The 57,671-nt window shown below is 44.2% G+C and carries 53 protein-coding genes and 1 other annotated feature (1 of these 54 running past the window's edge); of the genes, 14 read left to right on the top strand and 39 right to left on the bottom strand.

Annotated elements, in window-relative coordinates; all coding sequences use genetic code 11:
* Positions 1–818 carry the start of an extracellular solute-binding protein gene (locus tag IGI82_RS00265; RefSeq protein WP_271771642.1) on the bottom strand. 853 nt of this gene lie to the left of the window's left edge, so 818 of the gene's 1,671 nt are visible here — the first part of the coding sequence; it begins with the start codon at positions 816–818; the stop codon falls past the left edge of the window.
* 205 nt (positions 819–1,023) lie between these two features.
* Between IGI82_RS00265 and IGI82_RS00260 the strand changes: the two genes are divergently transcribed.
* Together IGI82_RS00260 and IGI82_RS00255 are read left to right on the top strand one after the other, a co-directional pair.
* Complete coding sequence (locus tag IGI82_RS00260) at positions 1,024–2,529, top strand: response regulator transcription factor (protein ID WP_438841673.1); 1,506 nt, start codon at positions 1,024–1,026, stop codon at positions 2,527–2,529.
* Entirely contained in the window at positions 2,523–4,238 is a 1,716-nt protein-coding gene (locus IGI82_RS00255) for a sensor histidine kinase (RefSeq protein WP_438841672.1), read from the top strand. The genes IGI82_RS00260 and IGI82_RS00255 overlap by 7 nt, the downstream gene beginning before the upstream one ends.
* A 63-nt stretch (positions 4,239–4,301) precedes the next feature.
* Here IGI82_RS00255 and IGI82_RS00250 read toward each other — a convergent pair whose 3' ends face one another.
* Positions 4,302–4,916 (bottom strand): TetR/AcrR family transcriptional regulator, encoded by a 615-nt coding sequence (locus IGI82_RS00250; protein WP_271809320.1) that lies wholly within the window; start codon positions 4,914–4,916, stop codon positions 4,302–4,304.
* Between the two features lie 319 nt (positions 4,917–5,235).
* On the opposite strand from IGI82_RS00250, the gene IGI82_RS00245 reads away from it, so the two are divergent.
* From IGI82_RS00245 to IGI82_RS00235, 3 genes are read left to right on the top strand one after another with little or no spacing between them, the layout of a single operon-like run.
* Positions 5,236–5,562 (top strand): PadR family transcriptional regulator, encoded by a 327-nt coding sequence (locus IGI82_RS00245; RefSeq protein ID WP_086338861.1) that lies wholly within the window; start codon positions 5,236–5,238, stop codon positions 5,560–5,562.
* The gene (locus IGI82_RS00240; RefSeq protein ID WP_081117611.1) at positions 5,549–6,139 is read left to right on the top strand and encodes a DUF1700 domain-containing protein; all 591 of its coding nucleotides are present in this window, start codon (positions 5,549–5,551) and stop codon (positions 6,137–6,139) included. The genes IGI82_RS00245 and IGI82_RS00240 overlap by 14 nt, the downstream gene beginning before the upstream one ends.
* The gene (locus tag IGI82_RS00235; RefSeq protein WP_167822213.1) at positions 6,136–6,300 is read left to right on the top strand and encodes a hypothetical protein; all 165 of its coding nucleotides are present in this window, start codon (positions 6,136–6,138) and stop codon (positions 6,298–6,300) included. Before IGI82_RS00240 ends, IGI82_RS00235 begins: the two co-directional genes overlap by 4 nt.
* Positions 6,301–6,594: 294 nt before the next feature.
* On the opposite strand, the gene IGI82_RS00230 is transcribed toward IGI82_RS00235, so the two are convergent.
* Positions 6,595–7,080: a hypothetical protein gene (locus IGI82_RS00230; RefSeq protein WP_005226468.1), complete on the bottom strand. Its 486-nt coding sequence runs from the start codon at positions 7,078–7,080 to the stop codon at positions 6,595–6,597.
* A 258-nt stretch (positions 7,081–7,338) separates the two neighbouring features.
* Here IGI82_RS00230 and IGI82_RS00225 point away from each other — a divergent pair, with 258 nt between their 5' ends.
* Complete coding sequence (locus IGI82_RS00225) at positions 7,339–8,712, top strand: MFS transporter (RefSeq protein WP_438841671.1); 1,374 nt, start codon at positions 7,339–7,341, stop codon at positions 8,710–8,712.
* A gap of 121 nt (positions 8,713–8,833) precedes the next feature.
* On the opposite strand, the gene treP is transcribed toward IGI82_RS00225, so the two are convergent.
* Positions 8,834–10,813 (bottom strand): PTS system trehalose-specific EIIBC component, encoded by a 1,980-nt coding sequence (gene treP / locus IGI82_RS00220; RefSeq protein ID WP_115231493.1) that lies wholly within the window; start codon positions 10,811–10,813, stop codon positions 8,834–8,836.
* Positions 10,814–11,149: 336 nt separating this feature from the next.
* On the opposite strand from treP, the gene IGI82_RS00215 reads away from it, so the two are divergent.
* The 3 genes from IGI82_RS00215 to treR are packed head-to-tail and all read left to right on the top strand — an operon-like array spanning position 11,150 to position 15,213.
* On the top strand, positions 11,150–13,777 hold the full coding sequence (locus tag IGI82_RS00215) for a glycoside hydrolase family 65 protein (protein WP_438841670.1): 2,628 nt from the start codon (positions 11,150–11,152) through the stop codon (positions 13,775–13,777).
* A gap of 14 nt (positions 13,778–13,791) precedes the next feature.
* Entirely contained in the window at positions 13,792–14,442 is a 651-nt protein-coding gene (pgmB, locus tag IGI82_RS00210) for a beta-phosphoglucomutase (protein ID WP_005232889.1), read from the top strand.
* A 54-nt stretch (positions 14,443–14,496) separates the two neighbouring features.
* Complete coding sequence (treR, locus tag IGI82_RS00205) at positions 14,497–15,213, top strand: trehalose operon repressor (RefSeq protein WP_005226457.1); 717 nt, start codon at positions 14,497–14,499, stop codon at positions 15,211–15,213.
* A 298-nt stretch (positions 15,214–15,511) separates the two neighbouring features.
* Here treR and rny read toward each other — a convergent pair whose 3' ends face one another.
* The 7 genes from rny to yfmF all read right to left on the bottom strand — a co-directional run bounded on the left by rny (position 15,512) and on the right by yfmF (position 24,481).
* Positions 15,512–17,086, bottom strand: coding sequence for a ribonuclease Y (gene rny, locus IGI82_RS00200; protein WP_438841669.1), 1,575 nt, complete (start codon positions 17,084–17,086; stop codon positions 15,512–15,514).
* Positions 17,087–17,328: 242 nt separating this feature from the next.
* The gene (gene recA, locus IGI82_RS00195; RefSeq protein WP_008376737.1) at positions 17,329–18,372 is read right to left on the bottom strand and encodes a recombinase RecA; all 1,044 of its coding nucleotides are present in this window, start codon (positions 18,370–18,372) and stop codon (positions 17,329–17,331) included.
* Between the two features lie 102 nt (positions 18,373–18,474).
* On the bottom strand, positions 18,475–19,713 hold the full coding sequence (locus tag IGI82_RS00190) for a competence/damage-inducible protein A (protein ID WP_005232893.1): 1,239 nt from the start codon (positions 19,711–19,713) through the stop codon (positions 18,475–18,477).
* Positions 19,714–19,840: 127 nt separating this feature from the next.
* Positions 19,841–20,422, bottom strand: coding sequence for a CDP-diacylglycerol--glycerol-3-phosphate 3-phosphatidyltransferase (gene pgsA / locus IGI82_RS00185; protein WP_005226440.1), 582 nt, complete (start codon positions 20,420–20,422; stop codon positions 19,841–19,843).
* Between the two features lie 132 nt (positions 20,423–20,554).
* Positions 20,555–21,457, bottom strand: a complete 903-nt coding sequence (locus tag IGI82_RS00180) for a helix-turn-helix domain-containing protein (RefSeq protein WP_016608952.1) — start codon at positions 21,455–21,457, stop codon at positions 20,555–20,557.
* Between the two features lie 464 nt (positions 21,458–21,921).
* Positions 21,922–23,220: an EF-P 5-aminopentanol modification-associated protein YfmH gene (gene yfmH / locus IGI82_RS00175; RefSeq protein WP_074934338.1), complete on the bottom strand. Its 1,299-nt coding sequence runs from the start codon at positions 23,218–23,220 to the stop codon at positions 21,922–21,924.
* Positions 23,213–24,481: an EF-P 5-aminopentanol modification-associated protein YfmF gene (yfmF, locus tag IGI82_RS00170; RefSeq protein WP_438841668.1), complete on the bottom strand. Its 1,269-nt coding sequence runs from the start codon at positions 24,479–24,481 to the stop codon at positions 23,213–23,215. The genes yfmH and yfmF overlap by 8 nt, the downstream gene beginning before the upstream one ends.
* A gap of 161 nt (positions 24,482–24,642) precedes the next feature.
* Between yfmF and mscL the strand changes: the two genes are divergently transcribed.
* A complete protein-coding gene (gene mscL, locus IGI82_RS00165; protein WP_005226421.1) occupies positions 24,643–25,089 on the top strand; it encodes a large conductance mechanosensitive channel protein MscL in 447 nt (148 codons plus the stop codon).
* A 95-nt stretch (positions 25,090–25,184) separates the two neighbouring features.
* Here mscL and IGI82_RS00160 read toward each other — a convergent pair whose 3' ends face one another.
* The 12 genes from IGI82_RS00160 to IGI82_RS00105 form a co-directional block, all read right to left on the bottom strand.
* Positions 25,185–25,637 carry a GNAT family N-acetyltransferase gene (locus IGI82_RS00160; RefSeq protein WP_010748489.1) on the bottom strand — a complete coding sequence of 151 codons (453 nt, stop codon included), beginning with the start codon at positions 25,635–25,637 and terminating at the stop codon, positions 25,185–25,187.
* Positions 25,638–25,698: 61 nt separating this feature from the next.
* The gene (locus IGI82_RS00155; protein WP_005226417.1) at positions 25,699–25,944 is read right to left on the bottom strand and encodes a Veg family protein; all 246 of its coding nucleotides are present in this window, start codon (positions 25,942–25,944) and stop codon (positions 25,699–25,701) included.
* Positions 25,945–26,031: 87 nt separating this feature from the next.
* Complete coding sequence (locus IGI82_RS00150) at positions 26,032–26,595, bottom strand: sigma-70 family RNA polymerase sigma factor (RefSeq protein ID WP_438841667.1); 564 nt, start codon at positions 26,593–26,595, stop codon at positions 26,032–26,034.
* 95 nt (positions 26,596–26,690) lie between these two features.
* Complete coding sequence (locus IGI82_RS00145; protein ID WP_438841666.1) at positions 26,691–27,209, bottom strand: NYN domain-containing protein; 519 nt, start codon at positions 27,207–27,209, stop codon at positions 26,691–26,693.
* Entirely contained in the window at positions 27,206–28,045 is an 840-nt protein-coding gene (gene rlmB, locus IGI82_RS00140; protein WP_005226411.1) for a 23S rRNA (guanosine(2251)-2'-O)-methyltransferase RlmB, read from the bottom strand. Before rlmB ends, IGI82_RS00145 begins: the two co-directional genes overlap by 4 nt.
* Positions 28,011–28,433, bottom strand: a complete 423-nt coding sequence (locus IGI82_RS00135) for a Mini-ribonuclease 3 (protein ID WP_128432098.1) — start codon at positions 28,431–28,433, stop codon at positions 28,011–28,013. The genes rlmB and IGI82_RS00135 overlap by 35 nt, the downstream gene beginning before the upstream one ends.
* The gene (gene cysS, locus IGI82_RS00130; protein WP_015508686.1) at positions 28,430–29,842 is read right to left on the bottom strand and encodes a cysteine--tRNA ligase; all 1,413 of its coding nucleotides are present in this window, start codon (positions 29,840–29,842) and stop codon (positions 28,430–28,432) included. The genes IGI82_RS00135 and cysS overlap by 4 nt, the downstream gene beginning before the upstream one ends.
* Positions 29,835–30,371, bottom strand: coding sequence for a serine O-acetyltransferase EpsC (gene epsC, locus IGI82_RS00125; RefSeq protein ID WP_026008130.1), 537 nt, complete (start codon positions 30,369–30,371; stop codon positions 29,835–29,837). The genes cysS and epsC overlap by 8 nt, the downstream gene beginning before the upstream one ends.
* Before the next feature lie 65 nt (positions 30,372–30,436).
* Positions 30,437–30,635: a binding site (T-box leader), on the bottom strand.
* The gene (gene gltX, locus IGI82_RS00120; RefSeq protein WP_016608945.1) at positions 30,632–32,089 is read right to left on the bottom strand and encodes a glutamate--tRNA ligase; all 1,458 of its coding nucleotides are present in this window, start codon (positions 32,087–32,089) and stop codon (positions 30,632–30,634) included. (Overlaps the previous feature by 4 nt.)
* Before the next feature lie 169 nt (positions 32,090–32,258).
* A complete protein-coding gene (locus tag IGI82_RS00115) occupies positions 32,259–33,398 on the bottom strand; it encodes a PIN/TRAM domain-containing protein (protein WP_005226396.1) in 1,140 nt (379 codons plus the stop codon).
* 164 nt (positions 33,399–33,562) lie between these two features.
* Positions 33,563–34,933, bottom strand: coding sequence for a DNA repair protein RadA (radA, locus tag IGI82_RS00110; protein ID WP_005226394.1), 1,371 nt, complete (start codon positions 34,931–34,933; stop codon positions 33,563–33,565).
* A 44-nt stretch (positions 34,934–34,977) separates the two neighbouring features.
* The gene (locus IGI82_RS00105) at positions 34,978–35,487 is read right to left on the bottom strand and encodes a hypothetical protein (protein ID WP_010748479.1); all 510 of its coding nucleotides are present in this window, start codon (positions 35,485–35,487) and stop codon (positions 34,978–34,980) included.
* A gap of 189 nt (positions 35,488–35,676) precedes the next feature.
* Here IGI82_RS00105 and proB point away from each other — a divergent pair, with 189 nt between their 5' ends.
* Together proB and IGI82_RS00095 are read left to right on the top strand one after the other, a co-directional pair.
* Positions 35,677–36,492: a glutamate 5-kinase gene (proB, locus tag IGI82_RS00100; RefSeq protein WP_115231486.1), complete on the top strand. Its 816-nt coding sequence runs from the start codon at positions 35,677–35,679 to the stop codon at positions 36,490–36,492.
* Positions 36,489–37,733 (top strand): glutamate-5-semialdehyde dehydrogenase, encoded by a 1,245-nt coding sequence (locus IGI82_RS00095; protein ID WP_005226389.1) that lies wholly within the window; start codon positions 36,489–36,491, stop codon positions 37,731–37,733. The genes proB and IGI82_RS00095 overlap by 4 nt, the downstream gene beginning before the upstream one ends.
* A gap of 102 nt (positions 37,734–37,835) precedes the next feature.
* On the opposite strand, the gene IGI82_RS00090 is transcribed toward IGI82_RS00095, so the two are convergent.
* On the bottom strand, positions 37,836–38,237 hold the full coding sequence (locus IGI82_RS00090) for a DUF4809 family protein (RefSeq protein ID WP_010748477.1): 402 nt from the start codon (positions 38,235–38,237) through the stop codon (positions 37,836–37,838).
* Between the two features lie 150 nt (positions 38,238–38,387).
* Here IGI82_RS00090 and IGI82_RS00085 point away from each other — a divergent pair, with 150 nt between their 5' ends.
* Positions 38,388–38,591 carry a hypothetical protein gene (locus IGI82_RS00085; RefSeq protein WP_010748476.1) on the top strand — a complete coding sequence of 68 codons (204 nt, stop codon included), beginning with the start codon at positions 38,388–38,390 and terminating at the stop codon, positions 38,589–38,591.
* A 55-nt stretch (positions 38,592–38,646) separates the two neighbouring features.
* On the opposite strand, the gene IGI82_RS00080 is transcribed toward IGI82_RS00085, so the two are convergent.
* The gene (locus IGI82_RS00080) at positions 38,647–39,465 is read right to left on the bottom strand and encodes a ZIP family metal transporter (protein WP_005232914.1); all 819 of its coding nucleotides are present in this window, start codon (positions 39,463–39,465) and stop codon (positions 38,647–38,649) included.
* A 208-nt stretch (positions 39,466–39,673) separates the two neighbouring features.
* Between IGI82_RS00080 and IGI82_RS00075 the strand changes: the two genes are divergently transcribed.
* The gene (locus tag IGI82_RS00075) at positions 39,674–41,296 is read left to right on the top strand and encodes an ABC-F family ATP-binding cassette domain-containing protein (protein WP_005226380.1); all 1,623 of its coding nucleotides are present in this window, start codon (positions 39,674–39,676) and stop codon (positions 41,294–41,296) included.
* Between the two features lie 100 nt (positions 41,297–41,396).
* On the opposite strand, the gene IGI82_RS00070 is transcribed toward IGI82_RS00075, so the two are convergent.
* From IGI82_RS00070 to dnaA, 14 genes are all read right to left on the bottom strand, one after another.
* Positions 41,397–42,272 carry a DegV family protein gene (locus IGI82_RS00070; RefSeq protein ID WP_005226378.1) on the bottom strand — a complete coding sequence of 292 codons (876 nt, stop codon included), beginning with the start codon at positions 42,270–42,272 and terminating at the stop codon, positions 41,397–41,399.
* 140 nt (positions 42,273–42,412) lie between these two features.
* Positions 42,413–43,705: an adenylosuccinate synthase gene (locus IGI82_RS00065; RefSeq protein WP_005232916.1), complete on the bottom strand. Its 1,293-nt coding sequence runs from the start codon at positions 43,703–43,705 to the stop codon at positions 42,413–42,415.
* A 247-nt stretch (positions 43,706–43,952) separates the two neighbouring features.
* Positions 43,953–45,323 carry a replicative DNA helicase gene (gene dnaB / locus IGI82_RS00060; protein ID WP_005226374.1) on the bottom strand — a complete coding sequence of 457 codons (1,371 nt, stop codon included), beginning with the start codon at positions 45,321–45,323 and terminating at the stop codon, positions 43,953–43,955.
* A 107-nt stretch (positions 45,324–45,430) separates the two neighbouring features.
* Positions 45,431–45,883: a 50S ribosomal protein L9 gene (gene rplI / locus IGI82_RS00055; RefSeq protein WP_005226371.1), complete on the bottom strand. Its 453-nt coding sequence runs from the start codon at positions 45,881–45,883 to the stop codon at positions 45,431–45,433.
* A 15-nt stretch (positions 45,884–45,898) separates the two neighbouring features.
* Positions 45,899–47,347: a DHH family phosphoesterase gene (locus IGI82_RS00050; RefSeq protein WP_005232918.1), complete on the bottom strand. Its 1,449-nt coding sequence runs from the start codon at positions 47,345–47,347 to the stop codon at positions 45,899–45,901.
* A 240-nt stretch (positions 47,348–47,587) separates the two neighbouring features.
* On the bottom strand, positions 47,588–47,824 hold the full coding sequence (rpsR, locus tag IGI82_RS00045; protein WP_005226367.1) for a 30S ribosomal protein S18: 237 nt from the start codon (positions 47,822–47,824) through the stop codon (positions 47,588–47,590).
* A gap of 23 nt (positions 47,825–47,847) precedes the next feature.
* Complete coding sequence (gene ssb / locus IGI82_RS00040) at positions 47,848–48,372, bottom strand: single-stranded DNA-binding protein (RefSeq protein ID WP_005226365.1); 525 nt, start codon at positions 48,370–48,372, stop codon at positions 47,848–47,850.
* Positions 48,373–48,415: 43 nt separating this feature from the next.
* Positions 48,416–48,715 (bottom strand): 30S ribosomal protein S6, encoded by a 300-nt coding sequence (gene rpsF, locus IGI82_RS00035; protein ID WP_005226363.1) that lies wholly within the window; start codon positions 48,713–48,715, stop codon positions 48,416–48,418.
* A gap of 263 nt (positions 48,716–48,978) precedes the next feature.
* The gene (gene gyrA / locus IGI82_RS00030; RefSeq protein WP_016608933.1) at positions 48,979–51,504 is read right to left on the bottom strand and encodes a DNA gyrase subunit A; all 2,526 of its coding nucleotides are present in this window, start codon (positions 51,502–51,504) and stop codon (positions 48,979–48,981) included.
* A gap of 23 nt (positions 51,505–51,527) precedes the next feature.
* Positions 51,528–53,477 (bottom strand): DNA topoisomerase (ATP-hydrolyzing) subunit B, encoded by a 1,950-nt coding sequence (gyrB, locus tag IGI82_RS00025; protein WP_005226359.1) that lies wholly within the window; start codon positions 53,475–53,477, stop codon positions 51,528–51,530.
* Positions 53,478–53,482: 5 nt separating this feature from the next.
* On the bottom strand, positions 53,483–54,595 hold the full coding sequence (gene recF / locus IGI82_RS00020) for a DNA replication/repair protein RecF (protein ID WP_271771732.1): 1,113 nt from the start codon (positions 54,593–54,595) through the stop codon (positions 53,483–53,485).
* Positions 54,582–54,821 carry a S4 domain-containing protein YaaA gene (gene yaaA, locus IGI82_RS00015; protein WP_008376781.1) on the bottom strand — a complete coding sequence of 80 codons (240 nt, stop codon included), beginning with the start codon at positions 54,819–54,821 and terminating at the stop codon, positions 54,582–54,584. The genes recF and yaaA overlap by 14 nt, the downstream gene beginning before the upstream one ends.
* 222 nt (positions 54,822–55,043) lie before the next feature.
* Complete coding sequence (gene dnaN, locus IGI82_RS00010; RefSeq protein ID WP_005226354.1) at positions 55,044–56,174, bottom strand: DNA polymerase III subunit beta; 1,131 nt, start codon at positions 56,172–56,174, stop codon at positions 55,044–55,046.
* Between the two features lie 159 nt (positions 56,175–56,333).
* On the bottom strand, positions 56,334–57,671 hold the full coding sequence (gene dnaA, locus IGI82_RS00005; protein ID WP_015508676.1) for a chromosomal replication initiator protein DnaA: 1,338 nt from the start codon (positions 57,669–57,671) through the stop codon (positions 56,334–56,336).

Below are 57,671 nucleotides of genomic sequence, written 5' to 3'. Positions count from 1 at the left end.
TTCAGTAGCGTTAGTGCTTCTTTCATTGCTGGCGTATTGGATCCATAAAACATCTGCCCATTCTCATCTTGGAGATACGATTTTGGGTAGGCTCCAAACGCATTCATGATGGCTGTTCCGGTATATGCCGTGCCGCCATGATTTGGCGAAGACAACCAGAAGGCCAATGGCAAACCAACTGCTTTTCCGGTATTGGCTAAATCATTTTCTTGAAAAGCAATCGCTGTTTCCTTCAACTCATCCAATGTAATTGAGCGATTGCCATCTTTATCCAGTTCAATACCTAGCTCATCTAGCCAGTCCTGGCGCAACCAGACAAGATTGGGCCCGAAGTCATCGCTAGTAGATGGGATCGCCATCAAGCGATCATCAAACGTGGCTGCTTCTAACTGAATCCCATCAAACGAATCATAGATGTCTTTTAGAAAATCGTCGGCATGCTCCTCAAATACTTCGGTCAAGTCTTCCACTAAATCATTGTTAACTAATTCTTCCAATTCATCTCTTGATCCGACGATCATCGTATCCGGTAGTTCCCCTGAAGCGATCGCTAGCGATACTTGACGATCATAGTCTTCCCCATGGGCTTCAAAGGCACTCTCCAGCTCGATGCCCAAGCGTTCTTGAATCAATCGAGTATATGCGTTATTGCTGTAAGAATCCCCCTCAGGCAGTTTCGAGTTCGGTGCGGTCTGGCGTCCGATCGTAATCACGGTATCCCCATTTTCATTGGTCTTTGCTTCTTCTGAACTGCATCCTGTCATAATAAGTGCTGAAGCAACTGCTGTTAACATTGCTGTCCCCCGCCTAAATTTCATTGTTTTCCTCCTCAAACTTTTTTGATATCCTTATTATACGCAATCGATTCCACAGAAAATATAGCACTTTTTTCAGATTCATAGCACGATTTCCAGAAAAATAAAACGTTTACAAATTCACTCTGTTGCTTTTTTTGTTTATCGCTTACTATAGAAAGAAGAAGCGACTGCGTAATTTTCTCTATACGAAAGGACGGCGAAAACCATGTACCGACTGCTGCTTGCTGATGACAGCTACGATCAAAGAGAAGTGATCAAATACTTCTTGAGTCAGCATGAAAAAGAATGGCTGATCGAAGAAGCCAAAAATGGCCGCGAAGCCTGGCAACTTTTTCAGAAACAGCCCTTTGACTTGATAATTACCGACGTAAAGATGCCCTTTATGGATGGACATGCCCTAGTAGCGAGAATCAAAGAAGCAGTTCCTGAAATTCCTGTGATGTTTATCAGCGGCTTTGAAGATTTTCATTATGTAAAAAAAGCCATACAGTTACAAGCGGTTGACTACCTCTTAAAACCAATCGACCCTGATGATTTTTATGAACAAATAAATAAAATCATTCTTTTTATTGATCAACAAAAGCAGCGCGCTTACACAAAAACAATCGCACAAACCCATTACTTGAAAGAGATTTTGAGTAAACTTTTTTATGGCTATCCTTGGCATTCACTGCCGAAGGAAGAGCAATCGATTGCACAAGATTTTTTTAAGACTCATCCCTCTTTTTTTCTCGTTACTTGGCCGCTGGATTCTTGGAATGCGCCGGATTTTGTCCCTTCGCTATCTGCTGCATTTCCTGAAATGTTCAGTTTGTTTTTAGCTCCAGCACAACTGCTCTTTTTTAACGAACCTTTGCCAAAAAGGGAAATCGAAGAGCGAAAAAACAACTTAACTACCTATTTTTCCAAACAGTTTCAGCAAAAAATAACACTTGTTGACAGCGGACCAGTTCCCCACCATTCAGGGGTGTATGGCACCTATCATGACTTACTGAGAACCAGTCAGCGGTCTTTTTATCAGCAAAACAAAGGGAAAATCTGCCAGCTGCTTCCGGGAGATCACTACATCGTCAAGAAAGCGCTTTTCGAAAAAACCGTTTCGTATGTGAATCAATACGAAAGTAAAAAAGCCCACGCGCTTGTGAAAACAGTTTTCGACTGCTTTGAAACAAATGGACGTGAGGAACCAACCAATGCCAAGTTTTATTTTGCGACCTTTTATCAAACAATCATCGATCAGTGCACGATCACTTTTGATGCGGAGTATGGCGCTAATCAGATTGGAAAAATACTGGAAGCGCCAAGTCTGCAACTAATTGCGGATATTTTTGATGCCCTCTTCCATTATATCCATGATGCCTTGCTTCAAATCAACGGGAGCCTGTCAAATGACTATGTGCGCCAAGTAAAATCCTATATATTCGCTCATTTTCACCAAGAGTTGAGCTTGGAGCGGTTAGCAAAGGAAGTCAATATCAATCCTAACTACCTAAGCGAATTATTCAGTACTTCTGAAGGCATGGGTATCACCAAATACATCAAGTCTTACCGTATCAAACAGGCTCAGAAGCGTTTAAAGAACTCGCACTGCAGCATTCGAACTATCTCCAAACAAGTTGGCTTTAATCATTATTCCTATTTTTGCAAAACGTTCCGAGAAATTGTCGGAATGACGCCGGATGCGTATAGAAAGAGAGGTCCCTCTTGTTAAGAAAAGTCCACGATTGTTTTAAAAATTTTCGTTTTCAAAAAAAGATCGCCCTTATTTCAATTCTTTCAAGCATTGTTCCTCTGATCGTTTTGACCTTTGTCGGGGTATCTATCATCCGAGCCTTTATCCAACAGCAGGAAAAAAGTGCTTACTCCGATAATCTCAAAAGTATCAGCTATCAGTTAGAAAGCAAGATCCACACCTATCGGGACAGCCTGCTCTTTTTAGCCAACAATACCGCCTTGACGCAAGAGCTTTCTAGTCAACGCTTCTCAAACTTTGATCAATACAATCTCTTTCAAAATACGATCGTGCCTTTGTTTCACAGTGTTCGTTTTCCGCAAACAGATATTAAAGGCATCACGCTATACACCACGATCGATCTTTATGATCATGGGCAATACGTCAAAAAAATCACGGCTGATACAGCACTGCCTTTTCTAAAAGAAAAACCTTCGACCGAGATTCGAACGTATTTTGACAAAGAACGGGAGGAACTTTCTTTTTATACCAACCTTTTTTTAAAAGGCCATACCGCAGATTCCTTAAACTACATCGTTTTAACCATCGATCGAGCAGCATTGTTCACGAATCTTGATGCAGTCACTGAGGAGCCTTATGATTTGACGATTCAGTCAGAGACCGGGCAGACGCTTTACCGCATTGATTATTTGACGAAGCAGCAACGTACTCAAAAACAGTGGCTGGTTGGAAACGCAGTTATTGAAGAGGCACCTGTACTGCTGGATAATCATTGGCAAATCGTTTTTGTTAAAACCGCACAGTCATTTTTCAGCAGTTTACTGTATCTAGTTGGTGCGGCACTCATTATCTTTGGTTTTGTATTAGTGATATTGGTTTTATCCAGCTGGTGGCTAGCAAAAACAGTGGTACAGCCGATCAATTCTTTGGCCCAGCAAATGGCTTCTTTATCAATGGATCAATTCAAAATCGAGCATAGTTATTCTTCAGAAGATGAAGTTGGACAGTTATACACCAATTTTCAAAAAATGCTAGATAAAATCGCTGAGCTGATCAATGAAGTATATGAAGCCGAACTGAAACAAAAAGAATACGAATTGCGGGTTCTGCAAGCCCAGATCAATCCGCATTTCTTTTATAATTCCTTAGCATTGATCAGCAATACTGCCACACTAAACGGCAATCACGAAATCCGTGAGATGGCTCAGCTGCTGTCTCGATTCTACCGTCTCAGCCTAAACCAAGGATCCAATCGGTTATCCGTCAGCAAAGAACTCGATCTGACGATCACCTATGCTAAAATTCAGCAAAAAATGCATCACCATTCCTTTGATTTAGTCCTCGAAATTGACTCAAATATCGATGAATATCCGATGATCAATCTACTCTTGCAGCCGTTTGTCGAAAATGCCGTCTTTCATGGGCTGGATCATATTGAAGATCACCGCAGAGGTGTATTGACGATCCGCTGCCTCAAAGAAGGACAATGGCTGCGGTTTGAGATTCAAGACAATGGTCCTGGGATTGATCCTGAACAGCTAAAACAACTGGAGCAACCTTCTGATCAACATTATGGTATCAACAATGTACGCCAGCGGCTAGCATTATACTATGGCACGCAAGCTTCCTTAGCGATTCAATCAGTAAAAGGTGAAAAAACCACAATTGTTCTACTCATACCGCAAGACTTGCCTCCTCAAAAAAAACCGTTAGTGAAGAATGTTTGATCACTAACGGTTTTTTGGTGTCGAAATATTCAGATATTTGTTTTAATGCTTGATTTCAAGTACCTATTCTTCTACAGCAAACGCACCAGCCTCTAACAATGCTTGCGGTCCCCGATCACGTGGCGCGCTTTTTGGTTCCTTTAACATTCGTTCCCAATACTCAATGGTATCTTTCATAAAATCATTCTTGCTGTCACTACACCCTTCACGAATAAACAGCAATACCAACCCACTAAAAAAGATCAAGGCTTCTTCATGATATTTTCTCAGATCGCTTTTATGCGCACCTTGAAAAACAGCTGATTCAGCAATTGCTTCTTGAAAATAAGCAAAAGAACGCTCTTTTATGTAAGGACCACAGCCAATATCATTTAAAAAAAGTGCGAAAAAGAGGTTGCGATTGCGGCTGGCAAATACGTAATAGTCCTGCCAAAAGCTGTATAAGGAATCGAGTGTCTCTTCTGACTCTTTTTTTGTTTCGTGAATGTCGCGAAACACATCATCAACCATCGCCTGTTTATAATTTTGCATGTTTGAAAAATTTAAATAGATCGGTTGGGTCGATGTTCGTGCATATTTAGCAATGTCGCGGACAGTGATTGGTCGATAAAGATATTCCACCAGATATTTTTTTAAGCAATTGATCAAATATTTTTTCGTAATCGTTGCTTTTCTCATAATACCCCTTCCTTTCTGGACGTCACCAATTCTTGCTGATGTTCGTCTCATTCACTTTGACTACTTGCAGCTTTTAGAAGCACAACCAACGCCCATTTTCTTACTGAAAGTAATCTTTATACTTCTACTTTAACAAAAAAGAGCACGTTAACCTACACTTTCCGCCGATTTTCTTAATTTTATTTTTTATTTTTGACCATTTTATTAAAGAAACTCTTGTTGTCTTATGGTACTCAGACTTAAGGCTGATTTTGACTGGTGCTGCTTGTGGAATGATACTATGTAATGTATAGTATGAGTATGAACAGGAGGAGAGCCTTTGGATGCCCAATTAAAAAAAGGATTATTGGAAATTTGTGTTTTGGCTTATTTGCAGCATGGTGACTCTTATGGCTATGAATTAGTCAAAAACATATCTCCTTTACTGCCAATCTCAGAATCAACGCTTTATCCTATCTTGAAGCGCTTAGAAGCCAGCCGAGCGGTTGAGACTTATAATAAAAGCCATCAAGGACGGACCCGAAAATATTACCGCTTGTCCAAAATCGGAAAACAGCGGATCGACGATTTTTTAACCAACGACTGGCCCCAATTGACATTGATCCAGCGATTTATTAAAGGAGGAACATTAGATGAACAGAGTTGATTTTATCAAGGCATTGGCTGCGGAATTATCTGAAAAAGTCAGACCAAGCGAGATTCATCAGCTGATCAACTATTATGACGAGATGATCGAAGATTTGATGGAAGAAGGATACACCGAAGAAGAAGCCGTGGCACGCCTTGGCTCCCCAAAAGAACTGATCCAAGCAGTTACCGAAACGGAAGAGGTCGTAGTAGAGATTCCCCGCCGCTTTCATCCCTTCTTGCTCTTGATTTTAGTACTGGGCTTCCCATTGTGGGGCAGCCTCTTGTTAAGTGCCGCTTTGCTGATCCTAAGCTTTTTAATAATCATCTGGTGTGTGCCTTTCACCACTGGCATGATTGGTGTCACTACGTTTATCGGCGGGATCGCCAGCGTTGTCTTGAGTCCCATGCTGATGGCGGATGGTTTCTATCTCTTTTTAAGTCAGTTAGGCGTGGGGATTTTCTTATTTGGTTTAGGGCTGCTTTGCCTGATCGCCACTTATAGTATGAGCCGACCTTTTTCACGTCTTACCCACTCCCTTGTCGTTTGGCCGAAATCATTTGTTCAAAACTATCGAAAGAAGGCAGTCCTATGATCAAAATCAATAAGCGCTTTTTCGTTTTTCTCAGTCTGTTGTTTATTATTATCGGACTGGTCATCACCTTTATCGGTTTTTCAATGTCAGGCTACTCACCTGATGCCTACCATATTGAGCATCGTCGCTGGTATCAACTCGTTGGTTTCTATACGGAATAACAGACGGAAAATAATTATAAGTTGATTTTTTTCGTCATAAAAACTAGCAATTTGCATTAATTTCATGTATCGGTGAAAAAATTGAACTTCTCTTTTTGACGGAACCATATTACTATATAGGTACATCCTGTATCCTATTTCATAGGGTAACCAGAAAAACCCATACCATCCTATGGGTTTTTTTTGCTGTCTATAAAAGCAAAAAAACGTGCCGCAAGTCCAGGTATCGCCAAGCCAGCTGTTTTAGCTAACCTTGGCAGAACCTGTCTGCAGTACGTTTTTTCTAATGATCGATTATTCCCCTAGTACTGGCTGTTCTTGCACAGTGCCAATAGGAAACAAGGCGCGAAACACCCGGCGAACGATTGGACCTGCAATGAACAATTGCAACGGCAATGCGACGATCACATTTTTCCCAATGTTGCTTAGCCAATTGACGAACACCGAGTGATCAGGGTTTGGGTGCATCAACGCACCAAAGAGTGACATACAGATCACCATGCCGGCGATCATCAATGAAGAAATCAAACCGATTTTTTTCCAAGTAGCTGATTGATGGTCCAAAAATCGAAACGCCAAACCTTTTGCCGGACCAGAAACAATGAACCAATCCAAAATAAAGGCGACACAAAGGGCTAATGGCAATTCATTCCACGCCAATTGGAATGCCAATGCCGAAACACCGACTTGAAACATGAGGTTATAAACACTCATAAAATACACCATGAAAATACACATAAGTGTCGTATAGATCAAACTTTCTTTTTTATTGATGGGCATGTAACAACTTCCTTTCTCTTTTTCGTACTCGACTATTCTAGCAGAAGAAAATTTTTCGTGTAAGTAAAAGTTTGAAAACTTTCAAAAAAGTTTTTTGCTATTTTTTTATCCACTTCTCTTGACACTTTCTTATGAAGTCAGTAGAATAGCGATAGATTAAATCGTACAGATAACAAGCGGGTTCGCTTGTCGAGAGAGAGGCGGTTTCTATGAGAATAGAAACGGTCTCTTTTTTTGCGAATTTTTAGAGGTGAGAATATGGAAAACAACAAAAAACTCGTGGGGGCGATCCTCGCAACCGGATTGATGTCATTTGCAGGTGTGCTGATTGAAACAGCCATGAATGTAACGTTTCCGACATTGATCGATCATTTTACGCTTTCAACATCCGATGTTCAATGGGTGACGACCATCTACTTACTGGTCATCTCCATCATTGTCCCAATATCGACCTACCTTTTGAAACGCTTCTCATTGAGAACCTTGTTTCTAGCTGCCAACGCCTTTTTCCTTGTTGGCTTGGTGATCGACTTTTTATCGCCGACGTTTGCCATTTTGCTGATTGGCCGCTTTTTCCAAGGTGCCAGCACAGGGATCGCACTGCCTTTGATGTTCCACATCATTTTGACTTACTCCCCCTTTGAAAAACGGGGAGCGGCAATCGGCTTAGGGAATTTGACCACTTCCATCGCTCCAGCGATCGGACCGACATATGGGGGCTTATTGACCGCCCATTGGTCTTGGAATGCGATCTTTCTTTTCTTGATCCCAGTCTTGCTGATCTCCCTAGTACTCGGCCTTTACTCGATCCCTAAAACGGCTGGGGCAAAAGACACTTCCCTGGATTTACTGAGTGTATTAGGAATCGTCTTGATGTTCAGCGGCTTCTTATTGTTCTTGAATCAAGTAGGCACCTTAGCGAGTCTACTGCCGCTGCTTTTCGGTTTTATTGGTGCTGGCTTGTTTTATCAACGCTCAAAAGGCCCGAACCCTTTGATTCGTTTGGCTGTTTTGAAAAACCGTAGCTTCAGTTTGTTTCTGTTTGGCTTTCTTGTTTGTCAGTTCCTTTTACTGGGCATTTCCTTTGTCTTGCCGAACTTTGTCCAACTCGTCTTGGGAAAAGATGCCTTTACTGCAGGATTAGTTATGCTTCCTGGGGCGGCGATCGGGGCGATCCTTGCGCCGATCTCTGGTCGGTTGCTGGATAAAGTTGGACCGAAAAAACCGATCCTGTCTGGTTTGACGTTGATTGCCATCGGTTGGCTTGCCTTAGCCCTCGTTTTGCGTTCGCCTTTCATTTGGAGCCTAGTTGCTGGACATGTCTTTTACATGATCGGGATCGGCTTAGCCTACAGCAATATGATGACCACCGGCTTAAACAAGCTGACTCCTGCGTTGTACGCGGACGGTAATGCGATCTTTAATACGCTGCAGCAATTTTCTGGTGCAGTGGGTACGGCTGTGGTGGCGACCATTATCAATTTGGCACAAAATGCGGCGACCGATTACACCCAAGGGACGGTCATCGGCTCTCAAATCGCCTTATTCTTTTTGTGGGCCTTAGTCTTACTGACTTTCCTATTAACGATCAACTACTTCCGCAAAAGTACCGACAAAAAAGCCGTCAGCTAACTGCGGCTTTACCCATTGAAAACCAAGAAAAAAGCCGCTCTCCCTTGAGGGCGGCCATAAAAAAATCCGCTTCCGATCCCCCTTCTTAGTCAAAGGGCGCTCTCGGAAACGGATTATTTTTTTAGTTTAATTCAGCGGAACCAACCGCTGTTTTGGCTGTCACTGTGCCTGTGGTCGTCAATGAAAGCTGACGCACTTTTTCGGCATTCGTGATGACTGTTAAAACATCTGTCTGTTTGCCAGCTGCGGTCACTGCATCTAGATCCATCACTGCAATCTTCGTTTCTGGTGTGACCGTGTCACCTTCAGAAACAAGGACCTCAAATGGCGCACCTTTTAATTCCACAGTATCTAAGCCCATATGAACAAGAACTTCCGCGCCACCAGGCGTTAAAATCCCAATTGCATGCTTTGTTTCAAAAATGCTAGAGATCGTACCTGCAACAGGAGCATAAATCGTTCCATTCGTTGGCTGAACAGCAAAGCCGTCACCCATCATTTTTTGAGAAAAGACAGGATCAGAAACTTCAGTGATGGCAACTACTTTCCCATCAGCTGGAGCATAAAGGGTTTCTTCTGAAACTTGTGCTGCTTCTGGGGCTGCAGTTGTCGGTGCAGCCGTCGTTGGTGCAACAACCGCTGCTGCAGCTGTATCAGCAGCCAATTGCGGTTCTAATTTATTTAAGAAGGTAACTTTTCTAAAGATGATGGTGCAAACAAACGTGATGGCAATCGTCACCGCCATTGAGATGAAGACCATTGGATAGTTTTCAATTTTAAATGATAAGAAGCCAGGCAGTCCCCCTACACCAATACCTAATGCACGGGTATTCGTTGCAGTGATCAGCATTCCACCAAAGGCAGAACCTACCATTGCTGCGACAAATGGGTAAACATATTTCAAATTGATCCCGAACATCGCTGGTTCAGTAACCCCCATGTAAGCAGAAATCGTTGCTGGAACAGAGACTTGTTCTTCTTTTTTATTGCCACGGTGAAGGAACCAAATCGCCAATACTGCCGTACCTTGCGCAATATTTGACAGCATGATCATTGGCCAAAGGTTGGTTGTCCCAAAATCCGCTACTAATTGAGAGTCGATCGCTAGCGTTGTATGATGCAATCCGGTAATAACCAAAGGCGCATACAAGCCACCGAAAATGAAACCAAATAACCAGTTTAATGGTGAGGTCAAGCCAGCATTTACGACCCAAGAAATGCCTGATCCGATTTGCCAACCGATTGGACCTAACACCATGTGGGCTGCTAAAATAGTTGGCAGCAATGAGAACAATGGAACGAAGATCATTGAAACCGCTTCTGGAATCCATTTCCGGAAGAATCTTTCAAGATAAACCAATAAGAAACCTGCCAGCATTGCTGGGATCACTTGTGCTTGATACCCAATTTTATCAATAGTGAAGAACCCGAAGTCCCACGTATAATTTTGAGCAATTTCTGCAGCAGAAGTTGAACTTACTGAATAAGCATTTAATAATTGCGGTGAAACCAATGTAATTCCTAAAACAATCCCTAATATTTGCGTGGTTCCCATCTTACGTGTAATACTCCAAGTAATCCCTACTGGTAGAAAGTGAAAGATGGCTTCACAGGGCAGCCATAAAAAGCCGTTGACACCGTTCCAAAAAGTAGAAGCTTGTGTAATGGTTTGTCCACCTAGAGCTTCTAGCGGTACACCTTCTAAGAAATTTCTCAGCCCTAGCATCAAACCACCGACAATAATCGCTGGTAATAACGGGGTAAAGATCTCAGCTAACGTAGCGATCGCTCGTTGCACGATATTTTGATTGTTTTTTGCAATCGCTTTACTTTGTTCTTTAGAAACACCTTCTATTCCTGATACATCGGTAAAATCATTGTAAAACGTTGAGACATCATTGCCGATAATGACTTGGAATTGTCCCGCATTCGTAAACATCCCTTTGACACTTGGAATTTCTTCAATTGCCTTTTCGTTTGCTTTTGTCTGATCGTTCAAAACAAAACGCATCCGTGTCGCGCAATGTGTTACTGCGGCGATATTTTCTTTGCCGCCAACATATTCCAGCAGCTTCTCAGCATCATCACGATACTTTCCCATAATTAATAAACCCCTTTCATATCCACTTGTATATATATGTTTTAATTACGCACTAATCATAACTTGATAGTTTTGATATTGCAAGCGTTTCAAACCAATTTTTTTCACTTTTTCTACAAACAATACAAGTGAATAGAAAAGGTACCGTATTAAAACCTTAATAAATAAACGTTTTTGAAAATATTTGATTAATATAAAATAATATTGCCAATGACTTTATTTACTGTTTATTTAACAAAAAAGAATAAAAAAACAGGTGAGATAAATTGAAATAGCTTACAAATTACGTTATAATCATCTTGCATGTATAGACAAGTTTAAAGGAGGACAACTATTGTGAATACGATTATATTGTCTAAGGAAGAATGGCTGTTAACGGATCAAACCGGTACGACCTATCCGTTTTCTGGGACAGACAGTGAACGAGTTGCCGCACTGACCGCGCAGCTGCAGAAAATGGAAGGTGGCGGGATCGTCTCTGAATCGCTGGTGTTTACGAATGAAGAAGGGACTTTTTCACTGGACCAATGGTTGACAGAAAAATTGAATCGTCCCTTTGTTTGCACCACGAAAGAACAGTATGAAGAAAAAAGTGCTGAAATTCCTTGGAACCTCGAATACTATGGCTACACCCCTGGTAAAGATGAATACTCGGTGGAGTCACTTTTAACCGTCGGCAACGGCTATCTAGGGCTGCGAGGCACGACGCCTGAGATGACCATTTGTGAAGCGAACTATCCAGGGCTGTATTTAGCAAGTCTTTACAATACGGTGGAATCTGATGTTTCTGGTCATACCATCAGCAATGAAGACTTCGTCAATGCACCGAATCTGCAAAAAATGTACGTAAAGATCGATGATGAAGTGATCGATATCGCCAACAATCAGCTCCTTTCCTTTAAACGGACATTGGATCTGAAGACCGGCTTGTTCCAATCAGTGGCAGAAATTGAAACCAAAAAACAAAAGCGTCTGCGAATCGAAACGAAGAAGATCGCCAATATGCAAGACGTTCACCAATACAGCTTGGTCTATCAGTTTACCCCGCTGAACTTTTCTGGCACCGTTACCTTCGTCAGTGAAGCCGACGGATCGGTCTATAACTATAACGTCGCTCGTTACCGTAGTTTAACCAACCAGCATTTGACCGTGAAAGAGGCAGCAGCTGAACAAAACAAAGCGCATTTAGTGGTCACCACTAACCAATCACAGATTACCGTTGTCCAATCCTCTGAACTGTTTTCACAGGACCTGCCATTGGCTGAGCTGCAAGCTGAAACAAATGACCAGCTCGTCCGTCAGCAAGTAACCCTTGAGGTGACGGAAGGACAAACTTATCGGGTCGAAAAATCAGTCACTGTTGCCGCTTATCGCCAAGAAGATCCGCAACCGGCATTTACGTTTTCTTCCTTAGCATTACCTGATTTTGCGACGATGTATACCGCCTCAAAACAAGCCTGGGCTGAATTATGGGCAAAAGCGGCCATCGAAGTCACTGGTGACTTGATGTCGCAAAAAATGCTGAATCTGCATACGTATCATCTGCTGGTCTCCGCAGCACCGAATGCTTATCAGGAGTCCTTAGATGCCAGTATCACTGCCCGTGGCCTACATGGTGAAGCCTATCGCGGTCATATTTTCTGGGATGAACTGTTTATCTTACCGTTTTACATTCTACATTTTCCTGACACCGCCAAAGAAATTCTGCTGTATCGCTACCGCCGCTTAGCTGCTGCCAAAAAAGATGCCCAAAAAGCTGGCTACCAAGGCGCCATGTTCCCATGGCAATCAGGATTGGATGGCAGTGAGCAATCCCAAGAACTGCATTTGAACCCTATCAGCGGCGAATGGAAAGAAGATCACAGTCGCTTGCAACGCCATGTCTCCTTAGCGATCGCTTATAACATTTGGCAATACTGGCACAACACGCAAGATCGAGTCTTCATGGAACAATATGGGTTAGAATTGATGTTAGAAGTCGCTCATTTCTGGCAAAGTGCTGCCACCTGGGATGATGCTGCTCAACGTTACTTTATCGATAAAGTCATGGGACCAGATGAATTTCATGAAAGCTACCCAAATAGTGAACAAGGCGGCTTGAAAAACAACGCCTATACCAATATGATGGTAGTATGGTTGTTTGAAGAGATCGAGAACCTTCAACAACAACTTTCAGCAGAGAGCTTCCAAGCGGTATTAGAGAAAACGGCTTTAACCCCTGCAGATATTGCTGCTATGGCAGATATTCGTACCAAGCTGGGCTTAGAGATCGATCCAGAAGGCATCATTGCACAATTTGAAGGGTACTTCCAGCTGGAAGATCTGGATTGGGCTCACTACAAAGAGAAATATGGCAACATCTATCGGATGGACCGCATCTTGAACGCTGAAGGCAAGAGTGCTGACAGCTACAAAGTCGCGAAACAAGCGGATAGTTTGATGATTTTCTACAATTTCTCAAAAGAGCAAGTCAATCAGATTTTGGCAGATCTTTCTTACCAGCTGCCAACAGACTATATTGAAAAAAATCTCCATTATTACTTGGCTCGTACCTCCCACGGCTCGACTTTGTCACGCATCGTTCATGCCCAGTTGGCGGCAATGGTAGATGATCAGGAGTTGGCTTGGTCATTATACCAAGAAGCCCTCTCTTCTGATTACCGTGATATCCAAGGCGGGACTACAGCAGAAGGCATTCACGCCGGTGTCATGGCTGCTACGTTGTTTATTCCATTAACCACTTTTGCTGGAATCGATATTCGAGAAGAGCAGCTGCAGATCACGCCAAACTTGCCGAAAGCTTGGGACAGCTTAGCCTTTCAGCTAGAAGTTCGCGGCACCCGCTTTGCAATGAATGTTACACATGAAACATTGACGATTACCGCTGATCAGCCAGTCACGATCTTAGTGAATGGGCAACAAGTTTCTCTAGAAGCAAAGAAAGAAGCAACGATTACTTACTAAAAGGAGTGTTACACATGAAAAAAGGATTTGTTTTTGATTTAGACGGCGTTATCACGGATACGGCCAAATACCACTACATTGCATGGAAAGAATTAGCTGCGGAGATCGGGATCGAGATCGATTTGAAGTTCAACGAGCAGTTAAAAGGCATCAGCCGCATGGACTCTTTAGAGCGAATCTTAACCCTAGGCAACAAAAATGATGCCTACACAGAAGTCGAAAAAGAAGCGTTAGCGACGAAGAAAAATACCCACTATGTACAATTGTTACAAAGCTTGACTCCTGATGATCTATTGCCAGGGGTGAAGACATTCCTTGATGAAGCCAAAGCAAAAAACATTCCTTGTGCGATCGCTTCGGCATCCAAAAATGCACCGTTTATTTTGGACAAACTTGGGGTCATGCAAGACTTTGATACGATCGTTGACCCAGCAACCTTGAAAAAAGGCAAACCAGATCCAGAAATCTTTATCCAAGCAGCGCTGGCACTAGGCATTGAACCGGCAGAAGCAGTTGGCTTTGAAGATGCTCAAGCAGGGATCGACGGCATCAAAGCTGCTGGTATGTATGCGGTAGGTGTTTATTCAGGAGAAGAATTACACGGTGCAGATGTGATCGTTGAAAAATTAACGGACCTAAACATTGACGAACTTTTGGCGAAATAGTCGATTGCATTTCCAAATTGGCCTCGCTATAATAGCCAAAGAGGGGGCAATCCGATGAACAAGTTCAAAGAAATATTTTTAGATTTAGAACAAAAAATTCTAGCAAACGAATACCCTCCGCATTCTTTGCTGCCTAGCGAAAACCAATTGATCAAAACTTATGGTGTCTCCCGCGAGACTGTCCGTAAGGCATTGAATTTATTGCGGGATGCTGGTTATATCCAAAAGAAACAAGGGAAAGGTTCGATCGTTTTAGACTTGAATCGCTTTGATTTCCCGATTTCTGGCTTGACGAGTTTTCGAGAGCTGCAAGATACCCAACGCATTCCTAGTGAAACTAAGGTTGTCGAGATCCGTAAGATCGCCGTTTCCCCAAAGCTGCACGAGACCACTGGTTGGCCTGTCGCCTCTGAGGCATGGAAACTGATCCGTCAGCGGAGAATCGATGGAGAAGTGGTGATTTTGGATAAAGATTACCTTGATGCTTCTATCATCGAAGAGTTGCCAGAAAACCGAGCGAAAGTATCGATCTTTGATTACTTTGAAAATGATCTTGGCCTTGAGATCGCTTATGCACAAAAAGAAATCACTGTTGACCCCGTCAACAAAGAATTGCGGGATCTAATGGATCTGCGTCCTGAAGATCAGCATGTCGTTACGGTTCGCAGCCTGGTGTATCTAGAAGACACGCGCTGTTTTGAATACACCGAATCGATCCACCGACTGGATAAATTCCGCTTTGTGGACTTTGCCCGCCGACGCAAGATTTGATGGACGTATAGACGTGAAACACATGAATCAGACCTGGACTTCCCCGAGAAGTCTGGGTCTGTTTTGTTTTTCAATAGCCCCCCAATCGATAATACTGGATCGATCCTCCCATTTTTCGCCTCTGTCGCTATCGAGCCATCCTTTTGCTTGTTCGTTGTTCTGTTGCCGACGAATAAAAAAGGCACGATCATTTATGGGACTGATGAAATAGAGTCGATTTTGCACAACTCAGCCGTCCTTATTGACAATCAGCTACACAAAAAAGCAGTACCCTCTGAGAGGATACTGCTTTTGCTTGCTATTTGGCGTAATCCGTTGCGCGGGTCTCGCGAATAACGGTTACTTTGATATGACCTGGGTAATCCAAATCGTCTTCGATCTTCTTGCGGATGTCGCGAACCAATCGTACAGCATCCAAATCAGAAATCTCTTCTGGTTTGACCATTACACGGACTTCACGTCCGGCTTGGACTGCAAAACTGGAATCGACCCCTTTGAAGCCGTTGGCGATATTTTCTAGGTTTTGCAAGCGGCGAATATAATTTTCCAATGATTCGCTGCGGGCACCTGGACGGGCTGCTGACAAGGCATCTGCGGCTGCAACTAAAACAGAGATAACCGATGTTGCTTCAACATCTCCATGGTGAGAAGCGATCGCATTGATCACCACACCATTTTCTTTGTATTTGGCAGCTAATTCAGCCCCGATCTCAACGTGAGAGCCTTCGATTTCATGGTCAAGGGCTTTCCCAATATCATGCAAGAGTCCGGCACGTTTGGCTAACTGGATATCTTCACCTAATTCTGCGGCAAGAACACCGGTTAGTTTTGCGACTTCGATCGAGTGGTTCAAGACGTTTTGTCCGTAGCTGGTACGGAAACGCAAACGACCTAAAATCTTGATCAAGTCTGGATGAAGGGTGTGAGCACCGACTTCAAAGGCTGCTTGTTCCCCATATTCACGAATATGCTCATCCATTTCTTTCCGAGATTTTTCGACCATTTCTTCAATTCGAGCTGGATGGATCCGGCCGTCTTGAATCAGTTTTTCAAGGGTCATACGAGCAATTTCACGGCGAATCGGATCAAATCCTGATAAGACGACTGCTTCTGGCGTGTCATCGATGATCAAATCGATCCCTGTCAATGTTTCAAGGGTCCGAATGTTCCGACCTTCTCTTCCGATGATTCGACCTTTCATCTCATCATTTGGTAATGATACGACCGATACCGTGGTTTCAGACACTTGGTCTGCGGCACAACGTTGGATTGCTAGGGACAAGAGATTTTTTGCTTTTCGATCTGCTTCTTCCTTCGCACGCTGTTCAGATTCTTTGACCATGATCGTTAATTCATGGTTCAATTCCTCTTCCGTTGATTTCATGATCAACTCTTTTGCTTCATCTCTAGACAGCGCGGCGATGCGCTCTAATTCTTTCTGTTGTCCATCGATTAAGTTTTCTACTTCTTTTTCTCGCTCGTCAATTAATTGTTGTTTCTCACTAAGTCTGCCTTCTTTATCTTCAAGTGAGCGTTCTCGTTTTTCCAAAGAATCGTCCTTACGATCAAGTACTTGTTCTCTTTGGAGTAAACGATTTTCTTGTGATTTTAAATCAAGTTTGCTTTCTTTCAACTCACTTTCAATCTCTGACCGATACTTCTGATTTTCTTCCTTAGCTTCTAACAATGCTTCTTTTTTAAGAGTTTCTGCTTCTTTCTTAGCGCTTTCGATAATTCCAGCTGCAGAATTTTGGGCGCCGTTGATTTCTTTCTTATGACGAGATTTCGTCACATAAACTCCTAATCCAAGACCGACAATTAAACCGATGATAGCGAGGAGAATGTAAAGTAGTTCCAATGAATCCACCTCCATACTATCTTTTTAAATATTTTGTAATTTTGATTAACAAAGGATAACAAAATTATCAATTCGCTACTTCTTATGTGGAAATCCACATACGTTTATTCTAATGTTTGAACACAAGAGTGTCAACTTTAAATAATAAAGTAAACTTTCGCAACCCTTCCTTTTTACGGATGTTTTTTCAACAATAGATGAATCTAGCAAAAAGCCACAAAAAAGCCAAACAACCTCGTTGTTTGGCTTTTCAAGACTTATTCGTCTAATGGTAATTCTTCTTGCGCTTCCTCGAGGGTTACGGTCTCTCCTGTTCCAATCCCGTAAGCATCGCGGACGCGAGCAGAAACTTCTAGCATCATTTCTTGGTGTTCACGCATATAGTTTTTGGCGTTTTCACGACCTTGACCGATGCGATCCCCTTTATAGGCATACCACGCACCGCTTTTATCAACGATGTCTTGTTCCACGGCCATATCCAATAATTCACCTTCTTGTGAAATACCTAGACCATACATCATGTCGACTTCCGCTACTTTAAATGGTGGCGCTACTTTGTTTTTGACTACTTTGATCTTCGTGCGGTTCCCGATGATATCTGTACCGGATTTCAATTGCTCAGCACGACGTACTTCCAAACGGATGGTTGAATAGAATTTCAACGCACGTCCACCAGGTGTCGTTTCTGGATTCCCAAACATGATCCCAACTTTTTCGCGAATTTGGTTGATAAAGATCGCGATCGTTTTCGTTTTGTTGATGGAACCAGAAAGTTTCCGTAATGCTTGTGACATCAAACGAGCTTGCAAACCAACGTGGGTATCACCCATTTCACCATCGATCTCCGCTCGTGGGACTAAAGCTGCTACCGAGTCAATAACTACGATATCAACCGCACCACTTGAAACTAAGGCGTCAGCGATCTCTAATCCTTGTTCCCCTGTATCTGGTTGTGATAACAAAAGATCATCGATATTTACACCTAATTTTTGCGCATACTGAGGATCTAACGCATGTTCGGCATCGATAAATGCTGCTGTTCCGCCATTTTTTTGGACTTCCGCAATGGCATGTAAAGCAACTGTCGTTTTACCAGAACTTTCTGGGCCGTAAACTTCTACGATCCGTCCTCGTGGGTAACCACCTACACCTAATGCAACATCCAAGGCCAATGAACCACTTGGGATCGTTGAAATTTGTTGATCAACTTTTTCGCCAAGCTTCATGATGGCACCTTTACCATAGTTCTTTTCAATCTTCTTTAGTGCAGCATCTAAGGCTGCTTTACGATCATCTGCCAAACGGATAATCCTCCTTATATTCATCACTTTCGTGTGTCGTTCATAAGATAATAATAGTCCTTCTGAAGGGAAATTGCAAGAAAAAACGAACAAACATTCGCATTAATTTAATAATTCCTTACGTATTTGATTTAAGCCTGCCATGACAGCACTATGCCGAATATAGGCGCGGTCGCGGTTGAAGTGATACAGCTGGCTTGAGACGCCTTTGTCAGAAGCTAAAGCGATCCAAACAGTGCCTTTGGGCTGGCCTTCTAGTTCGTCTGGACCAGCAACACCGGTGAAGGCCACCGCATAATCGGTCTCTGCTTGTTTGCGGGCATAGACGGCCATTGCTTCCGCACACTCCTGACTAACAGTCCCATAGCTTTCTAAAAGCGCTGAATCGATGCCTAAGAGCTTGCTTTTTGTTCCAGCAGAATATGTCACGAACCCACCGGGAAACACCTCAGAGACGCCAGGAATCCCTCCTAGGGTCGCTTGAAACAAACCAGCGGTCAAACTTTCCGCTGCGGTGACGGTTTTCTTTTTCTCGATTAGTAGATCGACGACTGTTTCTGCCAGCGAATTTTGTTCCCCATATCCATAGAAATACGCACCGACCCGTGCTTGGACGGTTTCTTCTAATGCATCCAATTGTTTGATTCCTTGCGCCTCATCTGCGGTTTTGACCGTCAGACGCAATGTGACCTCATTGGGTTTGGCATAAGGGGCGATGGTGGGATTGACTTGGTTCTCGATCAAATCGGCCAATTCTGTGACCAACGCCGATTCCCCGATCCCGTAATAGCGCAAAACGCGAGAAAGCAAGACTTCTTCTTGGGGAAACTGCTCTAACAGAAGTGGTTTTGCGTGGGTAAGAAACATCGCCTGCAGTTCACTTGGCGGTCCTGGCAGCAGCAAATAACTGGTAGCGGCTGTCTGATAAAAGATCCCGATCGCTAGTCCATTGGGATTTGGCAAAGACACACCGTCCTTAAAAACGAGGGTCTGCCGCAAATTGTTTTCCGTCATCCTCCGTTGACTGTTTTCAAAGAAGGCTTTCAATTGGTGATAACCTGGTTCATCTCTGACTAACTCTTGTCCCACATGACGGGCAGTGACTTGTTTCGTCAAGTCATCGTCGGTGGGCCCTAGGCCGCCGCACAATACGATCAAGTCGCTGCGTTTGTCGGCGATCGTCAGCAATTCCTCTAAGCGATTGGGGTTGTCCCCGACAACACTATGATAAAAAACATCGATCCCAAGACTCGCCAGTTCTTCTGACAAGAAGGTCGCGTTCGTATTCACCACCTGTCCTAAAAGTAATTCGGTCCCGACTGCAATAATTTCTGCTTTCATTCGTTTACTCCTTCATTTATCAGATACGTAAAAGTCTTTCATATTGACAAAAAAAGTCCAGAAAACTTCTGAACTTTCGTGACTTGTATCCTTGTTTTTATCGCTTCTATATCTAGATCTAGAAATTTTACATAGAATCTTTAAAAACATTCGTATTTTTTATGAAATAATCGACCCCGGAATAGATCGTGAAGATCAAACATAGATACAACATGATTTGATCGATAGGCAAACCGATCATTGAAAAGGGAATGTTGTTCAAGAACAAGAAAATGATCGCAACCATTTGTGTCGCGGTTTTGATTTTCCCTGGCCACGCAGCAGCCATGACTTCCCCGCTTTGTTCCACTAACAACAAGCGTAACCCTGTCACTGCCAACTCGCGGCAAACGATGATCGAAACTACCCAGCCTGGGGCTTTGTCTAATTCAACCAGCATGATAAAAGCCGTCATGACGAGCATTTTATCTGCTAACGGGTCAGCAAACTTCCCGAAGTTGGTAACAAGGCCTCTGGAACGAGCGATCTTGCCATCTAGCCAGTCTGTAATGCTGGCTGCCGCAAAAAGGATCGCTGCAATAAGGTGCGTGTTTTCTAATTGTGTCGTACCAACGGTCAGCGTGCCAAGATCGATTGGCAAAACCAAGACCAAAATAAAGATGGGGATCATAATGATCCGTAATACAGTTAATTGATTGGGTAAATTCACGAAATAGACTCCTCTCTGCCGACTATTGTACGAAATAACGGCAAATCATGCCACTACTTCTGCTTTTCAATGGTCGGATGCAACAGATAACTTTTTAGCTAATGATACCTCAATAAGGCGCATTTGTCAGATTTATGCCGCATCGTCTTGGTATTCAATCACGAGGCGGACTGTCTTTTGTAACAATTCAAATTGCGGGTCAGAAAAGTCCACTTCCTGACCATTGGCAGTGATGGAGATATTTTGACTTGCGCCCAGGGTCAAGGTCGCATTCGTGGCGCCTTCTGGCAGCGTCATCGATTGCGTTTCTCCCGCTTGAACAGTGTATTGGTACACATAAGCGTTGTCGACTTGTACACCGACCCAACAAGAAGCATCTAGCCCAGTAAATGCTAATTCAATAGGATTTTCCGCATCTTTCATCGTGATCGTGATCGACGATTGCGTCGAATCACTGGCAGTCATCGTCATTTTCGCTTCGCTGGATTCCGTCGTACTTGAAGACTCAGTCGCTTCACTCGAAGTACTGGTTTCTTCCGTACTTGACGTGGTGGAAGCGGTAGACGCTGAATTTTCTACCACAAGAGAAGAGCTTCCTTGGATCATCGGCGTTGTATTCCGGTCTTGCCAAGCCATGTAGCCCACGATACTCACGATCGTAATGGCCACCAAGCCTAATAGAATCATCGGCAAATAGCGGACGACAAATGAGCCGCTTTTTTCTTCTACGTGCTGTGCTTTTCGTGAGCCGCTGACGGTTTCAGGCTGCGGTCTTTTTGGTAAGGGGGCGTCTAACGTATCTTTGCCATCAAAAACGGCTACCAATTTGTCGCCGTCTTCTCCAACAGCTGCTGCATATTGGCGAATAAACGCACGGACATAAAAAGTGCCTGGCAATTGATCAAAACGCTCTGCTTCAATTGCTTCTAAATAGCGTTTTTGGATCTTTGTCATTTGTTGTAATTCAATCAATGAAATGTTTTTATCTAAACGGGCTTGCCGTAATTTTGCTCCAATCGTTGTTTCGTTGGCCACTCGATCATCTACTCCAGTCTTTTATTCATCTTTAAAAAAAGCCCTAAAATCGCTTCGCTGCTTGTCGTAAGGTCAGCAAAGCTGCTCTATCATTTTAAAACAGGGGTTCCCTGTATACGTCAATAAAAAAAACTCCGTCACGCAGATTGCCATCTGGGCGCGCCGTCTACTAAATATAACATTTTTTCCGTGAATTTTTGTAAAAAAACAAAAAAAGATTTTGCTTCAATAATTAAAGAATACCATAAAAGAAAAAGTCTGAGGATAGCCTAACCACAACTCGCAAACAAATTTTAATACTTTTCGCCAAATTGGCATCAAATTGCAAGAAAAAACCACCTTTTGACGCAAAAAGAAAACACTGAATGACTCAGGAGTTGGCCAGCCCTTGTTCTGTTGGGCGTTCCTCCTTGAATCAGTCAGTGTCGCTTAGATGACAGCTGTTTGACAAAACCAGCCTTCGCTTAGGCTTTTTCCGTTGGATACATGTAAAAACGACTAAACGCTTTGGGATCGATAAAGGAACGAGCCGCTTGCTGGACATCTTCCAAAGTGATCGATTGGATCACCTCTGGCAGATCAAAGAGCGTCGTTTCACCAAATAAACTTTGGGTAAACTGGTTTGCGATAAACTCCAGTGAGTTCAGTGATTGGAAATATTTCCCTAGCATTTTCTTCTTCAATAGCGTCAAGTTTTCTTCATTGATCTCTGGATCTTGCTGGAAATTCATTACGATCGCTTCGATCTCTGCCAACATTTTTTCTGGCTCTTCAGAATCCCCCGAGAAGTCGGCAAAGTAAAAGCCGCGATCCAAGTTCACTTCAAACCCAAATGTGTCGTCGATGATGCCTTGATCATACAAACGCAAATAATTGGCGGAAGTATTGCCTAAAACCAATTGGCAGAAAAGATTCAACGCATTTTTGAAGCGCAAGAGCTCTCTTCCTGATTTCGGCAGTTTGTTCAAGTCTCCTTTGATCCCTAATACGCCTTTGGCACGTGTTACTGGCATGGTAAGACTTGATTCTGCTTGAATATCGGCAAAGGTTTCTTCAGGAAACTGGCGAATGATCGCCTGCGTTTCTGGAAAGGTCTTGGCCGCTTGATTGGTCCGAATCCACGCCATCGTTTCTTCAGGATCGATATTGCCTACCACAAAAAGCGTCATGTTGCTTGGGTGATAGAAGGTATTGTAGCAAAGATACAAGTCTTCTGCGGTGATCTGCGCAATGCTTTCCACCGTACCAGCGATATCGATATGCAAGGGGTGCTTCGGATACAGATTTTTGATGATGCCGAAAAACTGCTGCCAGTTTGGATCGTCATCATACATTTGGATTTCTTGACCAATGATCCCTTTTTCTTTTTCGACGGTTTCTTCTGTGAAATACGGGGCTTGAACAAAATCGATCAACGTTTCAAGGTTCAGCTTGATTTGATCGGTTGCCGAAAAAAGGTAGCTGGTTTTCGTGAAACTGGTAAAGGCATTGGCAGAAGCCCCCTGCTGACCAAAGGTTTGAAAGACATCGCCGTCTTCTTTTTCAAACAGTTTGTGCTCTAGAAAATGTGCAATGCCATCAGGGACTTGATGCAATGCTTCGGGTGAAAACCCGAAATGATTGTCGACAGAGCCATAGTTCGTACTGAAAAGTCCGTAAGTTTTATGGAAATCGGCTTTTGGCAGCAAATAAACTTTCAAGCCGTTTGGCAATACTTCTTCATAAAGGGTCTCATTGATTTGCTGATAGACTTTTTTATTCATGGGTCGTCTCCTTATCCAGGAAGAATACAGCTTGCAAGGACACGTTTTGAGCCAATGCTTGGACATCTGCCACGGTCACTTGTGCCAATTTCTGCATAAATTCATCTTCCGTCATTTTCGTATTCGGTACCCACTGATTCAGATAGGCTGTTTCGATCAGTGCTTGTGGGTTATCCAATGAAAGCAAGTACTGGTTTTTCAACATCGCTTTTGTTTGTGCCAGTTCTTCCGCGGTGACTTCGCCACGCTGCAAGCTTTGCAGCTGCTGTTCGATCAATTTGAAGACCTTATCGCGGTTTTTACCATCGATCCCCGTTTGGACCGACAAATACCCACGAAACGTATCGATACTGCTAGAAGCATAATACGCCAAACTTTCTTTCTCTCGGACATTCATAAACAGTTTTGAATGAGGGAATCCGCCAAACAACCCGTTGAAGACCATAAAGGCGATCCGCTCGGTTTGGTCATAATACACGCCAGTATGATAGCCTAAGTTCAATTTGGCTTGAATGATTGGTTCCCGCAAGATTTTCTCGCGAATGATGTTTTCCGCCGCTTGCTGATAAAAGACCGGTATTGCTTGGTCTGGCCGATCAGTAAAGGCCATGTTCTGGAAAATCTCCGCGACTTCTGCTTCAACCACATCGCCGATCACAAAAAGATCGATTTGGTCATTGTCCATCATTGAGCGATAGGTTTGGTAAAGCTCTTTTGCGGTCACAGCTTCTAAGTCTTGGGGACGGCCAAAGCTCGGATACTTCTGATTCTGATCGTTTTCGAAATACAACTCTTGCAGCCCTAAAGAAGCCAATGCTTGCTTATCTTCTGCCACGCTGTTCATATAGGCGATCAAGTTGTGCTTTTCGATGGTGAAGTTCTTTTCTTCAAACTGTTCCTCGTGGGCATTCGGATGGAACAAAACTTCTGCTAAAAAAGCGGCTGCTTGCGGCAATACTGCTTCATCTGACACGTACTTCCCGTTGACAAAGGACATCGCTGCATTGATTTGATGCAGATTGCCCCGTTTGTTAACATTCATACCAAAGCTGGCACCGTAAAGCTCTGCCAGCTGACTGCTAAATGCGGTCTGTGTCGGATAAGCCAAACTAGTCGTTTCTAATAAACTGGTCAATAAGGTCCGTTTGGCGGTCATTTCAGCCTGCAATGGTGCAGTAAACCGAACGAAAAAACGGATCGTTTTATACTTTTTGGTCGGTAGCACCGTTAACCGAACACCTTTTTTTAATTCAATAGACATGTGACACCCCTTCTAGAAGCAAAATTATCTCTTCAATTATAGCATAGCTGACAAACTTTCTCCTCGGCTCACTGATCAAACCTGTTGCAGCGAGCGTTTTTTTTTATAAATCCCGCGTTTTTCGCTATACTGTCAGTAAGATTTAGAAGGGAGGATACAGGATGATTAAAGAATTTAAAGAATTTATTTTACGAGGAAACGTCATTGACTTGGCGATCGGGGTCGTGATCGGGAGTGCCTTCACCGCAATCGTCACTAGTTTAGTTGAAGGATTGCTGACACCATTGGTTTCATGGATCTTATCACTCTTTGGTAACGCAGATGCCTTTTCTGGCTTGGTCTTTGAACCAGCCAAAAATGTGGTCTTTGATTTCGGCCGCGTAATTACTGCCATTATTACGTTCTTGATTACCGCATTTGTCTTGTTCTTGATTGTCAAAGCAGTCAACAAACTACGCAATCTGAAACAACAACCTGAGGAAGAAGAAGTACCAGAAGTCACTGCAGAGGATTATTTAGAAGAGATTCGTGACCTTCTAAAAGCGCAAACGCCTCCTGCCAACACTGTGGATCCACGTCCAACATCATTGGATGATACGATCCGATAAAAAAACGGCTCTTAGTCAATAAGGTCGAAAGAAGCGATTCGGATTCATCCGATCCATCAATCATAGCGCTAAAAGAAGCAAGCACGCGAACCTCGCTAGAGAGTCGCTGTGCTTGCTTCTTTTTTCATCCCGACATGCAGGATCCCGTCTTCATAAAAAGGCGGTGTAATGGTTTTAAAGCCATACTGGCCGTAGAATTTTTCTAAGTGGGCTTGTGCTTCGATCTCAATAGGCAAAGCTGGATAACACTGCTCAATGCGATGCAAAACTTCTTTGATCAGACGATGGCCTTCTTTTTGCCCCCGGTATGCTGGTGCCACAATGACCCGACCAAAATGCACCGTTTGTTCCTGCTGGAAAATACGGGCGTACGAAACGATCTGCCCTTCCTCATCAAGGGCCCATAAATGTTTGGCTTGTGCATCGATCGCATCGATCTCTTGATACGCACACGCTTGTTCCACCACAAAAACCGCTGTACGCAAACGGGCAAGCTGATAAAACTCCACCCCAGTCATTTCCCCTAACTCTTTTAGAAAAAACGCCATCCCATCACTCCTTATCTTATTGAACCAAAAAAGAGTCAACAAAGTGTCAACTCTTCTTGTTTCAAACAGCTTCTGATAAAAATTCAATCTCAACAGTTCTAGTTAAAATATCTGAATAACTATAAGAAACCCGCTCGAATGAATTCTCATTTGGATCCAAATCTACAACAAAAACTGAAGGATAAGTTTCTGTCAAAACGCCGCGACGTTCAGTTTGACGCTTACGTCCAGTCTGAGCAACTAGCATAATCTCACTACCGATACGGCCTTCTAAATCTTTCTTGATCGTAGCTAAAGTTGTTGGCATCGCATTCACCTCGAGCATCATCATACCACGAAAAGCAGAAAATTTCAAGTTTACCATAAAATAATTCTACTTTCAATAAGATTTTTGTTAAACACCCTTGATAAGCGCTATCAACTTTGTCCGACCGCGACTGAAAGCGCTTTTTATTTTTTCATAAGGCAGCTTTTCTTGAGCGGCAATCTGATCAAGTTCTAATCCTTTTAAATAATTCATTATAACCATTCGTTCTAAAGACGATAAACTTTTCGGATACTCTGGCAACGATTCATTAACGAACAAGTAGGTCTCTGCAGTTTCCGCACAGCGATTATGATCGGTCAAAAACCGATTGCCTTCTTGTAAAAGCTTTTCTTCCAGCGAGCAGGCATCGACTTGTGCTTTGCGTTTTTGGGCATGCTGCGCCCGCAACAGGCTGCAGATACGGTTCTCAAAAGAACGCTTAAACAAGATACCGATGGTCGTTCCTTTGTCCTTATCGTAAGTCTTTAGACACTTATTAAAAACGATCCTGCCTTCTTGCAGCCAATCGTCTAAGTCATAATCCCGCAGATAATATTTTTTATGCAAAATCTCAACGATCGGTCGATATTTTCTGAACAACTCTTCAAATCTATCTGAACGGTGCGATACTTGTCTTTCCTTTGTGCGCATCGAGATCACTCCTTTTGTTTTTGGTTCATTTGCTACAAAAGGAGCGTATCATAAATGGCTGGGACATCTTCTAATTTACCAGACCAACTTTGTCCCTAACTAAGGTCTTGCAATTTCTTTTCAAGTTCGGCTAATTGTTCAGGTGACCAAGGGGAATTGCGTCGGAAATTTTCAAACCGCAAGTCGGTTTGATGCTCGTTGATGTCTTTTTCCGTTTTTTCCACGCTTTTGTACAATTCCCGTGCCGAAGTTCGCAAAGCACCTTGAGAGAAGATCACCCACTGTTCGGCTAAATCGCTGGTAGCGACGGTGACTTGGGTCAATCGATTGTTTAATTCACCAGCGATTCGTTCGATGTAGCTGTCGGCGGTCTCTCCTTCTTCGGTAAAAATAACTTCCAGCTGATATTTGGTGTAACTTTGGGTCACACCAGGCACCAGTTGAGCATCAAAAACAACGATGATTTTCAACCCTTCATATTTTGCATAATTCGACAGCCGATTCAGTAAGGCTTCTCGGGCATCTTCTAAACGGTCCTGATTTTTCAAAAGAACCAGCTCCGGCCAAGCGCCAATCATATTGTAGCCATCCACGATCAGCAAAGGGGTTTTCATTGGGACGCCCCATTTCGGCTAGTAAAGGCCTGATACATCAACAAACCTGCCGCCACACTGGCATTTAAGCTCTGCACGTGCCCAGTCATTGGGATCGTCAGCATTTGATCCACTTCTTTTTTCAAACCTTCCCCCATGCCGCGACCTTCGTTGCCGATGATCAAACCGACCGCCCCTTGGGCATTCCATGTGCGGTAATCACTGCCACTCATATCAGTACCGAAGATCCAAAAACCAGCTTTTTTCAGTTGCTGGACTGCTTGGGTCAAGTTGGTCACACGGGCCACAGGGATATGTTCCACTGCACCGGTCGACGTTTTCACCACGATCGGCGTGATCCCCACCGCACGGTGTTTTGGAATGATGATCCCGTCTACGCCGCTGGCATCAGCGGTTCGCATGATGGAGCCGAAATTATGGGGATCTTCTAGATTATCTAAAATCAGATACAGCGGCTGTTCTTTCGTTTGGGCCAACAATTCATCCAAGGTCAAATACTGATAAGGGGTGATCGCCAAGATCATGCCTTGATGGACCCCTTGGTCACTCATCGTATCCAGCTTTTGTTTTGGCACCCATTTGACCGGAACTGCCTGTTCCCGCGCCATTTCTTTCAAACGATCGATTTTTTCTCCCCGTGCTTCTTCGGAAAGAAACAGCTTGTTGCCTCGCCCTTCTTTCAAGGCTTCAGCAACCGCATGATAGCCGAAGACAAAATTATCTTCGATGGCTTCTCCAGCGGCTTCTTTGCGGCGATCCGGTTTATTTTCTTGTCTGGCTTCTGATCGGCCAGCTGTTTTTTTATTTGGACGCTTTCTTTGCGGTTTTTCTCGCATCTTCTTCTCCTACTTTCTTTATACACCAGTCTATTAGCTCGTCTAAGCGTTCTTGTTGCTTCGTGAGGTGCAAATACCCGATCAGCGATTCAAAGCCAGTAGCGATACGATACGTCGTGACATCGGCATTTTTGGCGCCCGTATGGCTTTTACTATTGCGGCCGCGGCGGTAAAAATCATGTTCTTCTTCGGTCAGGATCTCTTCATCCAACATCTTTTGGATCAATGCCGCTTGGGCTTTGGCCGACACATAGTGGGTCGCCATATGGTGCAGTTGGTTCGGGCGGGTTTGGCCTTGGGCGACTAAATAATCGCGAATATAGACTTCATAGACCGCATCCCCCACATAGGCCAATGCCAAACCATTCAATTGTTTATAATCTCTCATGCTTCTCGTCTCCATCGGGTTCCTTGCGGGGTATCTTCTAAGATGATCCCTTGTTCTTTCAACTCATCACGGATTTGGTCGCTGCGGGCAAAATCTTTGGCTTTGCGGGCGGCGATCCGTTCATTGATCAGCTGTTCGATTTCTTCATCCAGCAATTCTTCGGATACAAAATAAATCCCGAAAATCGTCAGCCATTCGCTGAATTTGGCTAATCCAGCGGCTAATAAAGCCAAATCTGTTTCTGGGTCTTCGCTAGCTAAGTTCAGCCACTTCGCCAATTCATAGACCACAGTGATCCCGTTAGCCGCATTGAAATCGTCGTCCATTTCTTTGACGAAACGTTCTTCAAATTCTTCCAGAACCGCTGCATTGACTTCCTCATCGCTGGCTTGATAATGACTGCTATTCAAGCGGAATTTGGCATTTTCATAGGTCGTCCGCAATTTTTGCAGGTTGGTTTGTGCTTCATGCAAGGTAGTCTCACTGTATTTGATTGGTCGGCGGTACTGGGTCGTTGCCAAAAAGAAACGCAGCACCTGCGGATCAACTTTTTTGACCATCTCATGCACTGTGACGAAGTTGCCCAGTGACTTACTCATTTTTTCTTCGTCTTCACCGATCGTCACATAGCCGTTATGCATCCAATAGTTGGCAAAGGTCTTGCCAGTTTTCGCCTCGCTTTGGGCGATCTCATTTTCATGATGCGGGAAGGTCAAGTCTTGTCCGCCTCCATGAATATCGATGGTCTCGCCTAGGTGTTTGGTCGCCATCACCGAGCATTCGATATGCCAGCCAGGACGACCGGCTCCCCAAGGAGATTCCCAAGCGATCTCATCGCCTTTTGCCGCTTTCCACAAAGCAAAATCCAACGGATCTTCCTTGATTTTTTGTTCTTCACCGGTCCGCTGGCTTGCGCCGACTTCCAGCTCATCGATGGATTGGTCGCTTAATTGCCCATAGTGAGCAAATTTACGGGTACGGTAATAAACATCGCCATTGACTGGATAGGCATAGCCTTTTTCTACAAGAGCAGCAATAAAGGCAATGATGTCTTCGATATGATCCATCACACGAGGATTCATCGTAGCAGGTTTGACGTTCAGCGCTGCGGTATCTTCATTGAAGGCGTTGATAAAACGCTCTGCCACTTCTGGGGCCGTCGTGCCTAATTCTTTTGCCGCACGAATGATTTTATCATCGACATCGGTAAAATTCATCAAATAGTCCACTGTATAGCCGCGGTATTCAAAATAACGGCGTACGGTATCAAACGACACAGTACTGCGGCCATTCCCGATATGGATGTAGTTATAGACGGTGGGTCCGCAAACATACATTTTTACTTTCTTTTCTTCTAATGGCTGAAACACTTCTTTTTCCCGTGTCAGCGTATTATAGATTTTAATCATCGTGGGTAACCTTCTTTCCTTTGATTCGAACGATCTTTGCTGGGATTCCGACAGCAGTTGCTTCTGCGGGGATATCCTTCAAAACCACTGCATTGGCGCCGATCTTTGCACGCTCACCGATCGTGACAGGGCCTAAGATCTGCGCATGGGCTGAGAGAAACGCACCGGTTTTGACCGTGGGATGACGCTTGCCCCGCTCTTTACCGGTTCCCCCTAAGGTGACCCCGTGAAACAAGACGACATCATCTTCAATGATCGCCGTTTCCCCGATCACGACGCCCATCCCATGATCGATAAAGACCCCTTGGCCGATCTGCGCACCAGGATGAATCTCGATCCCAGTCAAGAAACGCCAAAACTGGGCCGTCAGTTTTGCCAAAAAATACCAGCGATGCTGAAACAAAAAATGCGACCAACGATGCCAAAACAAGGCATGAAATCCTGGGTATGTGATGATGATCTCCAACGTTGATCGTACCGATGGATCATGTTTTTTTGTTGCCGCAATTGCTTTTTTAAACCAAGTCATCTTCTCACCTACTTTATCCAAACTTCTTGATACGAAAAAAGCGTCTTTCAAATAAGTTTCCTTATTCAAAAGACGCTTTTTTGCGTGGTCCCACTTTTGTTCGCAGTTCGGCACTGCCTTCAAGCGGGTAACGTCCGCTGCTTCGTCTTTGACTTGCGCCAAAGCCACTCCTAGGTGCATTTCCTAGCCTTTTTTGACCACTCTCACCTTCCGTGGTCTCTCTGAAAAAAATCGGCTAGTACTTCGTCTATTCGCTGTGTTTATAACACGTTATTCAAATGATCAAGGGCTTTTTCTTTCCCTAATAATTCAACGGTATCTGGTAGTTCTGGTCCGTGGGTTTGGCCTGAGACCGCCACGCGGATCGGCATGAATAAATTCTTGCCTTTGATGCCTGTTTCTTTTTGGATCTCTTTGATGGCTGCTTTGACTGCCGCAGCCTCAACGACTGGCATCGCCTGTAATTTTTCTTTAAAGGCTGTCAAAACCGTCGGTACAGTTTCTCCTGCTAAGACTTCTTTGGCTGCATCATCTAATTCAGGGTGTTCTTCGAAGAACAATTCCGAAAGGTCGACGATTTGTGCCGCAAAACTCATTTGCGGTTGATACAAGGAAACGATTTTTTTCAACCAGGCAGCTTTTTCTTCGGTCAATGTTTCTTCGATGCGACCGGCTTTTACCAAGTAAGGGACGCACATTGCCGTCAATTCATCCAGATCCATTTGTTTCATGTATTGGTTATTGACCCATTCCAACTTCTTGGCATCGAAGGCAGCTGGTGATTTGCTCAACCGTTCAGGATCAAAGATTTTGATCAATTCTTCTTGAGAGAAGATTTCTTCTTCCCCTACTGGTGACCAGCCTAAAAGTGCAATGAAGTTGAACATAGCGTCTGGTAGATAACCCAACTCACGGTATTGCTCGATGAATTGGAGAATCGATTCGTCCCGTTTGCTTAATTTTTTCCCGGTTTCGCTATTGATGATCAACGTCATATGCCCGAATTCTGGTGCTTGCCAGCCAAATGCTTCATAGATCATCAACTGTTTTGGTGTGTTGGCGATGTGGTCATCTCCACGCAGCACATGGGTGATTTTCATATGATGGTCATCGACTGCTACTGCAAAGTTGTAAGTCGGCATACCGTCACGTTTTTGGATGACAAAATCGCCACCGACATTATCTGATTCAAAAACGATCTCGCCTTTGACCATGTCGTGGAATTTGTATTCAGTATTGCGAGAGACACGGAAACGAATCACTGGTTTCAAGCCTTGTGCTTCTTTTTCGGCTTGCTCTTCTGGTGTTAAGTTGGCACATTTCCCTGCATAATGGGGCATTTCGCCACGAGCTCTTTGGCCTTCACGTTCGGCTTCCAATTCTTCTTCTGTACAATAACACTTATACGCACGATTGCTTGCAAGCAATTGATCGATCAGTGGTTGGTAGATATCGCCGCGTTCTGATTGACGATACGGACCGTATTCTCCTGGATTTTCAGGTGATTCGTCCCAATCCATTCCTAACCATTGCAAGTTTTCAAGCTGGCTTTTTTCACCATCTTCAATGTTTCTTTTTTGATCGGTGTCTTCGATTCGGATAATAAATTCACCGTCATTGTGACGAGCAAACAAATAATTGAATAAAGCCGTCCGAGCATTCCCGATGTGTAAATGTCCTGTTGGACTTGGCGCGTAACGTACACGTACTTTTGTCATTGTTTTCCTCTTCCTTCATCTGATTTCCAAGCCAGCCAAGCTGCTTGGGGCTTATTGTTCAGTTTAGTGGGAAAGACCCGCGTAAAAAACAGAACCCTCAAGTTGAATTGTACAATCAATAACCCAATTAGTAAAGGCAGCTGGCATATTTTACGCCAGCTGCCTAGGATTATTTCTCTGATTTCGATCCTTCTTTGTTGTCGATGCCGCGACCAGAATGGGCTGGTTTGGCAAAAATCATCCGCCCAGCTGCCGTTTGCAAGGCGCTGGTGACGATCACTTCGATGTGTTCATTCATGTAATGCTGGCCATCTTCCACCACGACCATCGTCCCGTCATCTAGATAAGCGACCCCTTGCTGGCGCTCCGTGCCAGCTTTCACCACTAAGACGTGCATGCTTTCTCCTGGAATCACCACTGGTTTGACCGCATTGGCCAACGCATTGATATTCAAGACAGGCACATTTTGAAATTCAGAAACTTTGTTTAGATTGTAATCATTGGTCACGACGACACCATCCAGCATCTTCGCTAACTTGATCAGCTTGCTATCAACTTCGGAAATGTCTTCAAAATCGCCTTCATACATCTCAACTGCGATGCCTTCTTCTTTTTGCAAAGCATTCAAAATATCCAAGCCGCGACGGCCCCGGACCCGTTTCAAACTATCGCCAGAATCTGCGATGTATTGCAATTCATACAAAACGAAATTCGGGATCAGCAGGACGCCTTCCAAAAAGCCGGTTTTGGCAATATCATAGATCCGGCCATCAATGATCACGCTGGTATCCAAAATTTTGTATTTGTGGAAATGGTCCGCAATTTTTCTTTCTAGCATCTGCTGTTCATCTTGCTCTTGAGGCTCTGCCTTTTTGTTTTTCGGGGCAAAGACTTTTTTCCATTCATCGATCCGTGTCGTCCCGATCTGAAAACCGAGATACCCTAACAGGACCATCACTAAAATTGGGGCGATCCCGTTGATAAAAGGAATATCCCAATTGTAAAAAGGAATCGACACGATCACACCAATCATCAGACCGATGATCGAACCAATTGCGCCAAACAAGAGATAGGTTAAGCTCAATTCACTTAGTTTTTCTTCAATTTTGCGAATACCGGCTGCAATATATTTCGCTAATAGTAAAGATAATAAAAAGAAAATAAGGGCTCCAAGCAAACTATTAGTGATGTTATTATTCAGCCATTCATTTTGGGTTTGCCCAATGGCTTGCCATGCGATGGGCATCAGTGAAATCCCTAGACTTGCTCCGGCAAGTACCATTAGTGCGGTAATGACTCGTTTCTGCATACATGTTCCTCCATACTCCAGTAGGTTTCTTTTGTTCAAAAATCCGTGCTGCCAAACTGACTCCTTCCACCAGTCAGCGGCTGTCGGTTGGTTCAAATGAATGAACCAGCAGCGTCAGGGCAAGAGGAAGGGAGATTGCCCCTTGCTCTTGCAGTGACTCCACTTTAACGGAAGACTTTCCGTAAGGTTTCGGCTAAGGTAGACACGCCTTCGACTTCGATGCCTTTTGGCGGCTGCCAACCAGTCAGATTGTTTTTAGGCAAATAAACTTTTGTAAAGCCCAGTTTCTGCACCTCTTTGACCCGTTGTTCGATCGCATTGACTCGGCGAATCTCACCCGTCAAGCCAATTTCACCGATAAAACACTCCGTCGGGCTGGTGCCTTTTTCTTTATAGCTAGACGCGATACTAACAGCGATCGCTAAATCGATCGCAGGTTCATTTAATTTGACCCCGCCGGCTGCTTTTAAGTAGGCATCTTGATTTTGCAGCAGCAAGCCTGCCCGTTTTTCTAAAACCGCCATGATCAGCGAGACGCGGTTGAAGTCTAGCCCCGTCGTCGTGCGTTTGGCATTGCCGAACATCGTTGGCGTGACCAGTGCTTGGATCTCCACCAAGATTGGCCGACTGCCTTCCATTGCCACTACGATCGCCGATCCGGTTGCGCCTTCTAAGCGTTCTTCCAAAAAGACTTGTGACGGATTGGCGACTTCTTTCAACCCGCCTTCTTCCATTTCAAAAATCCCGATCTCATTGGTGGACCCAAAGCGGTTTTTGACGGCCCGCAAAATTCGAAAACTATGGTGCTTTTCGCCTTCGAAATACAAGACGGTATCCACCATATGCTCCAGCATCCGCGGTCCTGCGATCGAGCCTTCCTTCGTCACGTGGCCAACGATAAAGATGGCGATGCCATTGGTTTTGGCGATTTTCAGCAATTCTGCGGTCGTTTCTCGCACTTGGCTGACACTGCCTGCCACGCTGGTGATATCCGGTTGGGTCATGGTTTGGATCGAATCGATGATCACATAATCTGGGCGGATGTTTTCGATCGCTTTACTGATCTCTGACATGTCCGTTTCCCCATAGAGATAAAATTCCGTGTCAATGGCGCCTAAGCGCTGCGCCCGCATTTTGATCTGCTCGGCACTTTCTTCTCCTGACACATACAAGACCGTCCCGCCGATCGCTGCTAATTGCTGGGAAACTTGCAAGAGCAGCGTCGATTTTCCGATCCCTGGATCCCCACCGATCAAAATCAAGGAGCCTGGGACCACGCCACCACCTAAGACGCGATTCAACTCAGCGAGTTTCGTTTGGACCCGCGGTTCTTTTTTCGGTACGACATCGGCGATTTTCGTCGGCTGCATCTTTTGCCCCGTCAATGTCGTACGTACTCGACGATCGGCGGTTTCTTGGATCACTTCTTCCACCATTGAATTCCAGCTGCCGCAATTGGGGCATTTCCCTAAATATTTAGGGGAACTATACCCGCAATTTTGACAGACAAATTGACTTTTTGCTTTTTTTGCCATTGATCTCCTCCACTACTTCTATCAAACAGACCCCCAGGCAGGATTTACTGATTCGAGGAGCCAAAGCCGCCGGTTCGGCTGGCAGTGGTTGTATCTTGATCAGCTTTTAAGAACGGCAAGAAAATTCCTTGGCCGATCCGTTCGCCTTTTTTAATGACGACATCTGTGGGGCCGAAATTGGTAAACTGAAACATGATATGCCCTTCATTATCTGGATTGTCATAGTAATCGCTGTCGATGACGCCGACACCATTCGTCAAGACTAAGAAACGTTTCAAAGGATTGCTGGAACGATTTGTCAGCTGCAAATACTCGTCTTCCCCCATATAGGCTTTGATCCCCGTGGGAATCAAGGTTGGCTTCAACTGTTTTGCGGTCTCTTTCGCAAAAAGCGCTTTGACCCCGTCGATCACGCCCGCTTTCCAAATGCTTGGCACCACGATTTCTTCCGCTGCTTCAAAGTCGTAACCAGCCGCATGATGGGTAGCACGTTGAGGCAAGGTGATGCTTTTTTCTTTATATGCTGTAATAATTTCAAATCCTCGTAATTTCATGGGTTCCTCCAATAATAAAACATATAGCTATTTTAGCATAGGAAGAACTATTTTCTTCATGGAAAACACAATTATCGAAAAGTCTTTACAATTTCTTCGTTTAAAAATAGACCAAAAAGAAAAAAGGACATGACGAAACGCCCGTTTGCGAGTACAATAGAAAAAATATCAAAAAATAGGCGGTGGCATATGCGCGCAGATCTTTCAAACAAAAACCGAATCGTTGTAAAAATCGGCACAAGCTCGTTGATTTATCCCAATGGTGCCATCAATCTAGCTGGCATCGATGAATTAGCCTTTGTCTTAGCAGCTTTGCAAAACCAAGGCAAAGAAATCATCTTAGTTTCTTCTGGTGCGATCGGTGTTGGCATGAACAAGTTGAATTTGAAAGAACGACCCGTGGAGATCCCGCAGCAGCAAGCCGTGGCCGCCGTTGGCCAATCGGAACTGATGACGATCTACAACCAGCGTTTTCAAAGCTATAGCCAGCAGACTGCACAGATCCTGCTGACCAGAGACATCATCGAATTTCCCCAAAGCCGTCAAAACGTTAGCAACACCTTAGAGCAATTACTTACGATGGGGATCATCCCGATCATTAATGAAAACGACACGGTAGCAGTGGATGAATTGGATCATCTCACCAAATTCGGCGACAATGACCAGCTGTCAGCGATCGTCGCTCAGTTGTCGAAAGCCGAGCTTTTGATCATGCTTTCTGATATCGACGGCTTTTATTCCGCCAATCCGCTGAATGATCCTGAGGCCGTCTTGTATTCCGAGATCAATGAAATCACCCCAGAACTTTTAGAACAAGCTACGGGAAAAGGCAGTCCTTATGGAACCGGCGGTATGACCAGTAAACTAAAAGCCGCCCAACGTATCTTAGACTTGAACAGTCACATGCTGCTGGCTAACGGCAAGCAGCCGAAAATTATTTTTGACTTGCTCGCAGGGGAACCTGTCGGCACCCACTTTTATCAACGAACGGAGGATGAGCAATGAGCAACTTGCAAACGATCGGTCAACAAGCTCAAGCAAGCGCCCAGACATTAAGCTTACTGAGTGCCAGTGAAAAAAACCACCTACTGGCAGCGATGGCCGATGCTTTAGAAAAAGCTGCCGAGACGATTTTAGCTGCTAATCAACAAGATCTAGCCGCCGCAAAAGCCAAAGGAACCAGCCAGACGATGCTGGATCGACTGTTGCTGACAGAACAACGGATCACCGAGATGGCTAACGGCATCCGAGAAGTCGCCCAATTGCCCGACCCAATCGGTGCCGTGGATAAAATGTGGCGCAATGCTGACGATCTTTTGATTGGTCAACAACGAGTGCCTTTAGGGGTCATCGGCATCATCTACGAAGCCCGCCCTAATGTCACCACTGACGCAGCTAGTCTGTGTTTCAAATCAGGAAATGCCGTGATTTTGCGTGGTGGAAAGGAAGCCTTCCACTCCAATCAAGTCCTCGTGACTATTTTACAAGAGGCTTTAGCTGCCAATGGACACTCCCGCCATGCGATCCAGTTTATCGAAGACACGAGCCACGAAACAGCGGCTGAGCTGATGCGGCTGACAGATTACTTGGATGTTTTGATCCCTCGGGGAGGCGCCGGCTTGATTCGTCGTGTCAAAGAGACCGCCACGGTGCCAGTGATCGAAACCGGCACCGGCAACAATCATATCTACATCGACCAAGCAGCCCAGCTGCCGATGGCACTGGCGATCGTCACGAATGCAAAGACTCAACGCCCTTCTGTCTGCAATGCCATCGAAACGATCCTCGTCCATGAAGCAGTGGCAGCGGAGTTTTTGCCTATGGTAGAAAAGCAGTTTGCCGATCAAGTCGAATTGCGAGGGGATCAAAAAGCATTGGCGTTTTTGAACAATGCACAGCTTGCCACTGAAGAGGACTGGGCAACCGAGTTTTTAGACTATATCTTAGCGATCAAAGTGGTGGCTTCGCTAGAAGAAGCCATTGCTCACATCAATCGCTACAATACGAAGCACTCCGAAGCGATCATCACCGATGATTATTTCGCTTCCCAACGCTTCTTGAAAGAAGTTGATGCGGCGGCGGTTTACGTCAATGCCTCGACCCGTTTCACGGATGGCTTTATGTTTGGCTTTGGTGCCGAGATCGGCATCTCGACGCAAAAACTCCATGCCCGTGGGCCAATGGGGTTAGAAGCACTGACTTCTACCAAATACATTATTTATGGCGAAGGCCAGATCCGTAAGTAACGATACGAAAAAACAGCCACTTGCTGTCATGACTTCCAATAGTTAGACTAAAAAGCTAACTTTAAAAGGTCGGTACATGCGCAAGCGGCTTTTTTCGTCCTCTTATGCTTGTGCAGCCCGCAGAACGAAGGAAATCGGTTCGATGCCAAACAATTCTGTCAGCACTCGATTGGTTGTGGCAAAGACGTCAGCTTCGCAACTCTTTTTCGGACAAGAAATCGTCTGTCCTTTGCTGGAAAACGTATCCTGACGGCTGCCCTCTACGAAAATTACTTCTTGCGTTCCTTTTTGATAGATCAATCCTTCGTCTTCTTCTAATAATAAGCGCGTCTGCCACTGATTGATCTGGGCAATTGGCATCACTAATGCAGCAGCATCCAAGTTTTCTAACGAAAAACTACGACCATCCGGCAGCTGCAGCGTGAAGGTATTGAGTTCATAAGGCAAACAGGCATTGCACCCTCCTTCTGTGATGACTTGGCTCGTGAGAATTTCTGCATTCATTCTTTTTGACTCCTTTCATGATTCATTCATGTTTAGTTTATCACAAACCTATGGCGCACGGCGGAGCAATTATTCCGTCTTAAGTTGGATGTGTTTCTTTTTCTTTCTTGCTATGCTAGGGATAAGAAAAAAAGTCTAGGAGGAGTCACAATGAATACAGAAAGTTTATTAGGAAGAATCGTTACTGTCGTGGCAGTTTTAATCGCAGCATCCCTTGTTTTATCCGTTGTATTAGGCATTATTGGTGGGCTGATCGGATTGGTCTTCCGTTTCGGGATTCCTTTGCTGCTAGCCGTTTTGATCGTTCGCTGGTTAACATCGATTCGCCAAAAGCCAAGAAAATATTATCGTTAATTACAAGTAAATCAAAAACACCTGACGTTTGGAAAGTCAGGTGTTTTTTTATCGATCAGCCTAATGCTACATCTAAAACCATCATTAAGATAAAGCCTAGCATGACGCCAAAGACCGCAAAATGGCGGCGACTCGTCAAGGTTTGCTGCGCTTCTGGAATCAATTCTTCCACCACTACATAGATCATAGCACCCGCTGCAAAAGCCAACGCATACGGCAAGACAGCGGACATACTCGTTACTAGCAAAGCTCCGATCACACCGGCGATCGGTTCTACGATCCCTGACGCTTGCCCGTACATAAAGGCTTTGGTTCGGCTTAACCCTTCTTGGCGCAAGGGGATCGAAACGGCTGCGCCTTCTGGAAAATTTTGGATCCCGATCCCGATCGCTACCGAAAGCGCCGCTAAGATCGCTGCTCGCGGATCATCGGCACTAGCCGCCGCCCCAAACGCTACCCCTACCGCCAAGCCTTCTGGGATATTATGCAGCGTGATGGAAAAGACCAGCAAGATCGTTCGCTTCAAATGACTGGGCAAACCTTCTGTTTCATGATTCGGACCAAAATGCATATGCGGGAGCGTCTTATCTGCTGCATATAGAAACAAACCACCCAAACCAAACCCGATGCTGACCACAAGCCACGGAATGTCGCCATTTTCTTCGGCTCGTGCGATCGCAGGATCTAATAACGACCAGAAACTAGCAGCGATCATCACGCCAGAGGCAAACCCCAGCATCGTATTCAGGACATTTTTATTGATTTCTTTGAAGAAAAAGACTAGCGCTGCCCCAAGCGCCGTCATACCATACGTAAAGATTGTCCCCGCCAACGCTTGCTGCCATGGCGACAATCCAACCAACCAATCCACCATTCGTCTGCTCCTTTGTCTAACTATTCTACCAATACTCTAGCATAGGAAGCCGTCAGGTTCTACTAGGAAGGCAGCAGCAGCCAAAATTTTTCTTTCACCAGCCCTAAGCCTTTCCTGATGAAATCCTCGGCTTTACTTGAAAGTTTCAACATTCATCGCTATAATGCTAGGAGACTCCATGTCAATTTATATAAAGTGAGGAAAAGAATTGATTACAGTAAGTGATGTAAGTTTGCATTTTTCAGACCGCAAACTGTTTGATGATGTTAATATTAAGTTTACGCCTGGTAATTGTTATGGTTTGATTGGTGCAAATGGTGCTGGTAAATCAACTTTTTTAAAAATTTTATCTGGTGAGATCCAACCTTCAACCGGGAATGTGTCTTTAGGTCCTGATGAACGGATGGCTGTCTTGAAGCAGAACCACTATGATTACGAAGAGTTTCCAGTGATCGAAACGGTCATCATGGGCCATAAACGTCTCTACGAAGTGATGAAAGAAAAAGACGCGATCTACATGAAGGAAGACTTTTCTGATGAAGATGGGATTCGTGCCGCCGAACTAGAAGGCGAATTTGCGGAACTTGATGGCTGGGAAGCAGAGCCCGAAGCAGCTGTTCTTTTGCAAGGCTTGAACATTCCCGATGAATTGCATCATGTCTTGATGAAAGATCTAACTGCTGGTCAACGGGTGAAAGTCTTACTGGCACAAGCCCTTTTCGGTAAGCCAGACGTCTTGCTCCTAGATGAGCCTACCAACGGATTGGATATCCAATCTATCAACTGGTTAGAAGAGTTTCTGATCAACTTTGACAACACCGTCATCGTTGTTTCCCATGACCGCCACTTCTTAAATAAAGTTTGTACCCATATGGCCGATCTAGACTTCGGCAAAATCAAATTGTTTGTCGGCAACTATGATTTCTGGTTGGAATCAAGCCAATTAGCTGCGAAATTACAATCCCAATCAAATGCAAAAAAAGAAGAGCAGATCAAAGAACTGCAAGACTTTATCGCACGCTTTAGTGCCAATGCATCAAAATCCAAACAAGCAACTTCTCGGAAAAAAATGTTGGATAAAATCACTCTTGATGATATTCAACCTTCGTCTCGCCGCTACCCGTTTGTCGGTTTTAAACCAGAACGTGAAATCGGGAATGACTTGCTGCAAGTCGACAATGTCAGTGTGACGATCGACGGCAAAAAGATTTTAGACAATATCTCTTTCACCTTGAACAAAGACGACAAAGTCGCTTTTGTTGCCAATAGCGATATCACCACCACAACGCTATTCAAAGTCATCATGGGGGAAATCACTCCTGATACAGGTAGTGTTCGTTGGGGCGTGACCACGCAGCATGCCTACTTGCCAAAAGATACGACCAGCGAATTTGATACGGATACCCCGATCGTTGATTGGTTGCGTCAATACGCAAGCAAAGAAGAAGACGACAATACCTTCTTGCGCAGCTTCCTAGGTCGCATGTTGTTCTCTGGTGACGAAGTATTAAAACCCGTCAACGTTCTTTCCGGGGGCGAAAAAGTTCGCTGCATGTTGTCGAAAATGATGCTTTCAAAAGCCAACGTATTGGTATTGGATGATCCAACCAATCACTTGGACTTAGAATCGATCACCGCATTAAACGATGGCTTGATGGCCTTCACCGGCTCATTGTTGTTTGCTTCTCATGACCACCAATTTATTCAAACCCTTGCGAACCGTATCATTGCGGTCTCTAGCAAAGGCGTGGTGGATCGTGCCGAAACGACCTACGATGAATTCTTAGAAAACAAAGATGTCCAAAAACGCGTAGCAGAAATGAATCAATAAGCTGCTTTTGAAAAAAAGAACGCTCCAGTTGCCCGCCACCAAGGCTGCAACTGGAGCGTTTCTTTTATTTTGCCTAGGTGCTGCGGGTATTTTTGGCAGGTTACGCTTGTTCTAAACGGGCTTTGCCGAATGAAAACAGCGCCAAGCAGCCATAGCCGGTATGACTGGAGATCGTTGGACCTAATGGATAATGATGAATAATAATGTCAGGAATTTTTTCGGTCAAACGTTTGATGACTTTCTCCGCCGCTTCGGCATCGCCAGCATTGGCAAAATAAACCGTATTGGTTTTTGATTCGTGAAGATTGGCAATGGTTTGATCCACGATTTTTTGGATCGCTTTGTTGCGTCCCCGCACTCGATCAACGCTGCGTAATTTTCCCGCAGTATCGACGGTAATGATTGGTTTCACGTTCAGCAATCCGCCGATCGCTGCCGCTGTTTTAGAGATTCTGCCGCCGCGTTCCAATTGTTTTAAATCGTCGACGGTGACCCATGAATCTAAACGCAGTTTGTTTTCTTCTACCCATTGGCTGACTTCTAGCAACGAACGTCCTTGGGCTTTTTGTTGGGCTGCTTCAGCCACTAAGAAGCCTTCGCCTAAACTCGCAGAGCGCGTATCGATCAAGGTGATCGCAACTTCTTTGTATTCTTCTTTTAGTAAGGCTACGGCTTGGACGGCACTTTGGAATGAGCCGCTCATTCCTGAAGAAAAACCTAAATAAAGGACCGGTGTGCCCGCTTCGACATATGGCCGAAAATACTCCATATAACGTCCGACATTGATTTGAGAAGTTGTCGGCTGCGCATGCTCTTTTAGTTTTCCTAAAAACCATTCCGTATCAAATTCTTTGCCCATATCATCGATATATTCTTTGCCGTCTAATTCGATCAGCATCGGAATATACGCAACATCTAGCTCCGCTAATCTTGCTGCTGGTAAATCACAGCAGGAATCTGTCATGATTTGAAACATGGTTTCACCCCTCTCGTTACCCCCTATTATAGCAAAAAAAGAACAAGACAGAAGAAATTCTCATCAAAAGCAGCCAAACTTATCGTTGACTGCTTTTGACACAGGAGTTCTTCGTCTTGTTCTGAAGCTTTTGCGTCAGATTAGATTTGCGCCCAAACACTTTCTAAAATGTTGGTTTGGCTGCGGTCTGGTCCTACCGAGAAGGTCGAAATGCGGACACCGACTAATTCAGAGATGCGGTGAACGTAATTGCGTGCATTTTCTGGCAGATCTGCTAATGTTTTGCAGCCAGTAATGTCTTCAGACCAGCCAGGAAGTTCTTCGTAGACTGGTTTGCAGCGGTTCAACTCTTTCAAGCTTGCTGGGTAATGATAGATCAATTCACCATCTAGTTCATAAGCGGTACAGATCTTCACGGTTTCTAAACCGCTCAAAACATCGATCGAGTTAAGGGATAGGTTTGTAATCCCTGAGACCCGTTTTGAATGGCGCATCACGACGGTATCAAACCAGCCCACACGGCGAGGACGTCCTGTCGTTGTTCCGTATTCACGACCGATCTTACGAATTTGTTCACCTGTTTCATCAAACAGTTCCGTTGGGAAAGGACCATCTCCTACCCGAGAGGTGTAAGCTTTGCAGACACCAACGACTTTGTTGATTTTTGAAGGACCCACACCACTACCAATAGTGACTCCCCCAGCAACGGGGTTGGATGATGTCACGAAAGGATAGGTTCCTTGGTCGATATCCAGCATCACGCCTTGTGCCCCTTCAAATAAAACCCGTTTGCCTTCATCTAAGGCATCGTTAAGGATCACCGAAGTATCCGTCACATATTTTTTGATTTGTTGGCCATATTCGTAATACTCTTCAAAAATGTCTTCAAAAGCGATTGGCTCTGCGTCAAACATTTTCACGAATTGACGATTTTTTTCTTCTAAGTTGATACGCAGACGTTCTTCAAAAATTTCTTTGTCTAAAAGATCAGCGATCCGAATGCCGACTCTGGCAGCTTTATCCATATAGGCTGGTCCGATCCCTTTGATCGTGGTACCGATCTTGTTGTCACCTTTGGCATCTTCTTGCAGCTGATCCAAATGGATATGGTAAGGTAAAATAACATGTGCACGATCAGAAATCTTTAAGTTTTCTGTTATTATATTGTTTTCTTTTAAGTATGCTAATTCTTTAACTAATGATTTCGGGTTCACAACGACCCCGTTTCCAATGACACTGATTTTATCTGCATAAAAGATCCCAGAAGGAATCAAATGCAGTTTATAGGTCACACCGTCAAATTTAATCGTATGGCCGGCATTGTCTCCACCTTGATAACGTGCAATGACTTCCGCGTTTTCACTCAAAAAGTCCGTAATCTTTCCTTTACCTTCATCGCCCCATTGTGTACCTACTACTACTACAGATGACATATAATGACCTCTTTCTTTAATTAGTGCATTCCTTAAGTATTGTAACAAGATTCGCAAGCTCTTTCAATCTAAAATCGAATAATCGTTTTAAATTCTCATTTTTCAGGGGTAAAAAACGAACTATTTTCTTCTCAATAATTATTTATGCACGTAAAAACGAATAAAGTCAGCACATAAAAAAAGCCCTGCTGCCATCAGCGCAATGCAGACGGCAGCAGGAGCCTTGGTTTCTCACATCGTTGGTGTCTTACCCGAACTCTTCTCGCGGCGAGACCGAGGAGAACTTATTGTATTCTTTGATAAATAGAAGTTCGACGGTCCCTCGGGCACCACTCCGGTTTTTCTCGATAATGACTTCGATCACATTGTTGTTTTGTTGTTCTTCTGGTTCATCGTCATCGTCGCCTTCGCTGCGGTAGTAGTCATCTCGGTACAAGAAAGCAACGATATCGGCATCCTGCTCGATCGATCCTGATTCTCGGATATCACTTAAAACAGGACGCTTGTCTTGTCGTTGTTCCACACCCCGAGAAAGCTGAGAAAGTGCGATCACTGGCACTTTTAATTCCTTCGCCAGTTTCTTTAATTGGCGAGAGATCTCAGAGACTTCTTGTTGGCGGTTTTCGCGACCCGTTCCTTCAATCAGCTGCAAATAGTCGATCAAAATCAAGCCGAGATTGCCTTTTTCTTGCGCCAGTTTCCGACAACGTGCCCGAATCTCAGAGATCTTGATCCCAGGGGTATCATCGATATAGATATTGGCGTTAGAAAGACTGCCCATGGCAACGATCAAATTGCGCCACTCTTCTTCTGAGAGCTGCCCCGTCCGCAAGTGACTGGCCTCAATCGAGCCTTCCGCACAAAGCATCCGGTTGACCAATGATTCAGCCCCCATTTCCAGACTAAAGATCGCTACGGAACGATCGGTTTTCGTTCCGACATTTTGCGCGATATTCAAGGCAAACGCGGTTTTCCCTACCGCGGGGCGGGCAGCGAGAATAATCAGCTCTTCTTTTTGCAGCCCCGCCGTCATTTTGTCTAAAGCCGCATAACCCGTGGGTAATCCGGTGATTTCTTCATTGTTTTGCGCCAACTGATCGATCGTTTCGATCGTCCGATTCAAGACTTCCGCTATCGATTGGAAGCCATTGCTATTGCGCTTTTCGGATACTTCTAAAATACTTTTTTCTGCTTGATCAATGATCGACTGCACATCTTCATCTTGTTCAAAGCCTTTGGTTACGATACGGCTCGCTGTTTGGATCAGATTACGTAACGTAGCTTTGTCGTCAACGATCTTCGCATAATAAGCAATACTTGCTGCTGATGGTGAAGCTTGACTCAATTCAGTCAGATACGTCAGACCGCCAACATCTTCAAGACTATTGCTTTTTTCAATTTCTGCTTTCAACGTGATCAAGTCGATCGATTCACTACGGTCGTTCAACTGGATCATTGCTTGAAAAATTATTTGATGGCTGCGGCGATAAAAATCTTCTGGGGCGATTACTTCCATTGCATCGATGATCGCATCGGCATCTAAAAAGACTGCCCCTAGGACCGCTTGTTCCGCTTCAATATCTTGTGGGGGAACTTGATTTTGCCAAACTTCATTCATGCCATTCGCTCCTTCGTCCATTCATTCTACAAGATTCCCATCCAAAGTACAAGATTGCTTGGACGTTTGCCGAAAAAAACCCAACATATGACTGTTGGGAGTAATGCTTATTCTTGAATGGTATGAACATTGATCGTTGCTGTTACTTGTGGGTGCAATTTTACAGGTACTTGCGTGAAGCCTAATGCACGAATCGGCTGATCCAATTCGATTTTGCGTTTGTCGATCTTGATTTTGTATTGCTTGTTCAAGGCATCGGCAATTTGTTTTGATGGGATCGAACCAAACAAGCGGCCATCTTCCCCTGCTTTAGCATTGATCTTCACAACGGTTTCTTCTTTTTCAAGAAGTGCTTTTAACTCTTTCGCTTCTGCTAAGACTTCGGCATCTTGTTTTTCTTTGGCTTTTTGTTTGCCTTTTAATTCTGCCATGCTTTCATTGTTGGCAGGTTTAGCTAAGTTGTTTTTGATCAGGAAGTTTTGTGCGTAGCCATTAGGGACTTCCTTGATATCGCCTTTTTTGCCTTTACCTTTGACATCTTGTAAGAAAATAACTTTCATCTTGGTCACTCCTTGTTATTGTTCATTTTTCGTTAATTCTGCTCGCAGCTGGTTTTCTACATCACCAATGCTGCTGTTTTTTATTTGCGTGGCTGCGTTGGTAAAATGTCCGCCGCCGCCTAATGCCTCCATCAAGGTTTGTACATTGACTTTTCCGGTACTTCTAGCACTGATACCGATCAAATCTCCTGGCTGTTTCGTAATGACAAACGCCGCATGGATCCCATTGATCGATAGCAGAGTATCGGCCGCTTTTGCAACGGTGACACTATCGTACACCCGATCTTCATCCGCTGCAGCAATCACGATATCTTCTCGGAAATGCTGGCTGCGAGAAACCAGTTCACTGATCATCAAATAGGAATCTAAATCCGTACTCAGCATGTATTGAACCAATGAGGTATCTGCGCCTTGATTCTTCAAATAGCCAGCAATATCAAAGGTCCGACCAGTGGTTCGCACCGTGAAGTTCTTCGTATCCACGTAGATGCCCGCTAATAAAGAAGTCGTAATAAATTTAGGGACTTGCGATCTGCGAGAAGCGCGATACTGGATTAATTCTGCTACCAGTTCCGATGCCGAAGACGCGGAAGATTCAATATACGTCAATAGTGGCTTATCGGGAAACTCATCCCCGCGACGATGGTGATCGATCACTGCGATTTTGTCAAATTCATCATAGACCGCTTGCGAGATCGACATCGACGGCTTATGGTAATCTACCATCACTAGCACACTTTCTTCATTTGATAAATTAACTGCTTCTTCCCCAGTGATCACAAATCGTTCCAGCTCGGGGTATTTTTTCAATTCTTCCAATGCCCGCTGAATGTCGGCGGTGATCTCTTTTGGATTTAAAATAATGTAGCATTCTTTGTCGCTCATCATCGCCATGTAAGCCACCCCAAAAGCCGAACCTAAGGCATCCATGTCCGGGTAACGATGACCCATGATAAAGATCCGCTGGTTTTCAGCAAAAATCTTTCTCAACGCCGTACTCATGGCACGAGAACGAACACGCGTTCTCTTTGGTGTGCCGTCTGTATTGCCGCCAAAGAATTGCGGTTTCGCTTCTTCTTTAGCTTCTTTTAAAACAACTTGATCGCCGCCACGAACTAACGCAATGTCGAGATTGTTTTGTGCCACTTCACCAATCTCTTCAAAAGACTCTTCCCCATAGGAGATTCCCATACTGATCGTTAATGCCAGATCATTTTTTTCCGCAACTTGCCGTACTCTAGTCAAAAATTGGAATTTTTCTTCCTTCATCCGCTCAATATCTGAATACTTCGCGACGAAAAGAAACCGCTCGGAATTGATTCGTTTGTAAAAAACATGATTCTCACTTGCCCAATCAGAAATCAGTGTCGTGATCAGCGAGTTCAAATAAGAAACTTGTTTGTCGTCTTTTTTCTCAATCAAATCATCGTAATTATCAATTGAAATCAACCCAATTGCTGCCATCTTTTTTACCCCTCAATGTATCATCCCATTTTTTTGAAGCTTTGTTCCTTATTTTACCACAAAACAATCAAATAGGCGATTGATGCAAAAAAGTTCCACGTGAAACTTTTTTGGTGAAACAACCAGGAAAAATTTTCTATCATTCGTTATTCTATCTATATATAAAATAACAAGTTACTCTTCGATGGATAAAAAAATTGACAAGCTTCAAAAGAAACTTGTCAATGAAAATCATTTGATTTATTCTTCGCCTACGAATGGAAGTAATCCCATGATACGCGCACGTTTGATTGCAATGGTAAGTTTGCGTTGGTTTTTCGCACCAGTACCAGTTACACGACGTGGTAAGATTTTACCGCGTTCTGAAATGAAACGTTTTAGTAATTCAATATCTTTATAATCGATATGTTCAATATGGTTTGCAGCAATGTAGTCTACTTTACGACGTTTGCGTCCGCCTCTTCTTTGTTGTGCCATCCTATTTCCCTCCTATCAATTTCTTAGAATGGTAAATCATCGTCTGAAATGTCGATTGATGAGTTTCCGAATGGATCGGAGTTGTCTCGATCAAAATTAGGCATTCCTGATGGTTGAGAGGATTGAGTTTGATTTGAGTTATTGTTACCAAATCCAGAAGAACTGTTTGAGTTATACGTATTGTTACTGCCAGATCCGCTATCAGTTGTGCGTCTTTGCTCGGAAGCATTCCGCGACTCTAATAATTGGAAGTTGTCAGCAACGACTTCTGTTACATAAACACGTTGGCCTTGTTGGTTGTCGTATGAACGGGTTTGAATACGTCCAGTAACCCCTAATAAAGTTCCTTTGCGTGCATAGTTTGCTAATGTTTCCGCTGGTTTTCTCCAAATAACACAGTTGATGAAATCAGCTTCGCGCTCTCCACTTTGGTTGGTAAAATTGCGGTTTACCGCCAAGGTAAAGGTTGCGACACCAGTGCCATTAGAAGTGTAACGTAAATCAGGATCTTTGGTTAGTCTTCCTACTAGTACAACATTATTAATCAAAGTTCATCATCTCCTCATCGCTTTTGTTTCATGTGAAACAATATTATGCTTCTTCTTTGACAATCATGTGACGGATAATGTCATCATTGATTTTTGCAAGACGGTCAAACTCGTTGATTGCACTTGCAGTTGTTGAAGAAGAAACTTTAACGATGTGATAGATACCCTCACGGAATCCATCCATTTCATACGCTAGACGGCGTTTTTGCCAATCTTTTGATTCGATAACTTCAGCGCCGTTATCAGTTAAGATTGAGTCAAAACGAGCGATCAATGCGGCTTTTGCTTCTTCATCAATGTTTGGACGAATGATATATAAAATCTCATATTTCGTGTTTTCCATTGATTTTTCACCTCCCTGTGGACTTTGGCCCCTAGTTTTCTAGGAGCAGAGAGAGTGGTCTAATTAGACTACTCACAAATAATTATTATACACTTTTTTCGTCCTTACTGCAAGCTATTTTTTTGCGTCCCTGCATCTACCCATCACCGCAAACAATCGCTTACACTGATAAATACGTCAGCTGCTGTCGATTTTTTGAAAAAGAATAGGAAGACAGCAAGCTGCAGGTTCGCAGGTTGCTGTCTTCCTAGAAAACGTATTGCTTATTCTTGTGTATCCGTGGTGTCTTCCGTTGTTTCTTCCACATCTGGTACATCTTGTACCGCTGTTTCTTCAGCAGTCGCTAGTTCTTCTTCGACTTCTGGTTCAACCGTTGCCATCGTCACTACTTTGGCATTGTTTTCCATCTTCATCAAACGAACCCCTAAGGTTGCCCGACCAGTTTGGGAAACAGTCGCTACATTGAAACGAATCAAGACGCCTTTATCGGTGATCACCATGATGTCTTCCTCACCGCTGACCGTCGTCAAGCCGGCTAATGGACCGTTTTTCGCCGTAATGTTGGCTGTTTTGATCCCTTTTCCGCCACGACCTTTGATTGGGTATTCAGAGCCTTTGGTACGCTTGCCATAGCCGTTCTCAGTGATGACCAAGACTTCACTGTCTTCTGTGATCACTGCAGCACCTACCACGTAGTCTCCGTCTCTTAGACGAATGCCTCGCACACCAGCAGCTGTTCGGCCCATATCCCGCACAAGCGCTTCTTTGAAGGTCACAGAGTAGCCATCGTGGGTTCCGATGATCACGACATCTTCGCCGTGGGTTTCAATTACATTGACCAACTCATCATTTTCCCGAAGACCAATCGCAATCAGACCATTGGCACGGATATTTGAAAAGGCCGTCACTGAGGTCCGTTTGACCACACCTAGACGCGTCGTGAAGAACAAGTAGCGTCCTTCTTGAGGCCCACCAGAAGCCGAAATGATCGCTTCGATCCGTTCGCTAGAATCGATCCCTAGGAGATTGATCACAGGGATCCCTTTGGCTGCTCGACCATACTCAGGAATTTCATAACCTTTGGCTTTGTAAACTTTCCCTTTATTAGTGAAGAACAGTAATGTGTCATGAGTCGAACAAGAAACCAACGTCTTCACGAAATCTTCATCGTGGATCCCCATTCCTTGAACGCCACGTCCGCCGCGGCGTTGTGCACGGAATTCAGACTTAGCTACTCGTTTGATGTACCCATTGTTCGTCAAGGTAATGACGATTTCTTCTTCTTCGATCAAATCTTCATCTTCAAGACTTAAGACTTCCCCAACCAATAATTCAGTCCGGCGATCATCGCCAAAGCGTTGGCCTAATTCTTGCAACTCCGTTTGGATGATCTCTAGGACCCGTTGTGGATTTGCTAAAATGTCTGTCAAATCAGCGATAAATTCTAACAAGCCTTGGTACTCGTTTTCGATCTTATCGCGTTCCAAACCGGTCAAGCGACGCAAACGCATATCTAAAATCGCTTGCGCTTGGCGATCGGACAATTTGAAGCGCTCCATCATGCTATTTTTTGCTTCATCATCAGAATTTGATGCCCGGATCAAAGCAATGATCTCATCGATATGATCCAATGCGATCCGTAACCCTTCCAAGATGTGGGCACGGGCTTCTGCTTTGTTTTTATCAAACTGTGTCCGACGAGTCACCACTTCTTGTTGGTGCTCGATGTAGTTTTCTAAAATTCGTTTCAAGCTCAAAATCTTCGGCACGCCTTTTTCAATGGCTAACATATTAAAGCCAAAAGAAGATTGCAGTGCAGTCATTTTGTAGAGATTGTTTAAGATCACCGACGCACTGACGTCGCGACGAACGTCGATCACGATCCGCATGCCTTCACGAGACGATTCATCGCGCAGATCGGTGATTCCTTCGATCCGTTTGTCACGGTGCAACTCAGAGATCCGTTCGATCAATTTGGCTTTATTGACCATATATGGCAATTCAGTCACTAAGATCCGTTCTTTGCCGTTGGGCATTTCAGTCACTTCGACTTTCCCGCGAACAGTGATCGAACCTTTCCCTGTTTCATAAGCACGGCGAATACCAGATTTTCCCATCACGATCCCGCCAGTTGGGAAGTCTGGTCCTGGTAGGACTTCCATCAATTCACTTGTCGTGACTTCTGGATTTTCCATCAATAGATCGATGGCTGCAATGACTTCATTCAAGTTATGAGGCGGGATATTGGTCGCCATCCCAACAGCGATCCCAGTCGTACCGTTGACCAAAAGGTTCGGGAAGCGGGCAGGTAATACCGCTGGTTCTCGTTCTGTATCATCATAGTTGCTTTGGAAATCAACGGTATCTTTGTTGATGTCCCGCAGCATCTCCATCGCCAGTTTGCTCATGCGGGCTTCGGTATACCGCATCGCAGCGGCACCGTCACCATCGACTGAACCAAAGTTTCCGTGGCCATCGACTAGCATGTAGCGATAGCTAAAGGGCTGTGCCATCCGCACCATTGATTCATAGATCGCACTGTCACCATGGGGATGGTATTTCCCCATGACATCGCCGACGATCCGGGCTGATTTTTTATGGGGCTTGTCTGGTGTGACCCCTAATTCATTCATTCCATATAAAATTCGGCGGTGAACCGGCTTTAAGCCATCCCGCACATCTGGTAAAGCCCTAGCAACAATTACACTCATTGCATAATCGATAAAGGACTCGCGCATTTCACTGGTCAGATTGACGTCATGAATATTTTGTTTTGCTTCTTCACTCAAGCTGTTTCCTCCTCTACGATTGGCTAGATGTCAAGATTTTTCACGTAGTGCGCGTTTTCTTCGATAAAGGCCCGTCTTGGTTCGACGCGATCCCCCATCAGCATTTCAAAAATTTGATCGGCTTCTATGGCATCATCTACGCTGACCCGCAGCATCATCCGGTTTTCAGGGTCCATCGTGGTTTCCCATAACTGGTGGTCATCCATTTCACCTAGACCTTTGTAGCGTTGAACCGTTGGTTTTGGTGTCGCAGGCAGTGATTCAATCGTATTTTTCAAATCTTGTTCGGCATTCTTGCCGGGTTGGATATAGTGGATATTTTTCCCTTGTTTGACACCGTACAATGGCGGTTGTGCGATATAGACATAACCAGCTTCAACGATTGGACGCATATAACGATAGAACAGCGTCAAAAGTAGGGTCCGGATATGGGCACCATCGACATCGGCATCGGTCATGATAACTAGCTTGTGGTAACGGGCTTTTGCTACATCAAAATCAGCACCAAACCCGGTACCCATTGCCGTAAACAATGAACGGATCTCTTCGTTTGCTAAGATTTTGTCCATGCTGGCTTTTTCGACATTTAAAATTTTCCCACGGATCGGTAAGATCGCTTGGAATTCGCGACTGCGGCCTTGTTTTGCTGAACCGCCGGCAGAATCTCCTTCGACGATAAACAATTCGCATTTTTCTGGATCATTACTGGAACAGTCGGCTAATTTCCCAGGTAAGTTACTGATTTCTAACGCACCTTTTCGGCGAGTCATTTCCCGCGCACGTTTGGCTGCTTGACGGGCTTTTGATGCCAAAAGTCCTTTTTCCACGACTTGACGACCCACATTCGGGTTTTCCATCAAGAATTTCGTGAAATGTTCCGAAAAGAGACGATCGGTGACTGTCCGCACTTCCGAATTTCCTAATTTGGTTTTCGTTTGTCCCTCAAACTGAGGATCTGGATGCTTGATAGAGATAACTGCCGTCAATCCTTCCCGAACATCTTCTCCGGTTAGGTTTTCGTCGTTTTCTTTCATCAATTTTGACTTGCGGGCGTAATCGTTGATCACCCGGGTCAAGGCAGTCTTAAACCCGAATTCATGGGTTCCGCCTTCATAGGTATGGATGTTGTTGGCAAAACTCAACAGGTTGCTGTGGTAGCTATCGGTATATTGCATGGAAACTTCAACCGTGATTCCTTGTTGTTCTCCTTCTAAGTAGATCGGATCTGGGAAAATCACTGTCTTACTTGCATTCAAATGCTCTACATAGCTCTTGATCCCGCCGTCGTAATGATATTCTTTCAAGACGGGTTTTTCTTCCCGTTTGTCTTCGATCGAGATTTTTAAGCCACGGTTCAAGAAGGCTAATTCCCGAACCCGCGTCGCTAATTTGTCAAAATTGAATACGGTTGTTTCCGTAAAGATCTCTGGATCTGGAACAAAGTGGACGGTCGTTCCGTGGCGGTCGGTTTCATCGATCACTTTCAAGTCATCAACGACTGCCCCACGATGGTATTCTTGATAATACACTTTGCCTTCTTTATAGACTTTTACGTCTAAAGTCGTGGATAACGCATTAACGACGGAGGAACCTACCCCGTGCAGTCCACCAGATACTTTGTAGCCGCCACCGCCGAATTTCCCGCCGGCATGCAGGATCGTAAAGACGGTTTCTACCGCTGGACGGCCTGTTTTGGCTTGGATATCAACGGGGATCCCCCGACCGTCATCGACGACCGTAATACTATTATCTGGTTCAATGATCACTTGAATACTTGAGGCAAAGCCTGCTAGTGCTTCATCGATCGAGTTATCGACGATTTCCCATACTAAGTGGTGCAAACCTTCTGAACTGGTAGAACCAATGTACATCCCAGGTCGTTTGCGGACGGCTTCTAGTCCTTCCAACACTTGGATCTGACTGGCATCATAGGCTTTTGCACGTTCAACTAAGCTTTTTTCTTCTTCTGTCATTCAGTCTATTCTCCTTTAATATGTCCTTGCTGTACATAAAAAATCTCTGCTTCCACAGACATTTTGTCTTTCACATGTTCTAATGTCGTCGTTGTCAGAAAGGTCTGAACTTTTCCTTCAATGGTCTCCAATAAATGCAGTTGTCGGGAATCATCCAGCTCACTCATGACGTCATCTAATAAAAGGACGGGATATTCCCCCGTTTCTTCTTTCATCAAATCGATTTCTGCCAATTTAACACTCAAGGCGGTCGTTCGCTGCTGTCCTTGCGAACCAAAGGTCTGAACATTTTTCTCATTGATCAAAAAATCCAGATCGTCTCGATGCGGACCTGCCAACGTGACTTGCCGAAATCGTTCACGGTCTTTGACTTGTGCCAAGGCTTTGACAAATTGCTGTTGGATCTCCTCCAGCGTACTCGCCTCACCAGGCACATTCGATAAGTAGTCGATCTGCAAGGTTTCTTTTCCTTGGCTGATCTTTTGGTGCAGCTGATTTGCCCAATACGCCAAGCGCTGAACAAATCGTTGTCTGGCTAAAATGATTTTACTGCCGAAAGCCACCAGCTGTTCCGTTAAAACATCTAAATAGATCTCATCGGTCTGTTTTTTTTCATTCAGCTGTTTTAAGTATTGATTGCGCTGTTTCAAAACGGATTGGTATTGAACGAGATCATAAAGATAGATTGGATCGATCTGCCCAATTTCCATATCGAGAAATTTACGGCGGACTTGGGGACTTCCTTTTACAAGGGAGAGGTCTTCTGGAGCAAATAAAATGACATTCAACTGCCCTATGTAACTACTGAGCTTTTTTTGCTCAATGTGGTTTACTTTCGTTTTTCGTCCTTTTTTTGACAAAAACAGTTCTAACGGGATCGTTGAGCGTCCCCGACTGACACTGCCAGAGATCCGCGCACCTTCCGTGTCCCAACGGATAAGTTCTTGCTCGCTGGAGGTGCGGTGACTTTTGGTCATCGCCAATACATAGATACTTTCTAAAATATTGGTTTTTCCTTGCGCATTTTCGCCTAAAAAAATGACCAGACCTTTCTCAAAAGTCAGTGTCAGCGAATCATAGTTCCGATAATTGCTTAAATGCAACTCATTCAGCCGCATCGGCGTCTTCCTTCTTCACCATAAAAAAAGTACCTTCATCAGGTAGCTCAACACGCATTCCCGCATACAATTTGCGCCCTCGTCGATTTTCTGGCTCGCCGTCGACAAAAACGGTGTGCTCTGCAAGGTACCATTTCGCTTGGCCGCCGCTACTGATCACACTGACTTCTTTGAGCATTTGTCCAAGTGTCATATATTCCGTTTCTAACGGTATTTGCATTTTCATAATTCCCCTCAATTCTATCAAAGAGCGTTTAGCTCTATTATACTCTTTTTTTGCCAAGAAAACAAATTCATCGGCATATTTTTCATTCTCAGAAGACTTACTGCTTTTAGACAAAAAAGAAGCCAAAATAGAAAAAAGGGCTTAAAAACGATTTTAAGCCCTTTTAACTCATTTATTCATTTTCAGATGATTGTTTCAACTTTTTTCAAAAGACATGAAAAACTAGTTGGTCCGCACCGGTGTAATCAGCTGGATAAAGCTGCCTTTGCTCTCTGTCGGCTCCAATGTAAAGGGCCGGATCGCTGAGATAAAGCGGATCACGATGCTGGTGTCACCAAAGGCTCGGAGTGCTGCTTTCATATAGTCAGGATTGAAAGAGATCTCTAATGGGTCGCCGGTCACTTTTTCAAAAGAAAGATCTTCTTCCACTTTCCCGATTTCTGGTGAGTTTCCATATAAGACAACGGCTTCTTCGGAGATCGCCAAACGAACGATGTTGTTACGGCCTTCATGAGAAAGCAATGACGCCCGTTCGATGGCTTGTAACAATTCTGGGACAGAAAATTCAATCTCAGTATTGAAGCTTGAAGGAATCAGACGGTTGGTATCTGGGTAAGTTCCTTCCAATAAACGAGAATAGAATTTCATGGTTTTCGTTTGGAACAACACTTGGTTATCCATAATGCTGATTTGGATCGCTTCTTCTTCATCTGTTAAGGAACGAGAAAGTTCCGTTAAGCTTTTGCCAGGAATCACGATGTTGAAGGCTGTTTCTCCGCTTTCCAATGGAATCACCCGTTGGCTCAAACGGTGTGAGTCCGTCGCAACAGCTAATAATTTTTGATTTTCTAAGACAAAGTGGACCCCAGTCAAGATCGGACGGCTTTCGTGTTGCGAAACTGCAAAGACTGTTTCACTAACGACCTTATTCAATACGTGCGCTGGAATCTCGATCGAATCTTGACTTTCGACAACTGGTAAATGTGGATAACTATCGGCATCCAATCCGTTGACGGTAAAGTTGGCTTTTCCAGAAGTGATCGCTACTTGATTATTGTCTAAAACTTCTAACGTTAAGGTACTTTCAGGTAAACGACGAACAATTTCGCTGAAGAAACGTGCTTGTAAAACGATCGCTCCTGTTTTTTCGATTTGCATTTGCGCTTTTTCGTTTTCCACACTTAAAAAAGTTTCAATGGAAATATCGGCGTTGCTCCCAGTCATGGTCAATCCTTTTTCGGAAAGGGATAATTTTACTCCAGTTAAGATCGGGATGGTGGTTTTGGTTGAAATCGCCCGTTGGACAGTTTGTAATTCTTGCATGAACTCTGTTCGGTTTAAAGTTAGCTTCATAGCGATACTCCTTTAATTTATAGTTATTAAATAAAAGTAATAGTAGTAATAGGCTTGTTAGTAATGTGGATAACTCGAGAAAAGAGTGATTAGACTAACGAAAATGCCTGTGAATAACTTGTGGACAACTTTTTTGGTTCTTCTTTTCTTATCCACAGATCAGCTGAAGAGGATTTGTTTGATTTCAGCGATCTCATTTTTGATCGTGGGATCTGTTTCGACTAAATGCTGAATTTTTTCATGGGCATGAATGACCGTTGTATGGTCTTTGCCGCCAAATTCGCCGCCGATTTTTGGTAAAGAACTATCGGTCAGTTCTCGAGAGAGATACATCGCGATCTGCCGTGGGACCACGATGCCTTTGACCCGTTTTTTCCCTTTTAGATCATTGACATGAATGTGATAGTATTTTGCGACTTCTTCTTGGATTTGCAAAATCGAAACTTGGGTCGAGCCATGGCTTGATTTCAAGGCTTTGATGGCTTCAGCTGCTAAGCTCGTTGTAATGTCTGAGTTTTGCATCGTAGCAAAAGCTTGCACCCGCACGAGTGCTCCTTCAAGTTCTCGGATATTCGAATCGATCTGCCCAGCGATATAACTTAAGGTATCGTCGGGGATCTCCAAGCGTTCGGCTTCGGCTTTTTTCCGCAAAATCGCAGTCCGCGTCTCTAGATCCGGCGGGGTGATATCAACGGATAAGCCCCAAGCAAAACGGGAAACCAAACGTTCCGGCAAAGTCGGGATCTCATTTGGCAAACGATCACTTGTCAGGACGATCTGTTTATTATTGCGATACAGTTCTTCGAAGGTATTAAAGAATTCTTCTTGGGTTCCTTCTTTATTGACTAAGAATTGAATATCATCCACCAGCAAAAGATCAACATTGCGGTATTCGTTTCGAAAATCTTCCATTTTGTTCTTTTGAATAGAAGTAATGAAATCATTGGTGAAATTTTCACTACTAACGTACTTGATTTTGGCATTGGGACGTTTCAGCAACATTTGATGACCAATCGCGTGCATCAAGTGGGTTTTCCCTAAACCAACGCCACCATAGAAGAACAGCGGATTATAAATAGACCCAGGATCTTCTGCAACAACTAAAGCAGCAGCGTGGGCCATCTGATTGCCTTTCCCGATGACAAAGGTATCAAATGTGTATTTTTCATTTAAGATCGATTTCGGCGGCCGCTCGTTTTCTTCTGCAGCTGTTTGAATAGTAGAAGGGGCTGTTTTTAAAGCTTCTGCTTCTTCGACAGTCACAAAACTAGGAATCAATTCTTCACCAGTTTTCATAAATCCCATTTCAACAATTTTGGCAGCTAGATTTTTTTCCCAATAAGATTTATGAAGATCGCTGGGTACTTCGATCAGCAGCTGATTTTTTTCAAACGACAAGACATTGGCAGTCTCGATCCAAGCACTATAACTGGCCGGATTCAGCTCTTCTTTAAAGGAACGTTGAAGATCTTGCCAAATAGAATCAGCAGATGGCAT

The sequence above is a fragment of the Enterococcus sp. AZ067 genome, assembly GCF_051715005.1.
In the GTDB taxonomy this organism is placed as follows: Bacteria; Bacillota; Bacilli; order Lactobacillales; family Enterococcaceae; genus Enterococcus_D; species Enterococcus_D casseliflavus.
The sequence above is the reverse complement of the archived record's forward strand: the minus strand, read 5'-3'. Positions and strand labels throughout refer to the sequence as shown.

What these genes read in the sequence shown, in the direction of transcription:
- IGI82_RS00260 (WP_438841673.1), top strand. Translation starts at nt 1,024, where the DNA reads ATGTACCGACTGCTGCTTGCTGATGACAGCTACGATCAAAGAGAAGTG.
- IGI82_RS00250 (WP_271809320.1), bottom strand. Translation starts at nt 4,916, where the DNA reads ATGAGAAAAGCAACGATTACGAAAAAATATTTGATCAATTGCTTAAAA.
- IGI82_RS00240 (WP_081117611.1), top strand. Translation starts at nt 5,549, where the DNA reads ATGAACAGAGTTGATTTTATCAAGGCATTGGCTGCGGAATTATCTGAA.
- IGI82_RS00235 (WP_167822213.1), top strand. Translation starts at nt 6,136, where the DNA reads ATGATCAAAATCAATAAGCGCTTTTTCGTTTTTCTCAGTCTGTTGTTT.
- IGI82_RS00230 (WP_005226468.1), bottom strand. Translation starts at nt 7,080, where the DNA reads ATGCCCATCAATAAAAAAGAAAGTTTGATCTATACGACACTTATGTGT.
- IGI82_RS00225 (WP_438841671.1), top strand. Translation starts at nt 7,339, where the DNA reads ATGGAAAACAACAAAAAACTCGTGGGGGCGATCCTCGCAACCGGATTG.
- treP (WP_115231493.1), bottom strand. Translation starts at nt 10,813, where the DNA reads ATGGGAAAGTATCGTGATGATGCTGAGAAGCTGCTGGAATATGTTGGC.
- pgmB (WP_005232889.1), top strand. Translation starts at nt 13,792, where the DNA reads ATGAAAAAAGGATTTGTTTTTGATTTAGACGGCGTTATCACGGATACG.
- treR (WP_005226457.1), top strand. Translation starts at nt 14,497, where the DNA reads ATGAACAAGTTCAAAGAAATATTTTTAGATTTAGAACAAAAAATTCTA.
- rny (WP_438841669.1), bottom strand. Translation starts at nt 17,086, where the DNA reads ATGGAGGTGGATTCATTGGAACTACTTTACATTCTCCTCGCTATCATC.
- IGI82_RS00190 (WP_005232893.1), bottom strand. Translation starts at nt 19,713, where the DNA reads ATGAAAGCAGAAATTATTGCAGTCGGGACCGAATTACTTTTAGGACAG.
- yfmH (WP_074934338.1), bottom strand. Translation starts at nt 23,220, where the DNA reads ATGAATAAAAAAGTCTATCAGCAAATCAATGAGACCCTTTATGAAGAA.
- yfmF (WP_438841668.1), bottom strand. Translation starts at nt 24,481, where the DNA reads ATGTCTATTGAATTAAAAAAAGGTGTTCGGTTAACGGTGCTACCGACC.
- mscL (WP_005226421.1), top strand. Translation starts at nt 24,643, where the DNA reads ATGATTAAAGAATTTAAAGAATTTATTTTACGAGGAAACGTCATTGAC.
- IGI82_RS00160 (WP_010748489.1), bottom strand. Translation starts at nt 25,637, where the DNA reads ATGGCGTTTTTTCTAAAAGAGTTAGGGGAAATGACTGGGGTGGAGTTT.
- IGI82_RS00155 (WP_005226417.1), bottom strand. Translation starts at nt 25,944, where the DNA reads ATGCCAACAACTTTAGCTACGATCAAGAAAGATTTAGAAGGCCGTATC.
- IGI82_RS00150 (WP_438841667.1), bottom strand. Translation starts at nt 26,595, where the DNA reads ATGCGCACAAAGGAAAGACAAGTATCGCACCGTTCAGATAGATTTGAA.
- IGI82_RS00145 (WP_438841666.1), bottom strand. Translation starts at nt 27,209, where the DNA reads ATGAAAACCCCTTTGCTGATCGTGGATGGCTACAATATGATTGGCGCT.
- rlmB (WP_005226411.1), bottom strand. Translation starts at nt 28,045, where the DNA reads ATGCGAGAAAAACCGCAAAGAAAGCGTCCAAATAAAAAAACAGCTGGC.
- IGI82_RS00135 (WP_128432098.1), bottom strand. Translation starts at nt 28,433, where the DNA reads ATGAGAGATTATAAACAATTGAATGGTTTGGCATTGGCCTATGTGGGG.
- cysS (WP_015508686.1), bottom strand. Translation starts at nt 29,842, where the DNA reads ATGATTAAAATCTATAATACGCTGACACGGGAAAAAGAAGTGTTTCAG.
- epsC (WP_026008130.1), bottom strand. Translation starts at nt 30,371, where the DNA reads ATGACTTGGTTTAAAAAAGCAATTGCGGCAACAAAAAAACATGATCCA.
- gltX (WP_016608945.1), bottom strand. Translation starts at nt 32,089, where the DNA reads ATGACAAAAGTACGTGTACGTTACGCGCCAAGTCCAACAGGACATTTA.
- IGI82_RS00115 (WP_005226396.1), bottom strand. Translation starts at nt 33,398, where the DNA reads ATGCAGAAACGAGTCATTACCGCACTAATGGTACTTGCCGGAGCAAGT.
- radA (WP_005226394.1), bottom strand. Translation starts at nt 34,933, where the DNA reads ATGGCAAAAAAAGCAAAAAGTCAATTTGTCTGTCAAAATTGCGGGTAT.
- IGI82_RS00105 (WP_010748479.1), bottom strand. Translation starts at nt 35,487, where the DNA reads ATGAAATTACGAGGATTTGAAATTATTACAGCATATAAAGAAAAAAGC.
- proB (WP_115231486.1), top strand. Translation starts at nt 35,677, where the DNA reads ATGCGCGCAGATCTTTCAAACAAAAACCGAATCGTTGTAAAAATCGGC.
- IGI82_RS00095 (WP_005226389.1), top strand. Translation starts at nt 36,489, where the DNA reads ATGAGCAACTTGCAAACGATCGGTCAACAAGCTCAAGCAAGCGCCCAG.
- IGI82_RS00090 (WP_010748477.1), bottom strand. Translation starts at nt 38,237, where the DNA reads ATGAATGCAGAAATTCTCACGAGCCAAGTCATCACAGAAGGAGGGTGC.
- IGI82_RS00085 (WP_010748476.1), top strand. Translation starts at nt 38,388, where the DNA reads ATGAATACAGAAAGTTTATTAGGAAGAATCGTTACTGTCGTGGCAGTT.
- IGI82_RS00080 (WP_005232914.1), bottom strand. Translation starts at nt 39,465, where the DNA reads ATGGTGGATTGGTTGGTTGGATTGTCGCCATGGCAGCAAGCGTTGGCG.
- IGI82_RS00070 (WP_005226378.1), bottom strand. Translation starts at nt 42,272, where the DNA reads ATGTTTCAAATCATGACAGATTCCTGCTGTGATTTACCAGCAGCAAGA.
- IGI82_RS00065 (WP_005232916.1), bottom strand. Translation starts at nt 43,705, where the DNA reads ATGTCATCTGTAGTAGTAGTAGGTACACAATGGGGCGATGAAGGTAAA.
- dnaB (WP_005226374.1), bottom strand. Translation starts at nt 45,323, where the DNA reads ATGAATGAAGTTTGGCAAAATCAAGTTCCCCCACAAGATATTGAAGCG.
- rplI (WP_005226371.1), bottom strand. Translation starts at nt 45,883, where the DNA reads ATGAAAGTTATTTTCTTACAAGATGTCAAAGGTAAAGGCAAAAAAGGC.
- IGI82_RS00050 (WP_005232918.1), bottom strand. Translation starts at nt 47,347, where the DNA reads ATGGCAGCAATTGGGTTGATTTCAATTGATAATTACGATGATTTGATT.
- rpsR (WP_005226367.1), bottom strand. Translation starts at nt 47,824, where the DNA reads ATGGCACAACAAAGAAGAGGCGGACGCAAACGTCGTAAAGTAGACTAC.
- rpsF (WP_005226363.1), bottom strand. Translation starts at nt 48,715, where the DNA reads ATGGAAAACACGAAATATGAGATTTTATATATCATTCGTCCAAACATT.
- gyrB (WP_005226359.1), bottom strand. Translation starts at nt 53,477, where the DNA reads ATGACAGAAGAAGAAAAAAGCTTAGTTGAACGTGCAAAAGCCTATGAT.
- recF (WP_271771732.1), bottom strand. Translation starts at nt 54,595, where the DNA reads ATGCGGCTGAATGAGTTGCATTTAAGCAATTATCGGAACTATGATTCG.
- yaaA (WP_008376781.1), bottom strand. Translation starts at nt 54,821, where the DNA reads ATGAAAATGCAAATACCGTTAGAAACGGAATATATGACACTTGGACAA.
- dnaN (WP_005226354.1), bottom strand. Translation starts at nt 56,174, where the DNA reads ATGAAGCTAACTTTAAACCGAACAGAGTTCATGCAAGAATTACAAACT.
- dnaA (WP_015508676.1), bottom strand. Translation starts at nt 57,671, where the DNA reads ATGCCATCTGCTGATTCTATTTGGCAAGATCTTCAACGTTCCTTTAAA.